Here is a 55,654-nt window from a genome sequence, read left to right as displayed (position 1 = left end):
GCAATCAGGTAGAAGTTGAATGGCAAGCCCGTAGAACCTGCTCCAATCTGGGCCTGACGCAAAATGTCAACAACGCCGACAACGGAAATCAGCGCGGATTCTTTCAATGCAACCTGCCAGACATTACCGAGGCCCGGCAGCGCATGCCGAAGTGCCAACGGCGCAATGATGCGGCGAAACTTGAGCGCCTGTCCCATACCGCAAGCAGAGGCCGCTTCAAGCTCGCCCTTGGAAACGGCACGAAATGCACCACGGAAAACTTCCGTATGATGCGCACCGCAGGAAATGCCGATTGCAAGCACACCAGCGAGGAATGCCGGAAAGCCGACAAAACCCTGAGCGCCGAAGAAACGGCCAATTGCTGTTACAGCGGCACTACCGCCGAAATAAAACAGATAGATCACCAAAAGATCGGGAATGCCGCGAATGATTGTGGTGTACGCATCTGCAACGCCACGAAGCGTGCGTCCGCCGGAGATTTTGGCCCATGCTGCAAATACGCCAATGATCGCGCCAAGCAGATAGCCGACGACAGACAGTGCGACGGTGACGAGGACCGCCATCATCAGCACATGGCCCCAGCCATCGGGCCCGAAGCTCAGAATATCGAGAAAAGCCTTCATGATGCCTCAGGCCGTGTGGGGGATAGGGAAATAAACGTCATCTTGTTTGCCGGGTGTCTCATTAGGCTGGTGCTGGCGCGTCAATCAAAGGCCGCTCCTGTAACAAACTGGGCGGCCTCTGATGGGTAGCTGAGCTTTTTAGAGCTCCGCTTCATCCATGTCGAGAGAACAAAAATTCAGACATTGAACTGGAAACCATCAACTGTGAATGATTGTCCTGTGATGAAACAAGGCTCGGAAGTCGCCAGAAAAGTCACCAGACGGGCAACGTCGTCAGCACAGCCAAGCCGTCCCAACGCAATACCGCGGATAACCTCGTCGGCTCGTTCAGTGACATTGGTATCAATCTCGGTACGAATGACGCCAGGACAGATGGCGTTGACCGCAATGTTTGGCCCCAGTTCCTTGGCAAGGGAACGAGTCATGCCAAGGATACCGGCCTTTGCCGCCGCATAAGCGAACTTGCTGACCGCAGCCGTCACACCACCCGAATAGGCATTCAGTGACGACATCGAAACAATCCGGCCACCGCCCTGTTTCAGCATATGTGGTGCGGTATGCTGAATGTAGTTGAAGCAGCTTTTCAGATTGATTGCGATGGCGCGGTCGAACTCATCTTCCGAAATATCAAGAATGCCGACAGGTGCGGAACGCCCGGCATTGTTGAGAAGGAAATCGACGCGACCAAACGCATCCATCATTTCGGCTACCACTTCGCCAGCCCGTTTATGGCTTGAGACGTCCGCAACACATTGCAACGCACGCACGCCAAGGCTTTCAATTTCGGCAGCGGTGTCCGCCAGTTCCGCTTCCAGCAAATCGACCAGTGTAACGTGATACCCGGCACGCGCCAGATCGAGAGCACAAGCCTTTCCGATGCCCCGCGCGCCTCCGGTGACGATGGCAACCTTGTTTTCAGTGTTCATTTCAATACGTGCTCCTTTTGTGTTGCCATGTGATGGTATGTCTGTCACATTATTCCACAACAGGAATTTGGTTCACATATATGAACATAGAAAATAACGGCGAAGTGAAATCCGCAGTTCGGGTTCTCGAAATCCTCGAGTTCCTTGCGCGCGCGCATAAACCGGTGACGCTTAAGGCAATCGTTGCGGAACTGGGTTATCCCAAGAGCAGCACCTTCAATCTGCTCGCAACTCTAGTGGCACGCGCTTATGTCGTTCGCGACGACACTGAATCTTATAAAATTCACGATACATTCCGAAACGGCCCCGGCTGGTGCAGCGGCAGCGACGCCTATCTGATTGCCACCGCACAGCCGATAATGGACGCGATGCGCGACAGCGAAGGGGAGACTGTGTTTCTCGGCACGCGCCGCAAGGATGGCCGCGTTAAGCTTCTGGCCAAGAGTGCAAGCTATCAGGTGGTGCGCTTTGATTCTGACCTGACAGGCTCCGACCCTGCTTACTGCACGGCAATGGGACGTGTTCTTCTCGCACACTGGCAGCCGGAAAAGACGTCGAGCTATCTCGCAAAAGAGCGCATCATCCCTTTGACCGACAAGACCGTGATCGACCGTGTGCAAATCCGCCGTATCATCGACGCAACGCGTGAGGCTGGCTACGCGATTTGCGATGAAGAAGCCGTTATGGGCGGCTCAGGTGTCGCAGCACCTGTCTTTGATTCAAGCGGCGAAGTTATCGCAACACTCAATATGGCAACGATTTCATCGCGCTTCACAGCGTGTCGACAGCGCATGATCGACGCAGTGGTAAAGCATGCCGCCGAATTAAGCGCCCGCCTCGGACACAAACCATCCACAACAGACAAGCAGTAAAATGGATATTCACTTCAAAGAAAAAAGAGTTCTGATCACCGGGGCCGCAAGGGGAATTGGCCGCGCAATTTGCGAGGCATTCGCCGCCGATGGGGCACATGTAACGGCAACCGATGTTCTTGATGCCGAACTGGCAAGTCTTGTGGGCGAAGCGTGTCCTGCACGTGGTGGCTCAATCCGCGCAGTTCATCTTGATGTTACCGATGAGGCCGCAATCGCCAAACTGGCAACTGACGCCGAGGTCGAAGGCGGTTTCGATGTGTTTGTGCATGTTGCAGGCGGTGTGCTTGGCCAGAAAAAACGCCCCTTGGAAGATGTACCGGCTGCAGACTGGGATCGTATATATGACATCAATGTGCGCGGTGCATTTCTCGTTGCGCGCGCCATCGTTCCAGCGATGAAAAGCCGTGGCGAAGGCAAGATGGTCTTCATTTCAAGCGGTGCTGGTCTGGGAGTCAGCCTGACAGGAATTCAGGCCTATGCCAGCGCCAAGGCAGCGCTCATCAGCCTCGCACGACAACTTGGCCATGAACTTGGCCCGTTCGGCATCAATGTGAATGCTGTCGCACCCGGCTTCTTGCGCACAAGCCCCGATTATGAGCGCCAATGGGCGTCTTATGGAGACGATGGTCAAGCCGCCATGCTCAATGAAATTCCGCTGCGCCGGATTGGGTTGCCGGAAGATATCTCAAATGCCGTGCTGTTCCTGACTTCCCCCTATGCAAGCTGGATCACCGGCCAGACTTTGTCGGTCAGTGGAGGACCAACAACATGACAACCGAAACACCGGTTCCTACATGGACATGGCCGGAAGAAAGACTGCAATCCATCATGAACCGCGCCCGCGCCGGTCGCAGTTTAAAACCATCGGCGTGGCCAGAAGGTGCAAAATGCGCGGTGGGCCTGTCGTTTGATTCTGACCACGATACGTTTGAATTGCGCGATGGCGGCAAATCCATTTCAGCGCTTTCGCAGGGTCAATTTGGACCAAGACAAGGTATTCCACGCATTCGCGAACTTCTGCGTCTCAACACTATTCCGGCGACTTTCTTTGTGCCAGCTGTTTCTGCGATACATTACCCCGAAGAACAGCGCGCCCTGATCGATGAAGGACATGAGATTGCCCTTCATGGCTGGATTCATGAGCGCAATGCTTTGCTTGATGGCGATACCGAACGCGATCTTCAGCACCGTTCTGCCGATGCGCTGGAAAAGATTACCGGCGTTCGTCCTGTTGGCATCCGGACACCATCCTGGGACTTTAGCGATAACACGCTGCAAATCACGGCCGAGATGGGCCTGATTTATGACTCATCCCTGATGGCCGATGTCGATTGTTACGAGCTATTGCTGCACGGCGAGCCATGTGGCGTGACCGAATTGCCTGTCGAATGGATTCGCGATGACGCCGCCTATCTTGTGATGGATCGTTGGGGCGGCTTGCGTCCGCAAATCGCACCACATGATATTCTGCAAATCTTCATTCGGGAGTTCGATGCGGCCTATGATGAGGGCGGAATTTTCCAGCTGACCATGCATCCCGACATCATCGGCCACCGGTCCCGCATCTGGATACTCAAAGAGTTGATTAGCCACATACGACAGCGCAAGGATATCTGGTTTGCAACCCATGCTGACATTGCGCGCTATGCGGCGCTAAATAGCTGATAGGAATAGAGTTTTCTCATTTCGATTTTGCACCCGGTTCGAAATTCGAACCGGGTGTCTCTGCATTGCCTTTCGACATTGCTTCAGTCATGAAAACGGAATTATATTCATATATGTGAACAAATTTCTGCTTTTCATCGCTAGATTGCAGGTCCAAACTCATGGATGAGACGGGTGTGAAGAATGGTTCTCATCAGAAGACCGCATCCCGATATCGATAAGAACGAGGGAACTATGTTTAAAAAAATCGCAGTTATCAGCCTTTGCACTTTGTCCGCCCTGTACAGCGGCAGCGTGCTTGCCAAGGAATGGAAATCAGTGACCGTTGGCGTTGAAGGTGCTTTTCCGCCCTTCAATTTGACGACACCCAGTGGCGAACTTCAGGGACTTGACCTTGATGTTATCAAGGAGGTCTGCAAGCGTGCCGAGCTCGATTGCACGATCGTGGCACAGGACTGGGACGGTCAGATTCCGTCGCTTCTTGCTGGCAAGTTCGATGTGGTTCTGACAATGGGTCCTAATCCAGAGCGGCGGAAGGTTATCGACTTCTCCGACCCTTATGTGATCACGCCAAATACATTCCTCGTGCCCGCTGAAGGTCCGCTTGCCAATCTCCCGCATAGCGGAGAGAGCCTTAACACCGAGACTGAAGAAGGCAAAAAAGCCCTCGCGGACCTCAAGGAAGCAGTAAAAGGCACGACACTCGGCGCATCGCTTTCAACCAGCCAACTGCAATTTGTCGAGCAGAATTTCGGCGATGTCGCTCAGGTCCGCTCTTACAAAGGCTCCGAACAGGTCAAGCTTGATCTGCAATCCGGCCGCCTCGATGGTCAATATGACAACGTCGTCTTTGCGCGGGATCGTGCGGAGAAAAGCAACGGCGCTCTCAAAATTAGCGGACCACTTCTGGCCGGCGGCATTCAGGCCACGAACGTGTGTATCGGTCTGCGCAAGGATGAACCGGAGCTGAAAGCAAAGCTCAACAAGGCACTTGGCGAAATGCAGTCCGATGGCACTCTGTCGAAAATGTCTGAAAAATGGTTCTCTATGGATCTTAGCCCAAAAGGCTAATTTACAGTGATATGACAAATACAAAGCGCGCTGTTTTAGCATCGTGACTTTTCTGGGTAACGACTTTTGAGCTTGGAATTCGATGGATTATTGAACGTTAGCTTGAAATGATATGCCCAGAGTCAACGCAATTCATGCTTCAGCAATCCGATTAAAAGGATTGTTGAAGCATTGTTACGTCATATGAAATTTAGCCGAGTGGAGTACTATTCCAGATTGTTTTAGTCCGGACCGGCCGACACAAGCGACCAGCTGCGGCAATTTCGAGGAGGTTCGCCTCCCCTCTAGTTTTCGGTCCATCATCAACCTCGCCAACGTCAGCCGATTATGCTCCCTCATGCCAATTTAGGCGGTCGCGATCAGACTATGAGCAATGGCGAGCAACCGCGTTTCGCGATCAGGATGCCGGTGCTGGTCAACCGGAATAGTTTTAAGGCCAAGGTTGATGGCGGCGAGATGTACGCCAGTTGTGATGCCGGTCTGGCGCAGGATGGAGGCGGCAAGCAAAGACCAAGCCACGCCAAATGCTGCAGAACCGGAAGCTCGTTCCAGGCATCGAGAGCAACGATCGCCTGCAGCACAGCCGGCAAGTTTTCGGCTTGTCTTAACACTCCGCGTTCGTTGTACACTGCGCAAACCTTTCGGGCTCAAGGCCCATCCAGGTTCATGCGAGCCAATGCACCGTCGCGTCTGCAGCACGTCGCGGGCGATGGTCAGTTGGTGACTGGGGGAACGAATATCACGCGCGGCATCATCCAAGAAAAGTTCTTCCACCTCGACCAACTCGCGGTCGAGCCATAGCGCCGCGCAGGCATCGGCAAAATGAAAACGTGCGATCAGTCCTGTGCCGTCCGGCAAATGGGCAGACCACCCATCAAGCCGCTGCAAAGCCTAACTTTAACGTGCCAGTGGCCGGCACCATTTAAATCAAATAAAGATATACTTTTCAATAACTTAGTTAAAATAAATATTCTTCAGTCCCTACCCTGGCCCCTACTTTTTCACTCGGTTGGCGGCTTGATAAACATTGATATTAAATCAAATCGCCTCGTGCGCCTGCGCATACTGGTCGCGAAACTCTTCCCCGCGCATAGACCGCCTGACGAAACTCAGCCGTGAAAAATCATCAAATATGGAAGAAGCGAACCCTCAAAACCTTCAAAACTGTTGGCAAAGCAGAAAAAACATCGAAAACGCTCCTAAGCGGAACCTTCAAAACCCTCAAAACCTAAATCGTATCCGCGTGGGGTATCTGTTCGCATACTCTTTTGGACTGATGGCTGACGGCCTAATGTTCACTAAAACGCAGTAATTTAGTGATGTAGTTAAGCTTGGATTGATTTCGGCAAAGGGCGCTATCTATGGAATGGGCTTTCCTCCACACGCTGACATTCACCTTCATGTCGGTATTCTCGATGGTAAACCCGATTGGCATGGCTCCCGTGTTTCTGGCTCAAACCAGTCGCCAGCCGAAAGAGGAACGCCACAAACTTGCGTTCAGGGTCGCATGTTATGGCGCTATTCTGCTTATCATAACGTTATTTATCGGGCCGAGCATCCTTCAGTTCTTTGGTGTCGCTCTTGCCGATATGCAGGTTGCAGGAGGGATTTTCGTATTCTTCACTGCTTGGCAAATGCTAGTTGCAGACCCGACGCCGCCAGCGGGTGTAGCAGAAGCACCTACCGGTCGTGATAAATCAGCAGATATAGCATTCTTCCCTTTGACAATGCCCATCACAGCTGGGGCCGGCACGATTGCTATTATCCTCACATTATCGAGTAAAATGGAAGGCGGCCTACAGAACGAGGTGGCATCATACGCCGGCGCGGTTGTCGGAATCGTCTTGGTCTTTATCTGCGTTGCAATTTGCTACAGGTACTCAGACGCAATCTTTAAGAAAATCGGTCCAGCGGGAACGGCGGTATTGACGAGGCTAACCGCATTCTTGCTCTTGGCTATCGGCGTCTCCGTGACTTGGGGCGGCTTGAGCAGTTTGATATTATCCTTGAAATGAGTGCACGCCCCCCTGCAAGGAACCTCTCTAGAACTCGATAAACCGCTTTGTCTGCGCATCGATATCAGGGCAATCAGCGCGGCTGAACGGCTCGAACGATATTAGGGTAATCTTAGGGTTCGGCTCGCGTTACGATGTAACTTAAATCGGTGTTTCTCTCGCGTAGTGATGTCAGATTAATCGGTGAAGCCTCGCGCGCGTGCGCGTATTGGTCTCAAAAATCCGTTTTTCGGATATTTCCGAGAAAGGGTATCAGTTGAATATATACCCTTGTAGATAACGCCCATCGCGGGGGTGTGATATTCGGTCAGCCGGTTTGTTCAGTTGATTTGTCAAACGACTCACATCACCATCTTGAAATAAATGTGAATGGGTGGGCAACAAATGACGCGGGCGTTCGACGGCTTCCTAGATATGCTAAATGCTTCGGCAAATCAGCTTTCACTAATCAATACGGCAACGTTCACTAAGAATGTGCACTCTTATTTGCAAAATGCCCTTAATCAAATACAGCCTTCTGATGAGGTTTTTTTTGGGTATGAACGAGGTAAAGGCGTATGCGCAGCGCCTTGTAAGCAAAATAAGTGCATCTTTCAGCACGAATATCGATGTTGAAAGAAATGAGTTTTCAGTTGCCGTCGAAAAATTGCGTACGTTCATGGAAAAATGTCAGCCATCGGAAACTGCCATAATTCTGGGATTGAGCTGACGGCGTATGAAATCAGTATCGTAGACTGATAAGCATTGGAAATATATGGCACCTGTACGTAAGACAAACGTTACTAAAGAAGAGTCAGATGTAGCCTAGGAGCTTATTGAGAGTTCACCAAACGACCCTATTTTGGCCATCCTAAGCGGCGCCTATCTCGAGCACTATTTGGCTCGATGCGTGCGAATGCATTTGCATTACGTCAAAGGGATTACCGATAAGGATTTCGACTTCGGGCCTTTTGCGTCGTTTGAAGCAAAGGCTAAGCTGGGACGTTTGACAGGTATCTACGGTGATAAGCTGTACCAAGACTTAAAAACGATAATCGATATTCGAAACATTTTTGCGCATCGCCGAGATGTTCATAGCTTTTCGAACCCCGATATTGAAAAGCTCATTCGCAAGCTAAAAATGGGTGCCACAGAAGTTGCGGCACTAAAAATCGTCAAAAAAAGCGATCCAACACTTCGAGAAATTTTTATCGCAACGACCACAACGATTACACAATTCATCGGAGACCGGCGCGCTACCCAGATGCCGGAGCCGCCTGAGCATTCATAAAGTTTTCCGCTTGTGTGCGGGTATGAATAATCTATTTTCAGCGCCTCTTGATCGAAAAGTGTTCAGTTTTGGGCATTACCCAATGCGTCCGCTTTTGGACACATCAGCACTAAGTCGCATATCAATGGGTTTCCCGCCCCTTCAACAGGGCATGTCAGTCGGACGAAATTCGTTCGCTTGATTATTGGGTTTCTTCCACTGCGGAAAGAACTCGATCTTGCGAAAAGGGGTATGCGCAAAATTGAGCAGACCCCCTCATTAAAATTCAGGAGACCTTTGCTAGCATCTTGCCTGCGGTCCAAATCTAGTTACTACTAACTAGATTGGCGATGAGGGGTTCATATGCAGCCGTTGGATATACTGTGGGTCGGCCTCGGAGGCGGGCTTGGCTCGGTGTTTCGATGGTGGGTTGGTAAACTGGCTGGCGAAAGCTATCAGGGGAAATTCCCGCTCGGAACATTCTTGATCAACGTGACAGGCGCTTTTGCCATAGGCTTTCTGTCGGTGCTGTTTTCTGTCGAGTGGTATGAACGCTTTGGCGATATCTTAAAAGCTGGCATTTTAACCGGCTTTCTCGGCGGATACACAACATTCAGTTCGATGCAGTTCGATGCAGTGAAGCTTGCGCGGGAGCGATACCAGAGCTTGGCAATCGTGTATCTTTTTGTATCTGTTATTGCAGGTTTAGCCGCAGCAGCATTCGGTGCATTGCTAGCAAGCTGGATAGGGTGAGGTGCTCGCGATGATTAATACAATCATATTCGTTTTCGTCGGCGGCGCTGTCGGGGCCATGGCCCGTGAATTTCTAATGTTGGTCGTGCCAAACCTTTCAGACGGCATTCCGATGTCGATATTAGTCGCTAACGTCGTCGCATCATTCCTGCTCGGACTTACGACCAGGCTTTATCATAAAGGCACGCTCAGCCAAGGTGTCAACACATTGGTAGCGACTGGAATAATGGGCGGGCTTTCGACCTTCTCCAGCTTTGTTTACGGGGCATATGTACTTATGTCAGGATCGACAGCCGGAATGATGTCAGCGTTGCTCTATTTGGCGCTGAGTATTGTGCTCGGTTATATCGCCGTCGTTCTAGGATTGCGCTTGGGTAATCGTGGTTAGGCAATATTCTGCCCAGTGAGGAGTTTCCTGAGCGAAGCGGAGTGGAAAATGATTCTGATGTCAACATAAGACAACAGGCATCACCTCGAAACGGCCTTGGCGGCGTATGCCTTCCGGCAGATCTCCTCGCAGAAAGGGCTTCGAGTTTATCGCAATTGATTAATCGCTAATGACCACCTTAGAAAAACAAGCCGCGATTTTCTCGTTGGCTCCGAGGTCCTTCGCAAATTTCACCAGTTGAGGTCCGTCGCCGTCATCAGCCATACCGCCCCAGACATCTTTAAACGTTTGCTTGCCCGAGGAGTTTTCAAAGAAAAAATAGCCGGGGTCAGCCACAGGCGTTGAGGCATAAATTACAGTCCAGTCATCTGACTGCATAAAACTGTCAACTTCGACCTTTGATGGTTTCACCTTTTCTTTGAGGCTTTCCGAGATGAGTTTCGCGTACTCAGTCTTTCGCTCTTTCGTTAGTGCTTGATCTACCCCTGGGCAATTCACTGCTGCGGTTGCCGGGTGTATGAACAGTGAGCCAGCCAAGGCAATTAAAGCGGACCTGGTTATTAATGACATATTCGGCCTCCTATAATGCTGTTAGAGCGAAATAACTTGAGCCTAACGCTTGTCAGGTCTGGAGATCAATCGAAAAACCAAGCCAAAACAAAAACCCCGGCGTTGAGGCCGGGGTTCGGTTTATTAAGGGTGTTATAATTTTCGGCGGTGGTTCATGTAATAGCGGATCTCTTTCCAGCCGATAAAAGCTAACACATACGATAGTGCAGCAAGAATAGCCGCTTCAATTATTAGAAACCAAATCACGATGCGTCTTCAAGCCTGAACTAGGCCGCCTCCTGATTTTTTGCCCTTCATCCATGGAAGCGCGACTTCTGGTACTTCGAGAATTCCGGTCTTCTTGGCGAAACCTCGAATGGCGCTCTCTGCTGCTTCCACTGGTTTGATGCCATCGTGGCTATCGCAGCACGCTTTCCAAGCGGTTTCATAAATGAGGCCACGGTCGTATTCGGGCCATTCATAAAGAAAATCTAAAGCATCCCCGATGCTGGCAATTTCTCGAACAAGGTAAGGGCCGTCCTTCACAAAAACAGGACTGTCAAACAAACGGTCGCTCATCGAAACCTCCATTTGATCGAACGTTAAATGTTGGAATGACGGTTTCGATTTAGTTACCAATCTATCGGTTTCAAGGCCTTCACAATCACAAAAATCGTAAAACAGAATGGCTCGATGCATTAACATGGCCGGGCACCAGCTTGTCGAGCATGGGAAGCACCTCAGAAAGCTGGCTGCGACTTTTCCAGTGCATCGATACGCGCACGAACAAATGCCGGTGTGAGCAAACCATTCATCAGGCGTTTACGGCACCCGTCCAGCACGCGCTCATGCAATCTGCTCAAATCTGAGCCGAACACGGTCGCTAAAAATTTATCGGCCTCTTGCTGCGATGAGATTGAAGGAAATGGCGCGTTTTCATCTTCACCGTTTGCTGCGAGTGCATACCCGTTTTTTTTCTTTGCCGGGAAGTCGGGGGAGCTTGCTACAGCGCTTTTGATTTGCGCGCTTCGCTCCCCTCAACGTCACCCATAACTGGAGAACCGTCGCTCACTTCATAGCCGTTTATTACAGGTAATCCTGTAAGGTATTCCTTAAAGGTAATTGGTGGCATTTTCTGCCCACCTTGGTCGGCACTTTCTGCCATCCTTGGTGGGCATTTATTGCCGTCCTTGTCATTTTCAGGGTGGGCAACTTCTGCCACCCTTGCAGCCTCAAAGTGGGCATTATTTGCCATGCTGGATTGCGGCTTATTGCGTACATTCTGATCGGCTTTAATCTCGCGCTGGCGTTCTTCCAATTCCTGAACATACATCTGAACTCGCTCATGATGCGGGTTGTCGATGCGATAAACCGTGATGCCATTTCTCCGGCCAACCGGAATGAGATAGTTATGCTGTTCAAGCAGTCGGCGGGCCTTAACAGCGGTGTGGTGCGAACGCAGACCAGCACGAATAAAGACACGGCTGTTTGATGCGTAAGCGGTCGTTGCCTGGAGTGTCTTCTTGTCGATGGTGACGACGGACGCATAGACGATAATCAGGTTAAGGCACTGACCAGCGCGCAAAAGCGGATCGGCTGCTACTGTCTCGAACAGCGAGAACTTGAAAGCGGCGAGTTCCTGCTTGGCCTGATCGAACGCATTCGGGCTTTGACGGCGTGGGAAGGCGTGAACCTCGGCGGATGCCCCGCTTTTGCAATTAGAGCCTGATGTATCTTTTGGCCGAGAATTTGAAATGACAGGCCCAAACTGCGAACCTTGACCATGAGCGCCTGACTATCGCCTGCAAGCTTGTCCTCATTCACACCGGCCTTTTTCACCAGCTTCTGATACTCTTCGTAATAGCGCCCGCCATCACGGATCATGGCCTGTAGTGTGTTGTCGTCAATGCCGATGAAATTCGCTTGCACCTTGGCGTTGGCATAAGGCATGCTGGCAAACTTTTTAGCCAAGACGCCCATAACGGCAGGAATGTTCGATGCATCCGCCTCGCTTCCGATCAGCTTTTGAATATAGCTCTTTCCACCCGGCAAACGGCGTATGAAGTCCGCAATGCCTTCCATGGCTTGTTGCGCGCCTTCTGCGCTTCCGCCAACCTGAGACATCGCATAGCCGACAGCCTTGATATCGCTATACCCAGCTTGACTGCATTCTCAGCCGTTTTCTTCAAGCTGTCATTGAATGTCTGTTCGCTCGACTTGTTGACCTGATAGCCAAGCGAGACGAGAAAATCACGGATTGTCGTAGAGGTCATTTCGCCCTCGCTACGTTCTCAGCCCCTTGAGCCGGTAAAACCGCCGCCCGTATCAGCCCGGAAAGGGAAGCCCCTTTCTTCCGCGCCAATTCTTTGAGCATCCGCTTTTCATCCTGAAAAACTCGGATGCGGATATAACCTGACATTGCAACATCTGACCGCATGGTAGTCTCCTTTCGTTGCAACGAGTTTACCACGAAAGACGATAGAGCATCGTTTCAAAGCTGTTTATTATCAATGACTTGATCTATATCAATGCGCATCATCGTCTATCATGTTCCATCAAATACCGATGACGCCTACACCTGCGACAATCTGTCATTACGGGAAGAGCTAGGCTTTGCTGATCCAGCCCAACGCCTTTGACCCTAATCAATGCGTGATTGTTGCAGGCAATACATCATGCATACATCAATATATATTCTTCTGGAGGGCATTGTGGGGACAAAGCTTCAATTGGCATCGATCATAAGTTCGATTGCGTTCATCGTTCTGATTGGCATTGGATTTATCGTAATCCTGACAGTTCCAGAGCTTTCACAAAACCCAGCCTATCCGATGATTTGGGCCGTGGTTATCAGCGCAATCATTACGCCAATCGTTGGCTGGCTTATCGCATCGAGAATAATCAAGGCGCGATAAAGCCTGTCTGCGCATCTTATGATGCATATCAAGCCACAATGCGCCTGCGCCAATTGCCTACGGTTTGAGGGCTTACGCCGAGACGCCGGGAAATCTCGCGGTCAGACAATTCCGGCTGAGTGTCCAACATGGTCATGACTGCTGCACGCTTGTCGGCATTGGTTCTGTGTCCAGTTTGGACAGTTGCCGCATGTGGTTTGCCGTTTTCATAGAGCCCGCGCAGAATGACGAAATCGGCCTCGATGCGGTCCATAAACGGGTCTTCCCGTTCTGTGGGATCAATCCACTGGCTTTCGAATTCGTATTTCTTCCAAGCGAAACGCGCTTCCATGTCACGCCATGAACGAACCGGCTCGTTATTGATGAAATCCTCAACCAGTCTTTGGCGAACATAAACCTCTGGCTCCTGTTCGTGATATTCAAAGAACAAGGCGCGGTCCCATCGCTGCTTATTCCAAGCCTTAATTTCATCCATCGCCGCTTGGATGGTCGTTGGCATGGGAAATGCCGATGAAATCGTACTTTTGGCCCTCTCGGTTCCTCTCAGCATTATACCGGCCTCTTCACCGTCCATAAATGCTGTGTACTGACGCTGAACTCCTGACGTGCAAGCATACGGCATGATGACTGAGAACGGCTCTATTGCGGCTCGCAAAGCTATTTCCCATGGTGTCGGGTCGAAGACAGCTTTGATCGACCCGTACTCCTCCAGAACCAATTCACGCTTCACAGCACCCTTGCGCTGCCGATCCGAACGCTGAGCTTTCATTTCCGGGCTATTGAAGAAATCCTCGAATACGTTCCTTGGTTTTGGCTGCTGAATAGGTTCGTCCAATTTGGAAACAGCCTCGTTGAAAGACAGGCCAGCCTTTGCAGCTATCTTGCTGGCTCTCGCCTTGGCCGCTGCGCGTTCGCCCTCGGTGGCGCCGCCAGCGACCAGCGCATAAACCTTGCGAAACCGTTCGATGTCCAAATTGGACGCAGTATGAATATTCATGTGCCCTCGCCTCAATCCGCACGAAGCGGCACAAGTTCAATGCGTGTGATGGTTTGAACAGGCTGTTCTGCATCGCCTGAAATCTGCAACCGCAGCACCTTGCCAAGCAGCCCCATAAAAGCGACTGGATTTTCTTCTGCCTGCTTTGTCAGGTATGAAACCAGCCCATCTTCACCCGACTTATTACCAGCATCCGCCGCTGCGGTCAGGATTGCATCTTTCAGCAAAGCCGTGGTTTTATTCATTGCGCCTTGCGGCCTGCCCTTGCCTGCCGCTGGTGGGCGACGTTTCTCAATAGCGTTCATTATTGCGCCCTCGCTCTGATGAGATTGCTTTCTGTAATTGCTTGGACAGCCTCGACCGCTGTTAGCCCAAACTGTTCCCGAAGGTACGGAATGACAGGGCGCGGCTTTGCTGCGTTTGGTGTGGTTGCCAGCCAGATAGCGGCGCGTTTAACTGGATCAGACATTTGAATCCTCCGAGCAATCGACGGGGTAACCGCATTCGCGAAGACCGTGCTCGCGCGCAGCAACTCACCCTGCAACGGGTGCGCCTATATATTGCCAAAGCGCATTTTTGTGATCGGTTTCGGTCTCTCCTCAATTTGAAGCAGCATAAGGTTGTCGCACGGTTGTTTGAAGCGGGACCCGATGGTTTCATTGGTGGTTTGAGTGCCGAGAATTATCTGGCCATTACCTAAACTTCCCGCGTCACGGTGACCCGTGATCTGCAGTATCTGGTCGATAAGCGGCTTTGACGCGGCAAGGGCAGTTGCGCTTGTAACCGGGGCAGATTTGTTGGGTGGGTCTTTTGTTTTCGAGTCAAAGTCAAGAATATATTTGTCCGGTTCCCGGCAGATGTAACACGATGCGATTGTAGATAACCGGTCAGAAACATCGGTTCCTTTAAAGCGGGCATGAACTGGCGGATTTGAAACTGGGGCCGAATTGGTGGCACAAACTGATCGATCATATGCGATTTCCGGAAGGTTCTTACGTAGAGCCAAGAGCAGTCGTACTTCAACCCGACAGCTTTAGGCGGTCGCGGTTCCAGATTGCCAGTCAAGAACATCGGCCGTTAAAGCTGGGTTTAATGCCAGTCTACCCATCATATTTGATTTAGATTATCCAAAAATTACATTTTCACAAATTCTTACCTTAGCACTGTGCTTAGGTCATTTGCGTACTCATTCACTTCGCGAAGGTCGAGTTTGGATTCTACATGGTCGAGATGATGGGCCAGAAGACACAGCGCTTGCTCGGCGTTTTGTTTTGTGATCGCCTCAACGATTTTTGCATGCTCCTCAGAACCACAGTTGACGATATCGGTATCGCGGTAGATCGCTGTAATCAATGATGTTCGCGAAATGAGGTCTCTCATCATTGTAAAAAGAAAGTCAGACGATGTAAGTTCGGCCAAAAGAACATGAAATCCGCCTGAAAGCTTGATGATGTCCGTCGTCATTCTCCGGCTGATTGCTCTTTTTTCCTCACTAAGATGGTGGCTCAGACGTCTTAGATCGGCCCGTGTAGCGTGTTTACAAAGATGTTGGACGACACATCGCTCAACTGCACGCCTTACAAAAAATACGTCGCGCGCCTCTCTGACCGTCGGCTTGCAAATAAAGGCGCCATGATTGGGGACTATATCGACCAATCCCTCGCGACTAAGTGCTGCGAGTGCCTGTCGAGCGCGAGTACGACTGACATTAAAAAACGCTGCCAATTCCTCTTCTTTAAGCTGGAAACCAGGACGTAAACGTCGTTCAGCTATCGAAAGCCAGATTTTCTCAACAATCTGATGTGTCAATGCATCCCTTTGCCCTGCCATGAGTTATACTCCCCTTCTCAACCAGCAGGCGTGATACAAGTAGAAAGTCAACTATATAAGTAGAACAAACAACATAAAATTGTCAACAATCAACTGTTATGCATTCTTTATGTTGTCAACGTACAAGAAAGCTTATTTTTTGGCAGAGGATAATTATAACTGTTCACTTTGGATGTGGCGTAGCCCGCACCGACGAGGGCTTCGGCTAATTTGACTGCAGCTGTTACGCCATCAATGACCGGCACACCGGTCGCTATCTTAAGACGTTCACACAATGCAGACATGCCAGCACAGCCCAGTACAATCGCTTCGGCCCCATCGTCAGTCTTTGCTCGCTCGATTTCCGCAATTAATAGCTGTTCGGCGAGAGACTGATCATCTTCTAAAGCCAGAACCGGCAGGTCAATTGCTCGAACTTTGCGGCAATATCGCTCTGCCCCATAATTACTGACAAGCTCCTCGATGATCGCGACCGACCGCGGAAGCGTGGTAATCACCGAAAAACGACGGCTGATTGTCATCGCTACCTGGACTGCTGCTTGACAAATACCGATGACTGGACCTTTTGCCACTTCCCGTGCAGCGTGAAGGCCAGGATCATCGAAGCACGCTATTACATAGGCGTCCACGTCTTGCGCTTCACTTTTCATGATCTCAGCAAGCATACCCGGTATCGACATCGCTTCGTCCATAGACCCCTCTATGCTTTTAGGCGTCTCTAGAGGATTGGTAGCAGTAATACGGGTTTGCGTATGTTTGACCATCAGGGCGCTCTCCATTGCCTGATTTGTCATAGAAGCGGTGGAGTTAGGATTGATTAAGTGAATATGCATAATTTAATTTTCCGCTGTCCTGCGTCTAAACTACTACTTCTGAAAATGCCCAATTGATGGGGCCTTCAACTCAAACTGACGATCTGAAGTCACGTAATTATCAGCGTGCAGGCGAGCTATCGGTTGGTAGCATTCAGGGTCAACATAGTGACCCTCAGCATCAAGACAATTACGTCGGACATGCATATGAACGACCTCCCCTAAAACGAGCGTACGGCGTGGGTAATCAATGAGCCGCTCAACACGACATTCAAAAACACAAGGAGCCTCTTGCGGGAATGCTGCTTTGATCTTGATACAATCTTGAGCGGTTAGTCCCGCAACCGCGAGCTCATCAACTTCCGCGTCAAAACCCAAACCACAAATCAACATTTGCTCGGATAACCCCATATCGACCATGCTAATAGCAAACTCGCCGGATCGACGTATGTTAACCATAGTATCCTTTTCTTCTCCTGATTGGCGTGGCTGAATTCCCAGCACAACAATTGCCGGATCATGCGAGAAGACGTTGAAGAAACTCATGGGCGCTGCATTGTTGTTTCCAGAAGTTGATCGGGTTGTTACCAGCGCAATAGGACGCGGCCCGATGAAATTGGTGAGAAGACGATAGCGGCTTTGTGAATCAATGGTCTCAAAGTCAAATTCCATGGCGACCCAAACTGTAAGAAATATTCAACAACTTTTAGATTTATTGTAAACAATAAATCAGTTATTTCAATCCATCAGTTGACTTTTTCTCGTACATGACGATTGTCGAATGGAACACGGAGAAGTCTTTATGAAAGCAGCAACTGCCCTATCAATCGAACAGATCGTAGAAAAAATCTGGCTTTCGATTGCAGAGCGGCGATTACGTCCTGGCATCCAGCTTAAGGAAGAACAACTCGCCACTATTTTCAACGTAAGTCGCGCCCGTGTACGCCAGGCTCTGACCGTGCTGGAACGAGACGGGCTTGTAACCATGATTCCAAATCGTGGTGCTTTCGTTAGTAAGCCAACGGTGCAGGAGGCACGCGATGTCTTCTCTGTCCGGCAGGCTGTGGAGCGCTGCATTGTAGAGCGGCTCTGTAGCTCTTCACTCAAAGAAAACGTGAAACGTCTCCGTGACCATGTCAATTTGGAGCGAATCGCTAATAGGGATGATATTACTACAGACATCATCAAGCTGTCTGGCGGGTTCCATCTTCTATTGGCTGAACTGACAGGTTCTGATTTTCTATTTACCACCATGCGCGACCTTATTTCCCGCAGTTCTCTGATTACAGCAATTTATCGCAAGACAGATCATTTCAACTGTGGTCCGGATGAACATGCCGAAATCGTAAAAGCGATTTCTGCAAAGGAGGCAGAAAAGGCAATCGAATTGATGGCACATCATCTTGAGCATGTAGAATCCGAACTTGATCTAAGCGAGATACGTGAGCTTTCCTATGATCTGCGTGCAGCTTTAACGTAAGCTGATAAGGATCACAGCTTCTCAGCATCTGTGCTGCGCGATTAGACGTGCATCTCGATTTGAAGACCGATCAGCACCCTGACTTGTTGCGTTAAGCGCACCTTCACTTAAAACATGCATTCTAGTTAACCTCCATCTCGACCAAATGGCAGGCCACACGCGTACGGTTGGGTAGAAGCATCATCACCGGCGCTTCTTTGGAACAACGCTCGATAGCAAGCGGACACCGCGGATGAAAAGTGCAACCAGAAGGCGGTTTTAAAGGACTAGGCACCTCACCGCTTGCTGGCTCACGATTGCGGTTTGGCGCGTCGATATTGGGGATCGTCTGCAATAAGAGTTGGGTATATGGATGCCGCGGATCAGCAAATAGTTCTTCTGTATCGCCTTCTTCAACAATGCGCCCCAGATACATCACTGCAATCCGATCAGACATATGGCGAACCACACTCATATCATGGCTGATAAAGAGATATGTGAGACCCAATTCATCCTGCAGGCGGCGCATCAGGTTGAGAACCTGTGCCTGTACAGAAACGTCAAGTGCTGATGTTGGCTCATCACAGACGAGAAACTCAGGTTCGCTCGCCAATGCTCGAGCTATCGAAATACGCTGGCGCTGTCCACCTGAGAATTCGTGCGGAAATTTCTCGCCGTCTGCAGCAGAGAGACCGACAATTCGCAGCAGCTCTTCAACACGGTGGTCAATCTCAACCGCACTATCACGCAACTTGAGTTCGCGTAGCGGCTCCGCAACGATGTTCTTTACCCGCCAGCGTGGATTAAGTGAAGCATAGGGGTCTTGAAATATCATCTGCGCCGATAAAGGTGCGCCACTTTTTCCTGCTGCAAATCGCATCCCACCACTGGTGGCAGGATATAGACCGGTAACAAGACGGGCAACAGTAGATTTTCCGCAGCCGCTTTCACCGACAATGCTTAAACAACCACCAGCCGGAACGGTGAAGCTGATGTCGTTGACTGCTTTGAGATACTGTTTGGATTTGCGCTCGACCAAGCGGTTAAGCCAAGGTGCCGAAACATCAAAGGTTTTAGTAAGCCGCTCAACGGTTAAAGCCGGGGTTTTACTTAAGGAATTTGTCATGCGGTGCCTCCTGCATTTAGCCAGCATGCACTGGCTGTCACACCCGAAAATACGAGCTCTGGCCTCTCCCGCCGACAACGAGCCCCGCTCTGGCTACAACGGGGATTAAAAGCGCAGCCATCGGGAATGGAATCGAGACGTGGCATAGAGCCATCTATCTGATTTAGTTTTTCCACCCGCGCACCCAATGAAGGAATCGACGACATCAATCCTTGGGTATAGGGATGAGATGGCTGATGAAGCACCTGCTCCACTGGCCCAACCTCAATCAGGCGCCCCGCATACATAACAGCAATACGATCTGCTGCTTCGGCAATGACGCCCATGTCGTGAGTAACCAGCATAACTGCCGTCTGCTTTTCTTTGCAAAGTTTGCGCAGCAGCGAAATAATCTGCGCCTGGATCGAAACATCAAGCGCTGTGGTTGGCTCATCAGCAATGACCAGTTTAGGAGACGCGGCAAGTGCGAGAGCGATCACCACACGCTGGCGCATACCACCAGAGAACTGGTGTGGATACTGGTCAACTCGCTCTTCGGGCGACGGAATACCAACGTCGCGCAATAATTGGACCGCACGGGCACGGGCCAATCCTCTGCTAAGACCCAGATGTTGCCGGATGGTTTCCGTTAGCTGCGATCCCACCGTAAAGAGTGGGTTGAGGGACGTAAGAGGATCCTGAAAGATTGCACCAATTTCGCGACCACGAATTTTTTCCATTGCGCGGTCATCGAGGTTATCGATGCGCTGCTTGCCCAGCCATACCTCGCCCCCGGCAATATGCCCCGGCCGTTCCAGTAACCCTTGGATCGCAAGACCGGTCATTGATTTACCGGCTCCCGACTCGCCTACCACACCGAGGATTTCTCCTGGGCGTATCGTTAAGGAGACATCTGACAACGCAGTGACTGTACCGTGACGACCGGGAAAATTGACACGAAGATTGCGAACATCAACGACTGGCTCTTGCATCTCAATCATGTTTGCTTTCCTCGTTTGATGCCTCAATTGGATAGCTTGGCGGGAATATTTCATTTACCGAAGGGTTGTTCCAGCTCCGCTCAGGATATTTCGCAATCAGACTGTCAAACTGAGCTTGTGCCTGAACTCGTGCCTTCTCCATGTCAAAACCAGCCAACTGCCGATTGAGCATCGAAACACGTCCATCCACAAACACGGCTTGGGTTATTTTTCCAGATCCACCGACGACAATGGTTGTGATCGGATCAATCGACGGAGCCATGATAGTGTCATCCAGACGGAAGACTGCGATGTCTGCGCGTGCCCCCGACGACAAATGCCCGATATCCGTACGGCCCAAGGCCTTTGCACCACCAATCGTTGCTGCATCGAAGAGATCGGCTGTACGAAGACGATCAGGTGCATTGTCGGCCACTCTTCCAGTGATGAGGCCAGCCAGCAGGTTCATCAGCATATCGGGCGGGGTTGTATCAGTGCCCATGGCGACATTAATCCCACGCCTGCGGCACTCGGAAAACGATTTAAGAATTGATCCACCGCGACCCGAAACCAACGGGCAATGAACGATCGAAACAGCATTCTGTGCGTAAAGATCAAGGTCTTCATCGGTTGCATTGGTAGCATGTGGAGCAATGAGCCGCTCGCTCAGAAGCCCATGGCTGGCAAGCCAAACAGGCGCTGTAGAACCATGCAACATGCGCACGGTGTCCACTTCCATTGCCCCTTGAGCCATGTGAAGCCGGAACTTGCAGCCGAGATCACGTGCGGCCGCATCTGTGCGCTTGATAAGAGCAAGCGTGGAAGTCTCCACCCGGTCGGGCACAAGCATTCCCCGTACCAGATCACCATATCGACCGGTTTGACGCTCAATATAAGTAATCGCGTTGTTCAGTCCCTGAAAACCACGCTCTTCATCGAAAACCGGAACTATTTTGCCCGGCTGTTCCAGAACCATACCACCTGAGCGATATGCGGGGCTTAGATAAACGCGTAGGCCCAAATCGCCCGCGGCGTCTGCGGCAGCATCAAACTCTGCAACCGTTTCCGCCCACTCGCGATAGAACAACGAAGCAATCGGAGTGGCTGTTGTGATACCGTTCAATAAAAGCTGACCAAAAGCAAACCGCTTTTGAAAGGCCAATTGTCCCTCATCATACATCTCATAGGGCCCGGCATCGACATAACAGCGCGGCCAAACACGACCTTTCGCCCAGCCGGGATGATGGTCAATTCCAAGAATAGTCGTATCGAGATCTGAAAGAGCGTCGAGATCAATCAGTCCAGGACTGATAAGTGCGTTACCAAAATCTATTCGGCGTGCGACTTCTCCGGGAAATTTGTGTCCGACGAAGAGGATCTGACCATCCTCAAAAACCACTTCACCATCTTTGAGCAGGCGATGGCCGCCGTCTTTATGCCCGACCACCCAACTGGCCGTGATAAGAGTGCGGCCAGAGGGCCGCTCACCTAAGACAAGAGAATTCAGAGCAACATTCTTCATGGCATTTCAACCACACATTTACCTTGTCGAGCTGTAACGCGGCCGCCTTTTACAACCAGCGGGCGCGGCGCTACATCGACCACCGCATGCGCCAGCGTTTCGCCGGTCAAAAGGGTGAAATCGGCATGACACCCGATATCAAGCCCGTAATTCTCAAGCGCCATCACATCGGCTCCACCTTGAGACACAATATAAAGAACGTGCTCCAGTTCCTGATCAGAACGAACGCCATTCTTCATGCCAATGATCTTGGCACGGTCAAGCATATCAGGCTGTCCCCATGGGCCCCAGGTATCACGAATACCGTCGCAACCGCCACCAATACGAACACCTGCTTCTTTCAGCCGCCTGATTGATGGGACAGTCGCTGATGGTGCTCCGGTGGTCAAAATTGCAACATCCAGAATTGCTAACTGTTCAATAAGTTGGCCAACCCGCAGATAATCATTCATACCGAGTGCAAAGGCATGACTGATTGCCACCTTGCCTTCCATGCCATGTGCACGAATACGCTCAAAGATAAGCTCCATCGTAAAAGCGCCAAGCTCACCTGTCTCGTGCAGATGAATGTCGATCGGCACACCATGTCTTGTTGCAAGTGAGAATAGAGCATCCAGCTGGCCTTTTGGGTCACGATCAATGCCACACGGGTCGATCCCACCAAGAACTTCGCAACCCTGCCGGAGTGCCTCATCAAGAAGCTCTTCGGTGCCCGGTGTGACCATTAAGCCAGACTGGGGAAATGCGACAACTTCGATATCGATGATACCTTTGAGCTTCTCGCGCGTTTCCCATATACCTTCAACAAGTGACAAACCGTGGGTCGGGTCTATATCGACATGACTGCGGATGTGCGTGCTGCCATGGGCCGAAAGACCAATCGCATGACGCATCGATTGGCGATGTGGATCAATCCCGATTTCCAGCCTGTTTTCGCGTTCAAAATCGATACGCTCACGCAATATGGCGGCGCGGTTGTTGACGTGCCACGGCATGGCCCAGGTTGTCTTATCAAGATGCGTGTGAGCATCAATTAACCCCGGAACCAGTATCGCGTTACTTCCTTCTTCAATCGCCATTCCGGGTTCAGCCGCAAAATGTCCGAAACCGGCAATTCTCCCATCTTTGATCATGAGGTCGCAGTTTTCGCCTGCCATTGGGCGGATGTTGCGAAGCAAAAGATTGTTCATTTAACTTACCTCAGTTTCGGATTAAGCGCATCGCGCAGCCAGTCGCCGAGCATATTGACGGCCACAACAAGCAGGCAGAGCTGGATGACGGGGAAAACCACAATCCACCATGAACCGGAAAACAGGAACTGATTGCCGATACGGATCAGGGTTCCCAGCGACGGTTGGCTCGGCGGCATGCCTATTCCAAGGAACGAAAGGGTCGCTTCGGTCAGGATCGCCATACCGAAATTAAGCGTTGCCGCGACCATAATGGGTGTCAGTGTGTTGGGCAGGATGTGCTTTGTCATGATCCGCCGTGACGGCACACCAATCAGCCGTGCCGCTGAAACATAGTCCTTACCCGCCTCGACAATCGCCTGCGCTCGAACAGTACGAGCATATTGCACCCATGCTGAAAGCGAAATTGCCAATATGAGAACGGCCGACGCGCCAATCTCACGAAGGCTCACTGGCAACATCTGTCGCACAACAGTCGAAACGAGAATAGCGACCAGAATAGTGGGTATTGATAGCGTCACGTCACCAAAACGCATCAAAAGATTGTCGATAAAGCCACCGAAATAGCCGGAGACTAATCCAGCAGTCAGACCGATCAGCAGGGAAAGCAACACCGAAGCGATACCGATGACGATTGAAATTCTGGTGCCGTAAAGAATAGCCGAAAGCATGTCACGGCCTTGCGTGTCGGTGCCCAACAGGAACGGCCACTCACCTCCCTCTTCCCAAAATGGAGGCAGCTCTGCTTTCCACATGTCGAGCGCTGCACCATCATAAGGATTTTGCGGTGCGATCAACGGTGCGAACACTGCACTCAGTATCAAAACTGCCAGCAGCGTAGCGCTTAACATTGCTGTCTTGCTGTGTGTGAAGGACCACCAAAGGTCACTCTTGCGAATTCGCTGGACAAGCGAAGATCGCGTGACGGGGGCAGCTTGCGAGGATGGGGTGCTCATTAAGACAGACTCCCGTTGGTCAGCGAGCCGTGCGCAAACGGGGATCGATGACCGCATAGGCAACATCCACCAGAGTGTTAAGCACGACAAAAATGAAGGAAATAATGCAAAGATAGGCCGCCATCACGGGAATATCGAGGAACGTGACCGCCTGAATGAACAGCATACCCATCCCCGGCCACTGGAAAACAGTTTCTGTGATCAGTGCGAACGCAATCAGCGAACCGATATTCATGGCCGTCAAGGTCACGACTGGCATCAGACAATTGCGCAATGCATGCCTGAAATAAATGCGCCATCTCGGAATACCCCGTGCGCGCGCAAACTTGATATATTCGGATCGCAGCACTTCCAGCATTTCAGCACGTACCAGACGCATCACAAGCGTAACCTGATAAAGCGAAAGTGCTATGGCTGGCAGGATGATCGCAGCTCTTCCCGACGGCGTGAGAAGGCCAGTGGACCAACCGCCAATATAAACAACTTCGCCGCGTCCGAAAGCGGGAAACCAGCCAATTGATACAGAGAAAACAAGGATAAGCAGAATACCCACCACGAAACTGGGTAGCGATACGCCAACAATGGAAAGAAACTGGAGGCTCTCCGTGTACCATTTTCCGCGTTTGATGGCAGTAAGCACACCCAAAGGCAATCCAACTAAGAGTGAAATGATCGTCGCAACGAAAACCAGCTCAAGGGTTGCGGGAAATCGCTCGCTTATCAGACCCAATACATCCTGACCATTTCGGTAGGAAATACCAAAATTCCCTTGCGCTGCATTCACAACAAAGCGCGAATACTGAACAAGCAGGCCATCATTGAGACCCAGCCGTTCGCGCAAATTATCGCGGTCGGCCTGCGTCATTTGTTCATTGGCCATCATCTCGACTGGATCACCCGCAAGGCGGAAAATCAGAAAAGCAAGCAAAGCGACGGCCAACATCACCATGACAGCGTTTGCCAGGCGCTTAATGATAAAAACCAGCATGAAATTTCCTCGGTAACAACATGGTACGCCCGGGGACGCATCCCCGGGACAGCATCAACAGATTATTGGGTAAAACGCGTAAGCCAATGACGCGGCTTATTGTCAGGCAACTGCACGATCTTGTCGATATTCTTCGACATAACCCAGGCCATAGGCTGCTGGTGCAGAGGTAACATCACTATTTCGTCTTTCGCCATTTCCAATGCTTTGGTCTGGAGTGCGAGACGCTTAGGACGATCCATTTCAGTAGAAGCTTGTACAATAAGCTCGTCGATCTCTGGATAGCTCCATCCGCCCCAGTTAAAAACGCCCGCATTTGCAGTCTTTGTAGCAATCATCTGAAGCAGAATCGAATAGCTGTCCAACATTGGCTCGGTGGCCCAACCAATGAGGTAGACGTCAGCCTTACCTCCGGTACGTTTTGGTGCCTGTGCGGCAGTCGGCGCAATATCGAGTTGCGGCTTGAACCCGCCACGGCTCAACATATTTACCATGCCCTGACAAAGCTCTTCCTCATTCACATAAGCGTCAGTTGTACACACCAGCGTGAATGGAAAGTCGACAGCGTCTGCTTCAGCCAAAAGCTTCTTGGACAGTTCCGGATCATACGGCAAAGTTGTGTCCAGTTCCGCCGTGTAGCCCGGAATTTCTGGTGCAACTATCGCTCCCGCCGTGCGTGATTTGCCACGCATGATCCGCTTCTGGATCAGCTCGCGGTCAAGAGCGTGAGCAAATGCTTGCCTTACCCGCAGATCGTTAAATTTATTAGGAGCACCGTTAGCAAGTTCCGGCTTACGATTGAAACCCATCATTACCGTACGAAGATCTGTACGCTCAAGAACGTTTAAATCAGGCTGAGCCTGTAAACGAGGCAGATCCTGCGACGGCGCACTTTCGGTAAAGTTGATTTCGCCCGAAAGTAGCGCTGCCACACGCGTTGGGGCAGATGTGATAGGTGTGAATTCTATACGGTCGATATTGGATTGGGAATCATCCCACCAGTCTGCATTTTTCACAAGAATAGTTTTTGAGTCCGGGACGCGACTCTCAAGCTTGAAGGGACCAGTACCATTGGTGTTATAGGTAGCATATCCTTCAATCTTGGCACCAACATCGGTCGGCTTTTCCGAATTGTTTTTCTTCAGCCAACCCTCATCGAAAATATGGATATTGGTGAGATCGTTGAGCAGAAGCGGATAAGGGCCGCTGAGTTCAATGTCGACGGTGTAATCATCAACCTTGCTAGAGGACTTATAGGCAGGCAAATTTCCTCGCAACGGCGAAACCGGATCGCTTACCCGTTTGAGCGAGGCCAGAACATCATCAGCCGTAAATTCGGCACCGTCATGGAATTTCACGCCTTTTCGCAAATGAAACCGCCACGTCGTATCCGATATATTTTCCCATGATTGAGCTAGTGCAGGCTCAATCTTTAAATCCGCATCGTAGCGAACCAGCCCCTCATAAACATGATTGAGGAAAGACAGCGTGTAACTATCACCATACGAATAAGGGTCGAGTGAATAGATGTCTCGCGCAGCCCCCCATTTGAGTGTTTCCGCATGGCCCGACAAAGTCAGACTCACCAGCATAGTGGCCGCAAGGCCCAATTTTTTTAACATTGATTGCTCCGCTTCTGGAAATTGTTGCCCCCTTTTTGGGGATCTCTTCTTCAAGCACCATCATACCCAAGACGAGCACGAAAATGTCATTTCTTCGTGCTCAACACGAAGTTTGCTGAATGTGATTTCCTCCTTGAATCAGGGGCCTGAGCCTTGGCGGCTTCTTCATTGGCCATTGATAACAGTATCTATATAAGCAAAAAGTTGTCAACGAGATTGTAAACAATATTTGAATATTTTTCGCATTTAAAGTCGACGATAACTGTTAACATCACGATCGAGCCAACCTGAATTGTCAAAGGATTATCACGGGATTGTGCCGGGCTGATTGGTTTCTTACCGTTTGAACAAGGCGCACAATAGATAGTCTCCTGCACCTGAGAAATGCCTGTTTCTTGTCGTCATCAGCTCTGCATTCAAAAAAATGACTGTAATAAAATTGTCCTGAAGTTGACGAACCGCCAAACTCAATATTCCTCAGGCCTTGTTTTGAAGATGAATGCAATAGAGCGTCCTTCACAGTTGGACGCTCTAACATTTACGGCCAATAATATTATTCGGCCATCATGGTGTGCCAATGACGCGGTTTGTTGTCGGCACGGAAGTCAACGCTTTTGACTTTTTCTAACATACCCCATGCAATCGGCTGTTGATGCAAAGGAATCAAAATCGCCTTATCCTTGGCGATCTTTAGTGCTTCCTCTTCCAGAGCCAGCCGTTTGGCAGTGTCCGGTTCATTTGCTGCCTTTTTGACCAGATCGTCGAGTTCCGGATAAGACCAGCCACCGTAGTTAGAAACGCCGGTGGAGCCACTGCGCGTCGAAAGAACTTGTGACAGAAGCGAATAGGCATCCAGTGTCGGCTCATTTGCCCAACTCAAATTGAACATGTCGGCCTTGCCGTTGGTGCGTTTAGGCTGCTGAACAGCCCTCGGCCCCATGTCGATCGTTGGCTCAAAACCCGAACGCTTAAGCATGTTAGCTATGCCCGAGCATATATCTTCTTCGTTGATGCTTTCATCATTCATGCACAGATAGGTAAAGGCCAAACCTTTTTGGCCCGCATCTTCCAACAGCTTCTGTGCCTGCTTCGGATCGGCGGGCTGATAAACATCAAGAGATTCAGAATAGCCGGCAATTTCTGGCGCTATGAGTGATCCTGTAGGGCGTGCAAGCCCGCGCATGATTTTCTGATTGATAAGATTACGATCAAGGCTCGCCTCCACAGCCTGCCGCACATGTTCATCAAGGAATGGATTGGGGCGGCCATCCTCAAGCTTTTCCTTGCCATTAAAAGCAATGAAAACCGTACGCAATTCTGTGCGCTTGTTCACGCTGATGCCCGGCGACGATTCTAATCGTGGCAAATCCTGAATCGGAGCAGAATCCACCAGATCAATTTCACCAGACAGAAGTGCAGCAACGCGCGTAGCCGCAGAAGAGATCGGTACATATTCGATACGATCAAGATTATGTTTCTTTTCGTCCCACCACTGATCGTTGGCCAGTAGAACGGTTTTGGAATCCGGGACACGGCTATCCAGCTTGAATGGCCCAGTGCCATTGGTGTTGTGCGTCGCAAAATTTTCAGTGTTTGAAGCTATGTCCGTTGGCTTTTCTGCATTGTTGTCTTTGAGCCAGCCTGCATCGAACATGAAAATATTGGTCATATCGTTCAGGAAAAGTGCGCTTGGCGAGGAAACCTCTAAATCGACCGTATAATCATCGACCTTATCGACCCCGACATAAAGCGGAATATTACCGCGCAGCGGCGAAGTCGGATCGGACACGCGGTTCATAGACGCAACCACGTCATCTGCCGTAAATTCGGCACCGTTATGAAATTTGACACCCTTGCGCAGTGTAAAACGCCATTTATTATTATCTATCAGCTGCCATTCGGTGGCAAGAGCAGGTTCAATCTCAAAATTGGGGCCGTATCGGATCAACCCTTCATAAATGTGGTTGAGAAACGCCAGATTAGAGGTGGATGGCACGGAATTCGGATCAAGCGAATAAATGTCAGCCCGACTTCCCCATCGCAATGTAGCGGCGTCTGCAGATGAGACCATTAACGGCGCAGAAATTGCCACAGCGCTCAGCGTGGACAAAAGAAACCTGTGAAAACGCGTCATGCTCTTCCCTTCATGAATTAAGACCGATCCATTAAGCCGGATTTTTTTGAACTATCTTAATTGACTGGCATATTGTCAACGATATTGTTGGCAATTATTATGGAAAATATCGACACCGTGAATTTCGGAATCGGCAACTCAATTGATTCCAGTCAAGAAACAAGGACGTGTAAATGGTTGGGCTACTGCTACTTCACGGAACGATCATCACCGTTGACCCTAAGCGGCGCATTATCGAAAATGGCGGCATAGCAATCGAAAAAGACCGGATTGTTGATATTGGCACTGCCGAAGAAATCCAGCCCATGCATACCGGGAAGAAAATCATCGACTGCACTGGAAAACTAATCATTCCTGGCCTCATTGATGCCCATGGACATGCCGGCCATGCGTTGATCCGCAGTATCGGCGCGGATACCAATGCTTTGTGGATGCGAATTGTTACTCCGACCTACTATCATTATGTTACCCGCGACTACTGGTATGCGGATGGGCTTGTCTCTGGACTTGAGAAACTATGTGCTGGTGTCACGACTTCTGCCAGCATCATCACCTCAATGCCCCGCAGTGATGATCCGGTGTTTGCGATCAATCATGCCCGTGCCTATTCAGAACTTGGTTTGCGAGAGATTATCTGCGTGGGACCCGCAGGCCTGCCCTGGCCGCAATCGGTGACGCGCTGGGAAAGCGGAAAGCCGGAGCGACGCGAAGTATCTTTTGAAGAAATGATTGAGGGTGCGGAAAGCACCATCGAAGCTCTGAACGGTACCGCGAATGGTAGAATCAAGGTATTTTTGACACCATTTACGATCGTACCTTCGGTAGAACCTTCCAATGCTTCAACACCAGACTTTGCGGTAAACCTCACAAAGGAAGACCGAGCGCAGGCGCGACGTATCCGCGAAACAGCGCTCAAGTGGGGCGTACGCATTCACTCGGATGCTTTTGCGGGACAAATTCGTATGGCTTTTCAGGACACGGAGAATGCATTGCTGGGTCCTGATGTGCATTTGCAGCACTGTTGGGGAATATCTCACGAAGAAATAGACATTCTTGCTCAAACGGGCACGCATGTCACCCATGCTCCTCCGGGGCGCTCAACCCCAATTATGGAAATGATGGCCCGTGGCGTTCCAGTGGCCATCACATCAGACGGCGCGGCTCCAAGCCGCCATTTTGATATGCTGCAAATCGCTCGGTTAGCTCAATCGACACAGCACATTTTACACAATCACAACCGATACATTCTGCCGCCGGGTAAAATCTTCGAAATGATAACAATTGATGCAGCGAGAGCAATTGGCATGGATCAAGAAATCGGTTCGCTGGAATGCGGCAAGAAAGCCGACATAGTCATCATCGATATGCGTAAGCCACACCTGACACCCAATTGGATGCCGGTCCATCGTCTTATTCACCAGGTACAGGGAAGTGATATAGACACTGTAATTGTTGACGGCAAAGTCCTAATGGAAAATGGCAACGTGCTCACTGCAAATGTTAAGGAAGCATTGGCGTTTGGAGAATCCGAGGCACAGGCTCTCGTTTTAAGGGCAGGACTTCAACCTCACATGCATGATCCCGGCTGGGGGCAGCTGCAACGAACGTTTCAACATCCTATTAAGCCACCCGAGTCCCCCAAAATTAACTAATTCTCTTCTGTACTGGCCTTTACGTGAATGTGAATTTAGAGTGAGAGACGCTAGGAAAATATGGCGACTGGTACAGTTAAGTTTTTCAACAATGATAAGGGTTTCGGCTTTATTACGCCTGAAAATGGTGGTGCGGACGTGTTCGTTCACATCTCAGCCGTTGCTTTTGGGGGCGCTCTTCAGGACGGACAAAAAGTCAGCTATGATATCGGACAAGACCGCAAAACTGGCAAGTCCAAGGCTGAAAACGTTAGCGTTCTTTAAGCTAAATAAGGTCCCAGGATTAGGCTGAAAAAAATATTCGTCCCATGTGACTTCTCACCACTCACAATTCATATGGGGCGGAACAATCCAATTAGTTTTTGTTCAGTCAATGCGAAATGTTTTCTGATCCTTTCAGAGACTGAATTCTCACTTCCGCCTTATTATTTCACCTGCATGGAGGAAGCCATCCATCGCAGCTATATAAGATCAGCTGATGCTGACGTTCAAACTGCAGCTCTTTTGACACAAGCTTATTCGCCAGTTTCTCTCCAAAAACATTGACCTGATGCAGGTAAGCAAGGCGCGGTTGTCTGCTTATGTCGATGCCCGGAGTGGGAGCGGTTGTTGCTCGGAGCTACCGGTCCGCCATTGATGATCCTTCTCGTTTCACATCATCAAAGAAAGTCGGGCCATGGGTCGGAGTGACGCCATCTCGCAATCAATCCGGCGAACTCGACGTTTCGGGTAGCATTACCTAAGCTGGCGACGTCAACTTACGCCATGCGTTGTGTCAGGCCGCGACGGTCATGATACATAGTGGTCGTTCAACATGGTTGAGAACATGGCCTGCACAAGTTGCCCGCCGCCGTGGCACGAAGCGCGCGGTGGTTGCTTTGGCGGGTCGTATCAGCGTTATCCTTCATCGAATGTGGGTCGATAATACCGACTTTCGGTCAGATGATGCTTTGTCGCATAAGATTTAAAGAAACGTTGCAACCTTTGCGTGCCTGATTGCAGGCTGTCGAAGTCCCCCAAGGGATGTGGTTCCGATGATGCCGGGGTCAGGACTGTGGCCGAGGAAAGTCGAGCACGCCTATGAGATGGGCACATCGAGATTACATTTGAACCAGCATCATATTGGCAGCCAATTGCGCTGACCACGGACCGAAGCATGTAACCGGGTTGACTTCACACTAGGACAGCAGCGCAAACAGGAATGTCAAAACTACAAATATAATCGAGGCCGCAGCTATGCGGGTGCGATCGGTTGTCAAAAAATGCTTGACATGAATTGCCCCGTTACCGAAGTCCTGAGCCTTCTGTATTTAGCATCTGCTAAACTGCGCCCATCACTGCCCCTGGTCAGGGGCAGTGATGGGGTGGTGCGCGACGTCTGAGCCTTGTGGCTTGACCACGTTTCCTAGCATGTCGGCACCGCCTCTCTTCATCGTCTCGGACAGTTGATTGCGGACATTGAGTACCGCGCACCAGAAGGAAGAGAGCATGGATAATCTATCACACGGCCGCATCATCGGCATAGACGTTAGCCGGGACTGGCTAGATCTTCATTGCCTGCCTGATGGGCTTCAATGCCGAATACCAAATATTCCAGAAGGGCACACTGCTGTCGCGGATCTTGCTCATGATCGAGATGCGGTCGTTTGCTTTGAATCTACCGGTGGACAGGAATGGCAGCTCTGGGCAAAGCTTGAAGCAGAAAGTGTCGTCGCCCGCCAAGTGCCTCCCGCTCAGGTGAAGGCATTTGCGCAAAGCCGCGGCACACGCGCCAAGACTGACAGGATCGATGCAGAACTCATCGCGCGGTTCTTTGCTTTCCGACCCGATGCGGGTCGCAGTCTTCCTGCAGAAAAGCTCAGATTTCTCAGAGCATTGACCTCGAAGCGTACCCAGATGGTGGAGATGCGAAAACGCCTTCTTGCCCAGATCCGTGCGCATCAGAAACTTGGCACAGCTGAGATGTTTGACTGCATCGAAACCGAACTAAAGGTTAGGCTCGGCAGCCTGATCAAAGAGCTTGAGGACAGGATCGTAGCCGCCATATCCAGTGACGATTTGCTGTCCGAGACCGTTAGCGTTCTGCGCTCCATACCCGGAATCGGTCCAGTGGCAAGTACAATGCTGGTCGCTGAAATGCCAGAGCTTGGCACCATCACCGGCGAACAAGCTGCAGCTCTTGTAGGTTTGGCTCCAGTTGCGCATGACAGTGGAACCCTGCGCGGAAAACGGTCTATTGCAGGCGGTCGTCGTGCCTTGAGGCATGTGATGTTCAAAGCCGCTCTGGTCGCTGCGCATCACAACCCGACCATGAAGGTCTTCGCGGATCGTTTGCGAAAAGCCGGGAAACCGCACAAGGTTATCCTCACAGCCGTTGCCCGAAAATTGGTTACCCTGGCTAACGCATTGTGTAAAAAACGTCAAAAATGGGTGCTTCCGAAACCATGAGAGATACAGTTGCGAGGACCGGAGTAAGCGAGACAACTTTGGGAAGGCCTCTTACCCATTCCAGAGGGATTACCACCTGTATCAATACCAATGGGTAATTTGTTGACCTTCAGAAGGCTCCTTTGCTGACGCGGAATTTTTTGAGTTCAGCCATTAATCCTGGAAAATCAACGGGCTGTCCTTCTCCAAAGCCGAAATAGGCCTTTTTGTAGAACTCATATAACTTTTCATAGCCAGCGACATGAGTAGCTCGTGGATAGAAAACACGCGCTTCGGGTGCCATAGCTTTTTGCGCTGTCTGAATGTCCGAGTAAAATCCGGCCGCGACCGCCGCGAAGATGCAGGAGCCGGTGCCGACCGGTGAAACAGAAGGAACATAGACATCCTTGTTTAGAACATCGGCATAAATTTGATTGAGAACATCGTTCTTCTGCGGAATACCACCCGCATTCACGATACGATTTGGTTGCAACCCCCCCTCACACATGCGATCAATAATGATACGCACATGCAAGGCCATTCCTTCAATGGCAGCATGTAGCTCGTCCCGGGCGTCGTGATTAAGGTCCCAACCCAGCGTCACGCCAGACAAATCGGAGCGGACCAGTACGGTGCGGTCGCCATTGTCCCAGTTCAGGCGCAACAGTCCCGTCTGGCACGGTGCGAAATCTTCAATACCTTTAGCAAGCGTTGCAACATCACTCGCTGCACGCTTTGCAATGGCACTAAATACATCGCCAGTGGCTGACTGGCCTGCTTCGATGCCCGCGTAGCCAGGCACCACACTGTCCGCTGCAACACCACATAATCCCTCAACGGGATTAAAATCGGCCGGTCCCATCGAGATGATACAGGTTGAAGTACCGATAACGTTTACAACATCACCTGGTTGCCCGCCGGAGCCAATCGCATCCCAATGCGCATCGAGAGCACCGATGGGGATAGGGATGCCTGCGGAAAGCCCTAGCTTGTCAGCCCATTCTTCGCTCAGATAACCAGCAATAGCATCGGATGCGAGATAACGACCTGCCATATTGTCGAGGATGCCATCAAACAGTGGGTCGACGCGGCTGAAAAACGCCTGTGGCGGAAACCCGCCCCAGCGGCTGCCATACATCCATTTATGCCCGGCGCCGCAGAGGCTTCGGGGGAGTTCATTGCGCTCTGTGATGCCGCACAGTGTTGCTGCTATCATGTCGCAATGCTCAAGTGCTGTATAGAACTCAGCGCGCTTTTCGGGATTGTGTCGGAGGAAATGAAGAACCTTGGCAAAGCCCCATTCATGGGAGTATGTTCCGCCGCACCAGCGCAAGGCTTCAAGCTCCTCAGCCTGCCCCAGTCGTGTGATTTCGCGTGCCTCTTCATGGGCCTGATGATCGCACCACAGATAGTAATCTGCCAGCGGACGTAGCTTATCGTCAACCATGACAACGCTCGACCCGGTGGTATCAATGGCCAGTGCCCGGACGTCACTGCCAGGGATGCCTGCCTTCTGCAAAGCGTCATGCATGGCAGAGACAAGCCCCCTCATATGATCATCATGCGATTGAGCACCCATGAGTGGTGCCGCTGCACTGCGCTTTAGCTCATAACCAGCGCTGGCCCCCGCAAGTACAGAACCATTATCGCTGTCCATCAAAGTTACACGCACACTCAATGTGCCAAAATCGACTCCAGCGACAATTGCCATCACATGTTCTCCCGAATGTTAAGAGTGGTCAGTTTGTATGACCGTTGTTTAAAAGAATAAAGTTTGCCTTAATCCGGCTCACTGACCGTAAGTCCTGGCTGGACCGTGTTTGCGCTTGTAATGGCGATCAAGCAAAGCTTGCGAAACAGGTTCTGCGTCAGGATTAAGTGACAGAATATGCCATGCCATGCGGGCCACTTCTTCTAGAATAATGGCATTCCAAAGAGCTTCATACGGTGTTGCTCCCCACACGAAAGGTCCATGCCCTGCAACAAGCACTGCGGGAATGGCTAGAGGATCAGTGTCTGCAAATGTCTCAATGATGACCTTGCCTGTTTCAAGAACGTAGTCACGCTCAATTTCCGCATCCGTCAGCGGACGTGTTACTGGAATGGTGCCGTAAAAATAATCGGCATGCGTCGTACCAAGCGGCGGAATTCCCTTATGCGCCTGTGCCATGATGGTCGCATAGGTCGAATGGGTATGAATAACAGCGCCAATGCCTTTAAACGCGCGATAAAGGGCAGCGTGCGTGGCGAGGTCGGATGATGGCTTCATCTTGTTATCAAGCACCGCGCCATTGATGTCGCAAAGTACTAGATCTTCGGCCTTGAGATGATCGTAATTGACACCGCTCGGCTTGATGACAATCTGGCCGCTTTCGCGGTCGATACCGCTTGCATTGCCGAAAGTTGACAGGACGAGTCCATGTTCAACTGTGCCCAGATTAGCGTCCAGAACAGCCTGCCGAAGCGCGCTATGTGTCATTTTCTATTTCCTGAATAAACATGCCCAAAGCGCAAAGGGTTTCGCGCTTTGGATATTATCGTGAGCTTTTAGAAGATTAACGAGCAGTCCAGCCAGTGTAATCTTTTACATTTTCACGTGTGATAAGAACTGGATCGATCAATACAGTGTCTTTTTCAGGCTTATTGCCTTTGAAAAATTCGTAGCCCATGCGGAAGGCCTGGCCAGCCATGCTGTATGGATCCTGCGAAGACGTTGCACGGATCAGGCTCGATTCATTGTTGAGGGCAACTTCAGTATCCGGAGCACCATCAACACCGGTGATGATGAATTCCGAACGCCCCTGCTGACGCGCAGCAAGATCAGCACCCTGAGCCATAGGATCGTTCAGCGCAAAAATACCATCGATTTTGTCGAAGCGTGTCAGCAGTGACTGAGCTGTGTTCAGACCACCATCACGCGATGCGCCACCGTTTTGATCTTCGGACAGAATTTTGATGCCTTCATTGGCTTCAAAAACGGTCTTACAACCCTTGTAGCGGTCCTGGAGTGACGAAGAGCCTGGGCCGTTGATGATGATAACATCGCCCTTACCATTCAACTGGTCAACGATGTACTGGCAAGCCTTCTGACCAGCTGCAACATTGTCAGTCATGACAGTGACGTCCGAACCGGGTGCCGAAACGTCAAAAGATGCCACAACAACACCCGCATCTTTAGCGCGCTTGACTGCTGGTGCAATCGCGTTCTGATCAACAGCGTTCAGCATGATCATGTCAACGCCTGCTGCGATGAAGCTGTCGATTTGCGAGCTCTGCTTGTTCAGCTCATAGTCTGCTGAAACGGAAGTGATTTTCACATCCGGATTCACCTTACGTGCTTCTGCTTCAATGCCCTTGATTGCAGCTACGAAGAAAGGATTGCCAAGAAGGCCAACGGAAATGCCAATGCTTTCCAGATCCTTTGCACTGACAGTCGAAGCTGTCATGCACAATACACTTGCGCAGGCGATGAGTTTTGCAAATTTCATATTTCCTCCTCCTCGGAGTTTTCTAGGTAATGGGTGTTCGTTCGATAGTTACTGTTTGCACTTACGTGCGCGCACCGCCTTGCAGGCGAAGCCGATCAAGCGCCACAGCGGCGATGATGACGAGACCCTTGATGATGTACTGCCAGATGTCAGACACACCGACGAGGATAAGACCGTTTGAAAGAACTGCGATGATAAGCGCACCAATCAGCGTTCCCCAGATGGAGCCAACACCGCCAACAAATGAGGTGCCGCCGAGAATAACCGCTGCAATCGCGTCGAGTTCATATGACGTACCCAACTGCAGACCATTCGCCGCATAAAGACGCGCAGCTGACATAACGCCGCCAAGCCCGGCATAAAGGCCCGAAATTCCATATACGAACAGAAGAACGAGAGAAACCCTGATGCCTGTTAGGCGCGCAGCATCCGGGTTACCGCCTGTCGCATAAATCCAGGTTCCAAGCACAGTGCGACGCAAAATGAACCAGGAGATTACGACGACTGCCAGCGCGATAATTGCAAGCATTGGCATTCCTAAAATTTTGCCATTGCCTAAAAATTCGAAAGCGAGTTCAGCGTTGAATACGGTTGTATCCTGTCCAAGCAAACGCGCTACACCGCGCGCAGCTGTGAGTGTACCCAAAGTTACAATGAATGGCGGCAACCGGAGAAATGCAATCAACGCACCGTTTATCAGTCCCCAGCCAAGTCCCATCGCAAGTGCGCCCGGCACACCGAGCCAGCCAAGGTCGGGAAAAAGCGACAAAATCATCGCCGTCATTGCTGAAACAGCCAAAATTGAGCCAACCGAGAGATCAATGCCACCCGTCAGGATAACAAATGTCATGCCCGCAGCCAAAACGGTGTTGATTGAGGCCTGCTGCAACACAATCGAAAGATTGTTAACGCTCATGAAGCGGCCGCTCATGAACTCAAAACCGATGGCAAGCAAGATCAGAACCGGCAGCATACCAAGAATGCTCACCATGGCTCGGACATTTGCTTTCTGGGCGGCGGCGTTAGGGGTTGAACTGCTCATTTGAAGGTCTTTCCTATTGCATTCGAGCGGATAAAACTCAGGCTGAATTTACAGCGATCGCTCATCTGACTGTTTTTTGCAGAGTTACTTCCGACAACTACTGGCGTTTCAAGCCTTTGTTTTGGACCCTGATCCCGTGGATAGAGCCATTATCTTTTCCTGAGTAATCGGCTCCTCCGCCGTCGCGGTAATCTCGCCGGTTATTACACCTTCATGCATGACCATGACTCGATCAGATGTACCGATAATTTCTGCAAGTTCGGATGAAATCAGAATGACGCTCACGCCAGACGCCGCGAGGCTGTCTATAAGTTTATAAATTTCAGATTTCGCACCAACATCGACACCGCGGGTCGGTTCATCGAGAATGACAACATCCGGACCTGTTTCAAGCAGACGCGCAATCAATACCTTCTGCTGATTACCGCCAGAAAGTCCGCCGACGTTTTTGCTTGCAGAAGGGGTTTTTACACCCAGCTTTTTGATCGCTTCGGCAGCGCGCTGTGCCGCACGTGCAAAATTCAGAAGACCTCCGGGACAAGCATCTTTTGCCACAACGCCGATATTCACATTTTCAGAAATCGACATATCCAGGAAAAGACCCAGTTTTTTACGATCTTCCGTAAGATAGGCAATGCCAGCGTCCAGCGCCTGACGCGGGCTTGCCATATCGACAACACGTCCATTTAGCGTGATACGACCGGATTTCTTGGGATCAGCACCGAAAATCAACCGAGCCATTTCGGTACGGCCCGATCCGACCAGGCCTGCTACGCCCAGAACTTCGCCACGATATAGATCAAAGCTGATGCCCTTAACCATGCGATTGTCGGAAAGGTTCTCGACCCTCAGTACCGGCTCGCCGGAGCGGTCAACCTCGCTATGGGCTTTTTTATAGAAACTGGCGATGTCGCGACCGACCATCATCGAAATGAGCTTCGGCGCATCGATGTCATTGCGTTCAAGGGTGCCGACATAAACGCCATCACGCAGCACCGAACACCGATCAGACAACGCATAAATTTCTTCCATGCGGTGACTGATATAGATGATTGCAATGCCTTCGGACTTCAACTGTGCGATGACATCAAACAGTCGCTCGGTTTCACGCGATGACAACGATGTGGTTGGCTCATCCATCACGATAAGACGCGCGTTGGTGGTTAACGCCCGGGCAATTTCCACCATTTGTCGCTCGCCGAGCGAAAGCTCGCTTACCTTTGTGCGTGAATTGAACCGCACATTCAGTCGATCAAGAATGATCTGCGCACGCTCAAGGCTTGCGCGGCGATTGACAATGCCAGCACTAGAGATTTCGCGGCCAAGAAACATGTTCTCGCCAACCGTCAGATTGGGCGCAAGCGACAGTTCCTGATAGATAACCGCTACCTCGCCTTTCGCCTCCTGACGCGGAACCCCTTTGACCAGAATTGTTCCGCCTGGATCAGCCTTATAAGCACCGGACAGTACCTTCATCAGGGTAGATTTTCCGGCGCCGTTTTCACCCATAAGCGCATGAACTTCGCCTGCTCGCACATCGAGATTAACATCCCGAAGAGCCTTCACTGCACCAAAAGTTTTGGAAATATTATGCATTTCCAGAACAGTCGAACCGCTTTGCGGCGCAGATGCATCATGAACGGCTGTAAGCTGAGCGACTTGTTGCATTGGCTTCTCACTCATTGTCATTGTCTGAAGAGGCAATTGTGTAACTGATCCCATACTCATCCAGCGTTTTTGCATTGCGGTCTGTGAGACCATCATCCGTGATGATGCGGGTTATATTGGCTGCAGGAATGGCTACGGGTAGCGTATCGATTTCAAACTTGCGGCTGTCTGCGAGCAGGATCACTTCAGTCGCATTACGGCTCAGATAAGCTGACTGATGGATAAGCAAGGGATTCTGTTCCAGTGCCCCCAACGGAGAAACACCGAGCGCGCCAACAAAGAATTGCGCTGCGAAGAACGTGGCCTGTCCGGCATCCGGCGAATAAAGAATACCGGGATCTTTATGGAATTCGCCACCGCCGACCTGCAACTGGCAGGTCCCATTTTCATAAAGATAAGATGCAAGCGGCATAGATTGCGTGAAGACAAATACGTTACGGCGCGCAATCTCACAACCAAATGCAAAACATGTTGATCCGCCGTGAACAATAATGCGGCTGCCATCGACGACGAGCCGCGCCGCTTCACGGGCAATTGCTTTTTTAGCTCTGACAGCAATATCACGGTTTTCAGAGAAGCCTAGGGAGAAGGCTTCGAAGCCGGTTCCACTTGCTTCATTGGCTGTCGCACCGCCATAGACTTTACGTAATTTGCCCAGCCGATGCAGCTTATCAATATCGCGTCTAATCGTTGCTGACGAAACATGCAAAGCATCCTGAAGTTCGCGCACACTCACAAAGGGGCGATCTTTCAGATATCCAGATATCAAATTGTGACGATCAGAATCGTTCACTGGTTGCTCCTCCTGCTTCAAGAAAATCACAATCATTGCAAATCAATGATTTACCTGACGCAAAACTCTACCCTTATGAGCGAAGTCGCTCATTCCTCGAGCGGTTTTTATCATGTTATGGCAAATCCGCAAGCTGGTTTATTAGACTGCCGTTCTATTAAAAAATTTGTGGTTCGCTGGAATGAAAAGACAATAACTACGTTGGTTATGCTTAAATAGGTGAGGATTCCGCAAAACTCATTACTGATGACCACGCGCTCGGTACAATCATTGGTTTTAATAGGCTTCTTGAACAGCTGGCTGATGTCGCTAAGGCCAAAGCTAGTGAGCAAAAAAGTCTGGAAGCAGCCGAAAAGTCAGAGCGAGATGCCGTCGCCCGTCAAGCTTCCCGAGATCGAAGGGCTGAAGAAGCTCATGTTCGTAAAATCGCGACGATTAGAAATGGAATGGCCGCGATTCCAGCACCGAAGCCAGAGCCGCTCAGGGTCCTTTATCTCACGACAAATCCAGAGATGCTTTCCGGCGGGGCCCTCAGAACGGATGCCGAGGTACGTAACGTTCAAAACGAATTGCGAGGTACCCGATATCGTGACAGCGTGGTCGTGAGCCACCTGCCCGCCGCGACGTTTGAAGATATGCTCAATGGGATGAACGATATCAGGCCTCATGTTGTGCATTTTTCCGGCCATGGTGGCGGATCCGGGGTGCTGTTCGACAATGGAAAGTTAATTGTCCAGCCGGAGTCGGTGTCGGATATCGTCAGTTAACCAATTTCCTCGCGGCAACGGATGCCCCCCAAGGCTTCTCGTTCTCAATGCATGCGACACATTGAATGGCGCGGATGAACTTTTGAGCGCTGTACCAGTGGTCGTGGCAATGTCGGACAAGATCACCGACACCGCAGCAGTCGTATTCGCGACGAAATTCTACTCTGCAATCGCAAACGCACAATCGATTGGCAGCGCAATAAAGCAGGCGCGTGCAATGCTGTCTATGCTTGCATCGGCGGAAGATCACCTACCGGAGTACGTTTCTCGCGACGGTATCGAACGTGGACGATCTCGTTCTGGTAACACCCGTGTGATGCCCCCTCCTATCATCTACCAAGGCCAGGCATTCTCCCGTTACGCTGTGGGTTGACCTGGCAGCTCTCCTACTGAATGGGTGATGTATTGCCTCAATAGGCAAATGGTGCTGTCCGCGCCTGAGCAGGGGCATCGAAATGCGGTCCTCCGCCCTTCGTGGCTATCCACACAATTTCTCAATACAGATAATGGCATTAAGAGAAAGTTTTCTTTATGTTCGCATAATGCGGGTGATTTGCTGACTTCATGTCAGATATATTCCCAGGGAATTTGCTAAGCGGAGCATGAACATGCAAACTGAATTCGACAGTCTTCTTCAGCAATCCGGGCTGTCAGTTGCAGACGCTGCAGAGATTCTCGGCTATTCTGAGGGGCATATCTATCGCTGGAGACGCGGCGAGGAAACCCCACGAAAAGCGGTTGTGAATGTTTTACGCAGCGAGGCGGAAAAACGTCGTCAGCCACCGGGCGATAGTTCGTTCACCTTCATCGATCTTTTTGCAGGTATTGGCGGATTACGGCGCGCGATGGAAAGTGTGGGCGGGCGCTGTGTGTTCACATCAGAATGGGACAAGTATGCCCAGAAGACATATCATGCCAATTACCGTGATAACCGACCGATTGCTGGCGACATTCGGGAAGTGACAGCTGATGAGGTGCCTGACCATGATGTGCTGGTAGCAGGCTTTCCATGCCAGCCCTTCTCGATTGCGGGCGTTTCCAAGAAAAATGCTCTGGGCCGCGCGCACGGGTTTGATGATGAAACGCAGGGCACGCTGTTTTTTGATGTATTGCGTATTCTCAAGCATCATCGTCCGTCAGCATTTCTTCTGGAGAATGTGAAGAACCTGAAAAGCCACGATAAAGGCCGGACATTCAGCGTGATCCGGCGTAAACTCGAAGCAGAGCTTGGCTATTCAATCCATACCTGCGTGATCGATGCAGGGCATTTTGTGCCACAGCACAGGGAGCGCATTGTCATTGTCGGCTTCCGGACACCGGTCGATTTCAGCTTTGATGCACTTGAACTGCCTGCTTATGGCGCAAAGCGGCTTAATTCAATTTTGCATCCGGAAGATGGCAGCGAAAAGCCGGAAGCTGAGTTCACAGTGGGAACCTCTGCTGAGGTCAATAAAAAATACATCCTCACAGACAAACTCTGGCAATATCTCCAGGACTATGCTGCCAAGCACAAAGCAAAGGGCAATGGCTTTGGTTTTGGTCTTGTTGGCCCTGAAAACATCGCGCGCACGCTTTCAGCCCGCTATTATAAGGATGGATCAGAAATTCTCATCAGCCGTGGCAAAGGCAAAAGCCCGCGCCGGCTGACACCGCGTGAATGTGCGCGTCTTATGGGATATAATGATGACTTCCGCATACCTGTGTCTGACACACAGGCCTATAAGCAGTTCGGCAACTCGGTCGCTGTTCCGGTCTTTGCCGAGGTTGCACGGATTATGCAGCCCTATATTCTGGATCTTATTGCGGAAAGCAGAACACCGGCACGTAAGGTTGGCTGACGTTCATGACAAAGCGACGCGCAGCCGCAATATGGCTGCGATACGCGCGGCCAACACAAAGCCGGAACTGATTATCCGTAAAGGATTGCATGCCAGCGGGTTCCGCTATCGCCTGCATGCGAAGGAATTACCCGGTAAACCAGATCTTGTACTGGCAAAATATCGCGCAGTCGTATTCATCAATGGATGTTTCTGGCACGGACATGATTGCCATTTGTTTCATTGGCCTGCCACACGCGAAGAGTTCTGGCATACCAAGATCGGTGGCAATGTCGCCCGTGATGAGCGCAATCTTACAGAACTGAGAAATGCTGATTGGCGGATTGCGGTCATCTGGGAATGCGCGCTGAAGGGAAAGACCCGCAGATCAACCGCTGAAGTGATTGACACTCTCAGCCGGTGGCTTTTGACTGAAGGCAGGGAATTGCAGATTCACGGTATACAGATTTAGGCGGATAATTGGGGCGGATTGAGAGTGGCTGGACGGGGTTATTTATCAGGGTATTTTATCGGTGCTGGTGCAAAGGTGCTTCGCGGTACCGAGGTTGATCCGACTATCTCAAACGGGCATGAGTTTCAGGGGGTTGATATATTTCGGGCCTTTGTTGGCACACCGGATGAGAAAGAAAAAATCCCCCTCACCTATATCTGGATGGATGACGAACAGGACGAACCGCTGCGACTGGAACTGACCGGCACATGGTACAACAGCCGTAAGAGACAAACCCATCGCGCACCGGAATATCGTCTGTTTTACCCCGCAGCCGCGGAAAGTGTTGTCTACCGCGCAAAAGCTGGCGATACACTCTTCCTTTGCATGACAGCCGAGCGCAAAGTCCTTGCAATCCTTTGTCCTTCAGAAAGCTCTATCGAGCAGAAGCTTTTGTGGTTGTTCGGACTGCAACTCACCACCGATTTCAAACTCTCGCAGCAGGATATCAGCAATGATGGCGGGCGTGACATCGATCTTGCTGCAAAGTTTATTCTGGATGAGCTGGGCATTGAAACGGAAGAACCCGAACCCGATGCGCTCAGTCTGCTGATTACCCGATTTGGCAACATATTTCCCGGAACAGCGAAGTTTTCTGAATTCGCCCGTAAAACACTCAAAGAGGTAGATCCGCTTGCGGATCCTGACACTGCGCTGACCGCATGGATGGAGCATGAGGAAGCGCTGTTCCGTCACATGGAGCGCGTTGTCGTGGCAGAGCGACTGAAAGCAGGCTTCCTGCAAAACGGTGATGCAGACGTTGATGGCTTTCTGTCGTTTTCATTGAGTGTTCAGAACCGGCGTAAGTCACGCGCCGGCTATGCATTTGCTCATCACGTGGAAGCAATACTGAAAGCACACAAGGTTGCCTACAAACGCGAAGCAACCACCGAAAAACGCAATGCAGCAGATTTTCTGTTTCCGGATGAAGCGTCCTATGCCAATCCCACCTTCCCCGCAGAGAACCTTCGCATGCTGGCGGTCAAGACAACCTGTAAAGACCGCTGGCGACAGGTGCTGGCTGAAGCGAACAGGATTCCAGAAAAACATCTCCTGACCCTTGAGCCATCAATCTCCAGAACTCAGACCAGTGAGATGCAGGCGCAGTCCCTGCAACTCGTCCTGCCAAAAAGCATTCACACCACCTATCATACCGATCAGCAGGAATGGCTGATGAATATCGGGGAGTTTCTTGGCCTGGTGAAAGACTCATAAGGCCTCGCATATGGTCTCTCTAACAAATCAGTTTATTTTTCGAAGCCCGGAGGTCAAACTATGGACGAGCTAAAAGCCATCGCAACACGTTTCAGGCGCGCCATCGAAGAAACTGATCGCGGCAATTTTCCCATTCAGTTCAAAAAATTTCCTGCAGGTGCCTGTGGCGATACATCGTTGTTGCTTGGTTTCTATTTGAAGAAACAGGGAGCGGGCGCTTGGGATTATGTAAGCGGAATGCGGGGCGAAGGAGATGGCAGACACTCCCATGCATGGATAAAACAGGGCGACATCATCATTGATATCACGGCCGACCAGTTTGACGAGATCGAAACCCCAGTGATCGTAACAAACGCTTCAGCATGGCATAACAGCTTCGATAGTAAAATACTGCATGAAGCGGATTTTCATGTCTATGATCAAGCCACTATTATTATGCTCAGTTCAGCCTATGCAAATATCCTGGATACGCTGGACCATTAGCGCCGATTAAGACAGCTGGCTCATTCGTCTTATATGATTTGGCCAGTCTCTATCCAGAATACCAGTCAAGAATCTGGGCGCTAAAACTTGAAGAGAACCGAGCCGTCAACCCAGTCATACAAGCCGCTGTGTGTTGCGGTGTTCTCCCAATCCGGCCAACAACTTGCACTATCGGATAGCAGATACGCAGAGCGTACCATGATATCGTCAGAGCTCTTGCCTGACGAGTTCATAATATCGAAAAGGCAGACGGTCAACCAGATCCGCGGCTCGGTTTTAGAACGGAATGTTGTCGGTTAGCACCTACGTTAGCTCCCGAGTTGCACTTGGCAGCAAAGGGATATTTGTCACCACGAACAAGTTCAAAATGTCTTCGCGGTCATTGAAAAATATCTGCGCACGCTTGCTCTGATCAAGTTTGCCACCAAGCCAGTTCCTAGCCTGCTTGGTAATCTCCCCGCCGGCAATGATGAACGCATGATCCACGAGCACGCGGCGATTGAGTTCGTGGTCGAATATCTCATGACCGAGCATCATCAGTGTTTGATTGTGTATCTCGGCAACGTTCGCATTTCCCGTGTTTGTGACGCCCGATGAGTCAATCTTCCCCTTCTTGGCTTGGATCCCGAAGTATATGACGTGCATCGTAGGCAAGGTGAAACGCATCCATACGTCCTTGCCGTATTCTAAAGCTTTGTCAGCATGGCCTGTAGCGGTGATGCGATGGTAGCCTAGCTGTCTGAACATCGGCAGCAACACCTCCGCGATAAGTTGATCGTCGGAACATTTGTCGAGATACTCCGCCAATTGAGTGCGGGGTCTTAGGTCCGTTCTATCATCTCACCACTTTACTGGTCGGCGTCTTTCAGCGGTGGTGGAGAGATTTCTCAGCAGGCTGATTGTGGCTATTACGTGCCGCGTTTAGGCATCACGCGTCTCTAAAAAGCTAAGCTGACATCAATGTCCATGTGAAATGGCTTTTTCGAACGCTTCCTCGACGATTTTCAGTGTAAGAGCGAAGTGATTGTAGGCGATGCGGTAAGCTCTCTCGCTGTCTTGCGCTACGATGCTTTCCACCAGCGCAGTATGTTCGTCACGGGCGAGCTGGAGATAGTGCGCTGGATATGGCTCCGCGCCGAAACCCATCGTTGCCCGCGCGCTCAGTTGTCCGGAGAGTGCAGCAAGTTGCTCGTTGCCGGCCATATCCGTGATCTGTTGATGAAGGTCAACGTCGATCCTTCGGGCCTTTGCAGGATCGTCCGCAGCGAGAAATTTTTCCAGAATTTCGGTGAGCTTTTGCGCTTGGGCTGGTGAGCGCCGTTCCGCTGCGGTTCGTGCCTCCAACGCCGCGACCAAACAACGAAAATCCACGAAGGCTGCAAGGCGCGGGATTTCTTCTCGAAGCAGGCGCTGCATTGTATCCGTAGCTTGCGGATCGACTTGCCCATCGGTGACGAAGGTTCCGCCGGTGCGTCCACGCTTGGAGACGAGCAGGCCTCTTTCACGCACGATCTCGAGCGCGCCCCTGACAGTGACGCGGCTGACACCCTGCCAGTCGGCGAGTTCCCGCTCGGATGGCAATTGTTCGCCCGACGAGTATGACCCGATAGCAATGGCCGTTATTATCCGGTCGGCGAGTTCCTGCTTTGCTGTCGTGGTTTTGATTGCGCCGCCCGGTTGCTTCAACACATCTAATTCGCTATGGCCAGTCTCTTCATCGGGCATCTGCCAGTTTGCCTTTCGTATGTGTGCACTATCACCCTGACGGATTCGGCGCGGGAGAGTTCGCGGATTACTTACCTTATATAAGAAGCGTCGACTCGAACAAAAGGCAACCTACTGGATAGCTCGATGCCGGAACACTTAATCCGGCATCTTTTTGCAAATTGATGTGAGCCTCAGGCGGCTGCCTGCCCTTTGCTCGCCAGTCGACCAGATGCGCGCAAGACGAAGGCGACAACAACGCCCACAAGCATCCAGATACTGCCTAGGACCTGTGCGTTAACATCGGCGTGCCACAGCGCGTAGGCGAGGATAATGGTTCCCAGAACAGGTGATACCCAGTGCAGCAAAAGTCTCGAACTGCGATCGATGAGCGCAAACCGGTAAAATACCGCAATGTTGAGCAGGATATAGGCCGTTAGGGCACCGAAGGTCACCAGCGTGGTTAGGAGCCCTTGATGCTCTGCGCCGAAAATACCTATGGCAAGCGAAAGAACCGCGATCAACAAGGTGGCGTTGCGCGGCACATTGTTCGTTTGGCTTACAGTCGAGAGCATACCCGGAAGCTGGCGGTCGCGTGCCATACTGAAAACAAGACGAGACGATGTCGCCATCGATGCGATTGAATTAGCGAAGATTGCGATCAGCGCCGATGTCAGCGTGACGAGGATGCGAAGCCAGTCGCCGCCTACCTGTCCTGCTATATTGTAGAAGGCGTTGTTGGTCGCGTCGCCCTCCGCAAAGACAGTGCCCGGCTGCACGTAAAGCGATGCAAGATAGACCTGCAGCATGAAGAGGACTGTTACGGCGACGAGCACAATCATCGTTGCCTTTGAAACGGCTTCGCCGCCACCCTTCGCTTCTTCGTTGAGGGTCGAGATCGCGTCGAAGCCTACGAAGCTAAGAGCGGCGATTGGGATCGCCCCGAATACAATGGCCCATGAGAAGACACCGCTATTGAAGAACGGCGTAAACGACAGGGAGACCGCCCCTCTGGCGAGGTCAATGCTTACGGCGAAGACGAAAATCATGAGCACGACAAGCTGGATACCGAGAAATATCTTGTTCATCGTGGCCGTGACACTTATGCCGCCGAGATTGATAGCGGCCGCAAGGCTGACGAAAACGGCAATCCATACCCATGCAGGCACCACCGGCCACAGCCCGGTCATCGCGCTCGCTGCGAAGACAGAGAGCAGAGCTGGAAGAAGTAGGTAGTCGAGCAGGATCGCCCAGCCCGCGAGATACCCGAAATAGCTGTTTATGCCGAAGCGGACATAAGAATAAACCGAACCTGCAATGGGATAGCGCTTCGCCATTTCCTTGTAACAGAGTGCGCTGAATAACATGGCGACCGCCGCGACGAGATAGACCAGCGCGGTCATCCCCAATGAAAAATTCGAGATGAACCCGAAGACCGCAACCGGCGCCATCGGAACCATGTAAATTAATCCGTAAGTCACTACGTCGGCGAGCGACATGGTGCGCTTGAGTTCCTGCTGATAGCCCAGCGTTTCGAGCGTGTTGACCGGAACCGAACGTTCCGCATTTCCTTCCAGTGTTTGCATTGTTGTGAGTTCCCCTAGTGTGTTTTAAGCATTCTTCTCGTCGTTCTTCCGCAGGAAGGCGCTGACGACCTGGAAGAATTCGGCGGGAGTTTCAAGATGCGGCGTATGGCTCGCGTCGCGGAAGACATGGTGCTCCACTGATGGAAGAAGCTTGACGAAAGGCTCCCAAGAAACGGGTGTGGCTTCGTCGAATTCACCTGCCAGCACGAGGGACGGCACCTTGATCTCAGACAGCCGGTTTACGACGGACCAATCCTTTAGCGTTCCGGTTGCAGAAAACTCACTTGGGCCGACCATTGTATGGTAGACGGTGGGGTCTTCCGCTAACAGTGCGAAGCTGCTCTCCAGCGGATCTGGATATGGCTCCATTCGGCACAGGTGGCGCTTATAAAAGACATCGACAGCTTTCTTATATGCCTCGGAGTCGGTCGTTCCCGCAGCCTCATGCTCGCGGATGACAGACTGGACCTCGGCGGGGAGTTGCGAAAGCAACTCTTCCGTTCCCTGCGTCCACAGTGGCATAGCGGCGGGTGAATCCGCGAGGATCATGCTCCGAACGCCCTCGGGATGACATAGCACATATTCCGGGCCAAGCATTCCGCCCCAAGACTGTCCCAAGAGATGGTAGCCACCTGACAGACCGAGGTGATCGATGAGATTTTTTAGCTCTGCGACGAAAAGCTTAACATTCCAGAAGTCTACAGGCGCATCGGGCAAGCGACTGCTGCGACCACAGCCGATCTGATCGTAATGAATGACGGCGCGCCCGTCGTTGCACAGGGCGGCCATTGGCAGACAATAATCATGGGGGATGCCGGGTCCGCCATGAAGGATTACAAGCGGAGGCAGGTCTGAGCGGCCTGCGCGCGGCTTCGTGACACGTGCCCAAGTCCCATGTGTCCCGAAGGGAATAATGTGCTGCGTTACGTCGTAACGCATTGTTGCTGTGTCCAAGTTAGTTCCCCTCATTTTGGCTAGATGTCGTTGCTACTAAAGGTAATAGAGTAATACCTTATATGAAAAAGGAATTATGTTAATACCTTTTTTTGATTTCCATGCCATAAGCTTCTCGAAACTCGTTGGAGGGTGATTTCGTGTTAATGCGGTCGAAAAGCGATTAGGTTTCGAGAGCTTGTTTCTCGTCGCAACTGACAATGTTAGTCACATGAGCTTTATGCAGAAATCGCTTCAGCTGCTGATCGTCGCGACTCCGATGATTAAGTGGGACGTCGACCAGATGGAATGCAAAGACCGCTGGTTGACATTTGTGGCCATCGGAAACCAGCTTGCCAATTTAGCGTCGGATTTCGATCCGCGAAACTGTGGCTTCGGCAAAATCGCCGCGTTCGAGCTCGAACAGCTTAAAGGTAAGCCGCTTCGTATCCAGGCCAAACAGACTATGTGAAAGAAGAAGCATCTATTACAGGACGGAATGCTTTCGGTTGAATTATAGCCGCTCAACACTTCGCCCCAATCGGTCTGACGTTGCATTGCAGCGCCCGGCATGCCAAACGCGCCAGCGAGTTTTATTGAGCTGTTATTGGAGACCAAGGGCCAAATATAACAATGCCAAAGAAGACAGTTCGCGACGCTGCGTATTACGAAGATCGTTTAAAGCGTGATTTTCCAATTATCTATGCCGATCTACAGGCTGGAAAATATCGAACTGTCACTGATGCTGCGTTTGCCGCAGGTCTGAAGACCAAGCGCACTCGCTTGCACGAGATGAAAAATGCTTGGGAGAAGGCTAGTTCTCACGAACGACGCGAGTTTGTAAGCTGGTTGCACAGTGAGCATGGTATTATCGCCCAACATGCGCCTACACTGAATGGGATGCCTCCACCGATTGCTGTAGGTCGACGTCTCCTGCCTTGGGCAAAGTCACGAATAGAGGCTATTATGCTAATTCGGGGTATGAAAATGAGGCATGTGATGAGTGAGATCGGCGCTAAACCTCTCAATAACTCGGTTTCAGGCGCATTATTTAACAATACTACACTTAAGCCACAAATTTTGACTGCATTAGAGTTGTGGCTTGATAAGAACAAGAATGTTTAATGTGTAGATTGGCCTACTGTGATTTTCTCAAATAGTCATCAACCTCTTCTTGAAAGTAATTCAAGTCACGATTAATGCCCCTTTCGACTGTATACTTATACCGATCTTTAAGCGCTTCGGAGCATTCTAGGCCACCGAGTTGCGCATCGGTTTCATATGCTTTCTGTAGGGCGCGTCTAGCCGAACTAATATCAATCTCCTCGACCTGACTGATGATGGCCAGCAACCTTTTCCGGTATGCACGGTGATCGTCTTCGGGCAAGCCACAAGAGTTCACGCCATTTGAGGTGATCGTGAGAGGACGTGCCTTGAACGTGGCCCTTGATTGCACGCAAACGCTAAGCTGAGAGAGGATAGCCCAACAAGTAAGCCGTATATGGCGCAAGTATTTGATCTAACATAAGAAAATGGCGGGCCATGCCCGACGAAGATGAGCACTATGTCTACGCTATAGCCCTCTAACGCCGCACGGCGGGCGACCAGCGCTAACCGGCGCAGTTTGTCAGCGCGTTTCGGGCGTTTTGTAAATGGCCGGGTCCGGAGTCAGAGGCCAGTTGCTTCCGGTCCAGATACAGCAAGAGCGGACCCGGAACATTCTCCAGCACTTGTTAGGATAAATCTCGAACAATCAGCGCTGGTACCACATGCGCCACAGCAACTCGTCGTGGCGAATGAAGTGGTGATAGAGCGCAGCCCCCACATGGGCGAGGAGCAGAGCGATCAGGAGGTTGGCTCCAATGCCATGCGGAATACGCGGCGGATACTGAAGGAAGTTCGGTAGCTCGACGGCCGTACCGCTAAAGATGGAACGACCTGCGCCGCTCAACACGATCATGCCGATTCCGCTGGCGACCATTCCAAGGATCACGACATAGAAGAGCAGATGCACGGCGCGGGCGAGCCATTCCTGCCACGCTGGCGATCCCTGTACCGGCAGCGGCTTCTTGTCGAGGAAGAACCACCAGGCGATGCGACCCAGGGTCAGCAGGAAAATAACGATCGCTGCGGGAATATGGACGCGAAGCAATGCGGCCTTGGTGGCGGGGTCCATGCTGCCGCCGGCACGGAAGCCGGTGATAATCGCCATCAGGATCAGTATTGCGGTCAGCCAGTGGATCGTGACGGGCACCGCACCATAGCGGCTAGGGTTGTTTTTCAGCATCCAACTCTCCTTCGAGTTTGTTTCGCAGCGTCGCCACGACGCGATGCGCTGTTTTGATGTCTTCAACCGAAAGGCCCTCGGCCAGCGCATCGACCCTAGGGTTGTAGGCGTTGATCGCGGCGTCGTAAGCGCGGCGCCCCTTGTCGGTCAGCACGACGAGATGCGCCCTTTTGTGGTGAGGGTTGGGCTCGTACACCACGATCCCCTCCTGATGCAGATCGTTGACGATGCGCTGCACATTTTGCCGATTGGCCCCTAGATCGCGAGCAATCCAGGCTACGGGCTGTGGTCGTTCCGAGAGAACGATCGCGCCCAGAACCTGCCAGCGGGCACTGGTTAACCCAAAGGGTGCGACGAGCCTGTCGCCCCAGAGCAGTGTCAGGTTGTTCGCCCTGAACATGGTCAGGATCAGGTCGGTCAAGGCTTCGCCTTTTTTGTTTCGGGTCATTTCGCTCATTCGTTACCATCTAGCTAGATTGACATCATAATGTCAAATATATGTGTTCTTATCGTATCGAAGTGACATTATGCATACAACGCATAGGAGCGAGACATGTCCCTCATGAAGTCCTTGGACGAGAAGTTCCCCATCGAGCGCCAACTGGCCGTCGAAGCCGCGCCAGTCGTGCTCATCAACCTCTTCACGCTTGATGTAGCCGATGAAAGGCGGTTCCTCGATGCGTGGAAGGACGACGCCGAGTTCATGAAGCGCCAGCCTGGCTTCATCTCGACGCAGCTCCATCACGCCATCGGCGAAAGCCCGACCTACCTGAACTATGCGGTGTGGGACTCGACCGAGGCGTTCCGCGGGGCGTTCACCCATCCCGAGTTCATCGCCAAGCTCGCAGCCTACCCGTCCACTGCCGTCGCCAGCCCGCACCTGTTCCAGAAGGTTGGCGTCGCTGGCATCTGCACGGCGTGATCGACGGGCGCCGCCTCACACCAGACGTCCGGATCATCTTCCGGTGAAAGAAAATACCATGCCAAGGATCATCCATCCCGTTGCCGGCCTGATCGCCCTCCTGACGATCGCGACCTTCTGGTTCTCGACCGTGATCTCCGAACTCTTCCTGTCGGAAGCAGCCGTGGTCGCAGTGAAGACTACGCTCCCCTGGGGCTTCCTGCTGCTCGTACCGGCGCTCGCCGCGGCGGGTGGCTCGGGGTTCTTCCTATCCTACGGGCAGCGTACGGGACTGGTTGGCGCGAAGCTGAAACGCATGCCCTTCATTGCCGCGAACGGTCTGCTGATCCTGATCCCGGCGGCGCTGTTTCTCGCGTCAAAGGCACGTGCGGGAGAGTTCGATACGGTCTTCTATGTGGTGCAGGCCGTCGAACTAATCGCCGGCGCGACCAACCTCACGCTTCTCGGCCTCGGCATGCGCGATGGCATGAAGCTCACGCAATGGCGGCGCGGAAGCTTTCTTCGGCCCGCCTCAACCGACAAGACGACCCTTGCCGGCAAGGAAGAGATCGCGCGCGGCACCGTCGCCTTCCGCCTGAAAAAGCCCGAGGGTTTTTCCTTCACCGCCGGCCAAGCCGTTTATGTGACGCTGCCCGGCCAGAAGGAGACTGACAGCAAGGGCCGGGTCCGTACCTTCTCGCTCGCCAGCGCGCCGCAGGAACCGGAACTGCTGATCTCAACGCGCATGACCGATACTGCCTTCAAGCATTCCCTTGCTGCCCTGCCTGCCGGATCACCTGTCGGGATCGAAGGACCGTATGGCGATCTGACGCTTGATGGCAACACCAAGCCCGTGGTCTTCCTTGCAGGCGGCATCGGCATCACGCCCTTCCGCAGTATGATCGTCTATGCGGTTGGACGTGGGCTGAACCGCGATGTCACGCTCATTTACAGCAACCGCAGCGCGACGGATGCAGCTTTCCTGTCCGAGCTGGAGCAGCTTGCGAGCGACAATCCCCGGTTCAAGCTGGTGGTGACGATGACCGATGCAGCCGACTGGCAGGGCGAGCGTGGTTACATCACCCGCGAGATGATCGAGCGGCACGCCGGAGACATCACCAAGCCGGTGTTTTACCTTGCCGGCCCACCGTCGATGGCCGCAGCCATGGAAGCCTTGCTGCTGGAGGCTGGTGTCAGGCCCGGGAACATTCGTGCGGAGATGTTTACCGGATATTGAGGCCCCAATGTGCCGGTTCTCGTCCGCTCGAAGCGTGGAGCCGGCATGGTTGGGTAGCCATCGTTGCGCCCACGAGATCGAGCGCGCGGTGGAGCGCGACGCAAGAGTTCCTCGCGCGCGATATAACCCGCAAGGTCATGTTCAGCGATCTCAAGCTTGCCATTCGCGCCGAATACATCCGCGCCGTTGACTGCCGGATGTGTCTATCGGCGCCGTTTGCGTAGGTATCGCGCAGAATATCGCGCCATAGCGGAGAATCGGCGGGGCTGGCGGGCCGCGCCCGACGATGATGAGCACTACATCTACGCTATAGCCCTCTAATGCCGCACGGCGCCCATTTCAATTGCCACGACGACCGTGTCACTGGCCTTGAAGATTCCTCTCATCTGATAGGCCTTCCAAGTTTTCCATGGTTGCGAGAGGCTGCGTCTTTGCTTTTCAGAGCGTCCTTGAAAAAATTGTGCCGTGCGGCTATATTACTGGAAATATCCAGGAGGTAGCCATGGGCAGCTCGCAAAAACGTGCCATTCAAAACTATCGATCTCGCTTGAGCGAGCGCGGACTGGCGCGCTTCGAAGTGCTGGCCCGAGATGCGGATCGCGATCTTATACGGTCCCTGGCTCGTCGCTTGGCAGAAGACGGTCCAGAGGCGTCGCGCCTCCGTGCGGCAGTCACCCAGACCATTGATGGCGAGCCGCCGAAGAAGGGTGGGATTCTGGCTGCGCTGCGACGGTCCCCTCTCGTGGGCGCGGACCTCGATCTCGTCCGTGTCCGTGAACAAGGGCGAGACGTCGAAATCTGATGCGCTACCTGCTCGACACCAACATCATCAGCGACATTGCGAAACCGGCACCGTCGGAATCCTTGCTCGCTTGGATGAACGAGCAGAACGATGACGACCTTTTCATCGCCTCGCTGACCGTGGCCGAAATCCGCCGAGGGGTTCTGGAAAAGCCGGCTGGCAAACGCCGCGATCAGCTTGAGGCATGGTTCGCTGGGCCGGAGGGGCCGCAGGCGCTGTTCGCTGGCCGCATACTTCCCTTCGACGAAAACGCCGGCCTGATCTGGGCGCGCCTGATGGCGCAAGGGAAATCGCAGGGTCGGCCCCGCAGCGCGCTCGACACGATCATCGCCGCCGTCGCCGAAGCCCAAGGATGCACCGTCGTCACCGATAATGAAAAGGACTTCGCGGGCGTCGAAATCATCAATCCGATGCGAGGTCCAGTATGACTGCGTCGACCGAGGACGATCTTCAGAAGCTCGACGTAAAATACGCCAACGAAGGCGTTCATCTGCATCAACGCCCCTTTCGGGCAGTGATGGAATTGCTGGGCAGCGCCTTTGCCCTGGGGGTGGGAGGCAATCCCGAAGTCCAGAAGATCACGGCCGCATACGAAGCGATATTTCCCGAAACCAACGCGAGTTGGCCGGGAGCCGGTATCGGCCTCGCCGCGTCGGTCGATCGCGTTCGCAAGGTCACCTTACCCGTAGTCTTCGGCACATGCGCCATCGAGACTTGGCAAGCTACGGGATTCAAAAGCGCCGAAGAATGGTGGGATTGGTGCCGAAAGGACCATGACATTGGATCGCAATCATCCTTCGCTCTCGCTGATCTGCACGATTTTGCTTACGGCCTGAACGAGGTGCAACAAGGCTGTGCCGAGGCTTTGACGCTATGGCGGATGGCGCGGTCAAACCTGGAGGATGCAGCAAACACGTTACCGACAACTTTCAGCGTCGACTCGGTGATCCAGCCGATCTGCATGGTCGCTGAGCTGTCGTTGAAGGGAGCGTTGGTGTGGGATGGCACCGACCCGAAGAGTTTCAAGCGAAGAGACGGCCATAACCTCAAGATGCTTTCTGGCCGCGTGGCGACCGCGCGACCACACCGTGACGACCCGTTTATAGCTGAGGTGGCAGCGAACCTGCCGCCCTATGTCGATAGTCGATACAAACCTGCGGGACTGACACGTTTGGCGGTCGTTCGATTGGCGATGGGCGTTCAGTTCATCGCTGCCTCAACACTTCGACGGGTCACCAGCACCGATTTCGCTGCCGAGATGGAAACCGGCGGTTGGCCCGCGCCCCGTCGGCCATTTTTTCCAGATGTCGGCAAAACATAAGCCTTTCAATTACAACTACAATTAAAGTGAAAAACATTTGGGAGGAAAAGAGACGCCGCCTGTTCAGTGTCTGCAACGATCAGCCTCCAGCTCCGGGAGGTTGCTAAGATATGTTTATTGAACGGGTAAGTTTGACTAATTTCCGGTGCTTCGGCTCCGAGACGACGACGATCGAACTGACCTCTGGCCTTACCACGTTCGTTGGCGTCAACGGCGCGGGCAAGACTGCAGTGATGCAAGCGTTGCTACGCCTCTTCGGCATCACGGGCGATCACCGGCGGCTGCGTCGACAAGTGTGTTTCGGCGTGGAATATTGGGTCTGACTCATATTTGATGATTTCGCGGTCGAAACTGACGCGGTTATCAGAAAGGAATCAGCATCATGGCGACCCAGTT

Annotated in this window: 60 protein-coding genes and 3 pseudogenes (1 of these 63 cut by a window edge); 29 read left to right on the top strand and 34 right to left on the bottom strand. The window is 51.8% G+C overall.

The window, feature by feature from the left end; genetic code table 11:
• Window positions 1-623 carry the 5' portion of an ABC transporter permease gene (locus WH356_RS20820; protein WP_339513366.1) on the bottom strand. It extends 94 nt beyond the left edge of the window, so the window shows 623 of its 717 coding nt (coding positions 1-623); it begins with the start codon at window positions 621-623; its stop codon lies beyond the left edge, outside the window.
• 176 nt (window positions 624-799) lie between these two features.
• The gene (locus WH356_RS20815; RefSeq protein WP_339514254.1) at window positions 800-1,549 is read right to left on the bottom strand and encodes an SDR family NAD(P)-dependent oxidoreductase; all 750 of its coding nucleotides are present in this window, start codon (window positions 1,547-1,549) and stop codon (window positions 800-802) included.
• 80 nt (window positions 1,550-1,629) lie between these two features.
• Here WH356_RS20815 and WH356_RS20810 point away from each other — a divergent pair, with 80 nt between their 5' ends.
• The 4 genes from WH356_RS20810 (at window position 1,630) to WH356_RS20795 (ending at window position 5,160) form a co-directional block, all read left to right on the top strand.
• Window positions 1,630-2,421: an IclR family transcriptional regulator gene (locus WH356_RS20810; RefSeq protein ID WP_339514252.1), complete on the top strand. Its 792-nt coding sequence runs from the start codon at window positions 1,630-1,632 to the stop codon at window positions 2,419-2,421.
• A 1-nt stretch (window position 2,422) separates the two neighbouring features.
• Complete coding sequence (locus tag WH356_RS20805; RefSeq protein WP_339514250.1) at window positions 2,423-3,196, top strand: SDR family NAD(P)-dependent oxidoreductase; 774 nt, start codon at window positions 2,423-2,425, stop codon at window positions 3,194-3,196.
• Window positions 3,193-4,089: a polysaccharide deacetylase family protein gene (locus WH356_RS20800; RefSeq protein WP_339514248.1), complete on the top strand. Its 897-nt coding sequence runs from the start codon at window positions 3,193-3,195 to the stop codon at window positions 4,087-4,089. Before WH356_RS20805 ends, WH356_RS20800 begins: the two co-directional genes overlap by 4 nt.
• A 234-nt stretch (window positions 4,090-4,323) precedes the next feature.
• Complete coding sequence (locus WH356_RS20795; protein WP_339514246.1) at window positions 4,324-5,160, top strand: transporter substrate-binding domain-containing protein; 837 nt, start codon at window positions 4,324-4,326, stop codon at window positions 5,158-5,160.
• A 204-nt stretch (window positions 5,161-5,364) separates the two neighbouring features.
• Here WH356_RS20795 and WH356_RS20790 read toward each other — a convergent pair.
• A pseudogene (locus WH356_RS20790) lies at window positions 5,365-6,051 on the bottom strand (DUF1612 domain-containing protein); the annotation flags it as partial.
• Between the two features lie 470 nt (window positions 6,052-6,521).
• Between WH356_RS20790 and WH356_RS20785 the strand changes: the two are divergent.
• From WH356_RS20785 to WH356_RS20770, 4 genes are all read left to right on the top strand, one after another.
• Complete coding sequence (locus WH356_RS20785; RefSeq protein WP_339514244.1) at window positions 6,522-7,175, top strand: MarC family protein; 654 nt, start codon at window positions 6,522-6,524, stop codon at window positions 7,173-7,175.
• Between the two features lie 895 nt (window positions 7,176-8,070).
• Window positions 8,071-8,445: a hypothetical protein gene (locus tag WH356_RS20780; protein ID WP_339514242.1), complete on the top strand. Its 375-nt coding sequence runs from the start codon at window positions 8,071-8,073 to the stop codon at window positions 8,443-8,445.
• A 342-nt stretch (window positions 8,446-8,787) separates the two neighbouring features.
• Window positions 8,788-9,177 (top strand): fluoride efflux transporter CrcB, encoded by a 390-nt coding sequence (gene crcB, locus WH356_RS20775; protein ID WP_339514240.1) that lies wholly within the window; start codon window positions 8,788-8,790, stop codon window positions 9,175-9,177.
• 10 nt (window positions 9,178-9,187) lie between these two features.
• A complete protein-coding gene (locus WH356_RS20770; protein ID WP_339514238.1) occupies window positions 9,188-9,565 on the top strand; it encodes a CrcB family protein in 378 nt (125 codons plus the stop codon).
• A gap of 159 nt (window positions 9,566-9,724) precedes the next feature.
• On the opposite strand, the gene WH356_RS20765 is transcribed toward WH356_RS20770, so the two are convergent.
• The 5 genes and pseudogenes from WH356_RS20765 to WH356_RS20745 form a co-directional block, all read right to left on the bottom strand.
• A complete protein-coding gene (locus WH356_RS20765) occupies window positions 9,725-10,135 on the bottom strand; it encodes a hypothetical protein (protein WP_339514236.1) in 411 nt (136 codons plus the stop codon).
• Window positions 10,136-10,390: 255 nt separating this feature from the next.
• Window positions 10,391-10,693, bottom strand: coding sequence for a DUF982 domain-containing protein (locus tag WH356_RS20760; protein WP_339514234.1), 303 nt, complete (start codon window positions 10,691-10,693; stop codon window positions 10,391-10,393).
• A gap of 161 nt (window positions 10,694-10,854) precedes the next feature.
• Window positions 10,855-11,246: pseudogene (locus WH356_RS20755) on the bottom strand (hypothetical protein).
• A pseudogene (locus WH356_RS20750) lies at window positions 11,201-11,870 on the bottom strand (hypothetical protein). Before WH356_RS20750 ends, WH356_RS20755 begins: the two co-directional pseudogenes overlap by 46 nt.
• 513 nt (window positions 11,871-12,383) lie before the next feature.
• On the bottom strand, window positions 12,384-12,551 hold the full coding sequence (locus WH356_RS20745; protein WP_339514232.1) for a hypothetical protein: 168 nt from the start codon (window positions 12,549-12,551) through the stop codon (window positions 12,384-12,386).
• A 238-nt stretch (window positions 12,552-12,789) separates the two neighbouring features.
• On the opposite strand from WH356_RS20745, the gene WH356_RS20740 reads away from it, so the two are divergent.
• The gene (locus WH356_RS20740; protein WP_339514230.1) at window positions 12,790-13,029 is read left to right on the top strand and encodes a hypothetical protein; all 240 of its coding nucleotides are present in this window, start codon (window positions 12,790-12,792) and stop codon (window positions 13,027-13,029) included.
• Window positions 13,030-13,057: 28 nt separating this feature from the next.
• Here the strand turns inward: WH356_RS20740 and WH356_RS20735 are convergent, their stop codons facing one another.
• Genes WH356_RS20735 through WH356_RS20725 form a run of 3 tightly spaced genes read right to left on the bottom strand, consistent with a single transcriptional unit; the run spans window position 13,058 to window position 14,495 of the window.
• Window positions 13,058-14,026: a helix-turn-helix domain-containing protein gene (locus WH356_RS20735; protein ID WP_339514228.1), complete on the bottom strand. Its 969-nt coding sequence runs from the start codon at window positions 14,024-14,026 to the stop codon at window positions 13,058-13,060.
• A gap of 11 nt (window positions 14,027-14,037) precedes the next feature.
• Window positions 14,038-14,331 carry a hypothetical protein gene (locus tag WH356_RS20730; protein WP_339514226.1) on the bottom strand — a complete coding sequence of 98 codons (294 nt, stop codon included), beginning with the start codon at window positions 14,329-14,331 and terminating at the stop codon, window positions 14,038-14,040.
• Window positions 14,331-14,495 carry a hypothetical protein gene (locus WH356_RS20725; protein ID WP_339514224.1) on the bottom strand — a complete coding sequence of 55 codons (165 nt, stop codon included), beginning with the start codon at window positions 14,493-14,495 and terminating at the stop codon, window positions 14,331-14,333. The genes WH356_RS20730 and WH356_RS20725 overlap by 1 nt, the downstream gene beginning before the upstream one ends.
• On the opposite strand from WH356_RS20725, the gene WH356_RS20720 reads away from it, so the two are divergent.
• Entirely contained in the window at window positions 14,496-14,726 is a 231-nt protein-coding gene (locus tag WH356_RS20720; protein ID WP_339514222.1) for a hypothetical protein, read from the top strand.
• 452 nt (window positions 14,727-15,178) lie between these two features.
• Here the strand turns inward: WH356_RS20720 and WH356_RS20715 are convergent, their stop codons facing one another.
• From WH356_RS20715 to WH356_RS20705, 3 genes are all read right to left on the bottom strand, one after another.
• A complete protein-coding gene (locus WH356_RS20715; RefSeq protein WP_339514220.1) occupies window positions 15,179-15,856 on the bottom strand; it encodes a GntR family transcriptional regulator in 678 nt (225 codons plus the stop codon).
• A gap of 107 nt (window positions 15,857-15,963) precedes the next feature.
• Entirely contained in the window at window positions 15,964-16,689 is a 726-nt protein-coding gene (locus WH356_RS20710; RefSeq protein WP_339514218.1) for an aspartate/glutamate racemase family protein, read from the bottom strand.
• A gap of 33 nt (window positions 16,690-16,722) precedes the next feature.
• On the bottom strand, window positions 16,723-17,340 hold the full coding sequence (locus WH356_RS20705; protein WP_339514216.1) for a flavin reductase family protein: 618 nt from the start codon (window positions 17,338-17,340) through the stop codon (window positions 16,723-16,725).
• A gap of 130 nt (window positions 17,341-17,470) precedes the next feature.
• Between WH356_RS20705 and WH356_RS20700 the strand changes: the two genes are divergently transcribed.
• Entirely contained in the window at window positions 17,471-18,148 is a 678-nt protein-coding gene (locus WH356_RS20700) for a GntR family transcriptional regulator (protein ID WP_339514214.1), read from the top strand.
• A gap of 121 nt (window positions 18,149-18,269) precedes the next feature.
• On the opposite strand, the gene WH356_RS20695 is transcribed toward WH356_RS20700, so the two are convergent.
• From WH356_RS20695 to WH356_RS20660, 8 genes are all read right to left on the bottom strand, one after another.
• Window positions 18,270-19,253: an ABC transporter ATP-binding protein gene (locus tag WH356_RS20695; protein WP_339514212.1), complete on the bottom strand. Its 984-nt coding sequence runs from the start codon at window positions 19,251-19,253 to the stop codon at window positions 18,270-18,272.
• Entirely contained in the window at window positions 19,250-20,233 is a 984-nt protein-coding gene (locus WH356_RS20690) for an ABC transporter ATP-binding protein (protein WP_339514210.1), read from the bottom strand. The genes WH356_RS20695 and WH356_RS20690 overlap by 4 nt, the downstream gene beginning before the upstream one ends.
• Entirely contained in the window at window positions 20,226-21,734 is a 1,509-nt protein-coding gene (locus WH356_RS20685) for an amidohydrolase family protein (RefSeq protein WP_339514208.1), read from the bottom strand. The genes WH356_RS20690 and WH356_RS20685 overlap by 8 nt, the downstream gene beginning before the upstream one ends.
• Complete coding sequence (locus WH356_RS20680) at window positions 21,731-22,924, bottom strand: amidohydrolase family protein (protein WP_339514206.1); 1,194 nt, start codon at window positions 22,922-22,924, stop codon at window positions 21,731-21,733. The genes WH356_RS20685 and WH356_RS20680 overlap by 4 nt, the downstream gene beginning before the upstream one ends.
• Window positions 22,925-22,929: 5 nt before the next feature.
• Window positions 22,930-23,880 (bottom strand): ABC transporter permease, encoded by a 951-nt coding sequence (locus WH356_RS20675; protein WP_339514204.1) that lies wholly within the window; start codon window positions 23,878-23,880, stop codon window positions 22,930-22,932.
• A gap of 19 nt (window positions 23,881-23,899) precedes the next feature.
• The gene (locus WH356_RS20670; protein WP_339514202.1) at window positions 23,900-24,868 is read right to left on the bottom strand and encodes an ABC transporter permease; all 969 of its coding nucleotides are present in this window, start codon (window positions 24,866-24,868) and stop codon (window positions 23,900-23,902) included.
• 62 nt (window positions 24,869-24,930) lie between these two features.
• Entirely contained in the window at window positions 24,931-26,490 is a 1,560-nt protein-coding gene (locus tag WH356_RS20665) for an ABC transporter substrate-binding protein (protein ID WP_339514200.1), read from the bottom strand.
• Between the two features lie 553 nt (window positions 26,491-27,043).
• Window positions 27,044-28,624 (bottom strand): ABC transporter substrate-binding protein, encoded by a 1,581-nt coding sequence (locus WH356_RS20660; protein WP_339514198.1) that lies wholly within the window; start codon window positions 28,622-28,624, stop codon window positions 27,044-27,046.
• Between the two features lie 173 nt (window positions 28,625-28,797).
• Here WH356_RS20660 and WH356_RS20655 point away from each other — a divergent pair, with 173 nt between their 5' ends.
• The 4 genes from WH356_RS20655 to WH356_RS20640 all read left to right on the top strand — a co-directional run bounded on the left by WH356_RS20655 (window position 28,798) and on the right by WH356_RS20640 (window position 32,724).
• Window positions 28,798-30,276: an amidohydrolase family protein gene (locus WH356_RS20655; RefSeq protein ID WP_339514196.1), complete on the top strand. Its 1,479-nt coding sequence runs from the start codon at window positions 28,798-28,800 to the stop codon at window positions 30,274-30,276.
• A 60-nt stretch (window positions 30,277-30,336) separates the two neighbouring features.
• Window positions 30,337-30,540, top strand: a complete 204-nt coding sequence (locus WH356_RS20650; RefSeq protein WP_339514195.1) for a cold-shock protein — start codon at window positions 30,337-30,339, stop codon at window positions 30,538-30,540.
• A gap of 317 nt (window positions 30,541-30,857) precedes the next feature.
• Entirely contained in the window at window positions 30,858-31,019 is a 162-nt protein-coding gene (locus WH356_RS20645; protein ID WP_339514193.1) for a transposase, read from the top strand.
• 745 nt (window positions 31,020-31,764) lie between these two features.
• Entirely contained in the window at window positions 31,765-32,724 is a 960-nt protein-coding gene (locus WH356_RS20640) for an IS110 family transposase (RefSeq protein WP_339514191.1), read from the top strand.
• Between the two features lie 109 nt (window positions 32,725-32,833).
• Here the strand turns inward: WH356_RS20640 and WH356_RS20635 are convergent, their stop codons facing one another.
• The 6 genes from WH356_RS20635 to WH356_RS20610 form a co-directional block, all read right to left on the bottom strand.
• A complete protein-coding gene (locus WH356_RS20635) occupies window positions 32,834-34,414 on the bottom strand; it encodes a ribulokinase (RefSeq protein WP_339514189.1) in 1,581 nt (526 codons plus the stop codon).
• Window positions 34,415-34,492: 78 nt separating this feature from the next.
• On the bottom strand, window positions 34,493-35,182 hold the full coding sequence (gene araD / locus WH356_RS20630) for an L-ribulose-5-phosphate 4-epimerase AraD (protein WP_339514187.1): 690 nt from the start codon (window positions 35,180-35,182) through the stop codon (window positions 34,493-34,495).
• A gap of 76 nt (window positions 35,183-35,258) precedes the next feature.
• On the bottom strand, window positions 35,259-36,191 hold the full coding sequence (locus tag WH356_RS20625; protein WP_339514185.1) for an ABC transporter substrate-binding protein: 933 nt from the start codon (window positions 36,189-36,191) through the stop codon (window positions 35,259-35,261).
• A gap of 61 nt (window positions 36,192-36,252) precedes the next feature.
• Window positions 36,253-37,233, bottom strand: coding sequence for an ABC transporter permease subunit (locus WH356_RS20620; RefSeq protein ID WP_339514184.1), 981 nt, complete (start codon window positions 37,231-37,233; stop codon window positions 36,253-36,255).
• A 108-nt stretch (window positions 37,234-37,341) separates the two neighbouring features.
• Window positions 37,342-38,916: a sugar ABC transporter ATP-binding protein gene (locus tag WH356_RS20615; RefSeq protein ID WP_445253710.1), complete on the bottom strand. Its 1,575-nt coding sequence runs from the start codon at window positions 38,914-38,916 to the stop codon at window positions 37,342-37,344.
• Window positions 38,909-39,694 (bottom strand): DeoR/GlpR family DNA-binding transcription regulator, encoded by a 786-nt coding sequence (locus tag WH356_RS20610; RefSeq protein WP_339514182.1) that lies wholly within the window; start codon window positions 39,692-39,694, stop codon window positions 38,909-38,911. The genes WH356_RS20615 and WH356_RS20610 overlap by 8 nt, the downstream gene beginning before the upstream one ends.
• A gap of 446 nt (window positions 39,695-40,140) precedes the next feature.
• On the opposite strand from WH356_RS20610, the gene WH356_RS20605 reads away from it, so the two are divergent.
• The 6 genes from WH356_RS20605 to WH356_RS20580 all read left to right on the top strand — a co-directional run bounded on the left by WH356_RS20605 (window position 40,141) and on the right by WH356_RS20580 (window position 44,487).
• On the top strand, window positions 40,141-40,461 hold the full coding sequence (locus WH356_RS20605) for a hypothetical protein (protein WP_339514181.1): 321 nt from the start codon (window positions 40,141-40,143) through the stop codon (window positions 40,459-40,461).
• Window positions 40,424-40,834, top strand: a complete 411-nt coding sequence (locus WH356_RS20600; protein WP_339514179.1) for a CHAT domain-containing protein — start codon at window positions 40,424-40,426, stop codon at window positions 40,832-40,834. The genes WH356_RS20605 and WH356_RS20600 overlap by 38 nt, the downstream gene beginning before the upstream one ends.
• A gap of 235 nt (window positions 40,835-41,069) precedes the next feature.
• The gene (gene dcm, locus WH356_RS20595) at window positions 41,070-42,299 is read left to right on the top strand and encodes a DNA (cytosine-5-)-methyltransferase (RefSeq protein WP_339514177.1); all 1,230 of its coding nucleotides are present in this window, start codon (window positions 41,070-41,072) and stop codon (window positions 42,297-42,299) included.
• A 31-nt stretch (window positions 42,300-42,330) separates the two neighbouring features.
• Window positions 42,331-42,750, top strand: a complete 420-nt coding sequence (locus WH356_RS20590) for a very short patch repair endonuclease (protein ID WP_339514175.1) — start codon at window positions 42,331-42,333, stop codon at window positions 42,748-42,750.
• A 24-nt stretch (window positions 42,751-42,774) separates the two neighbouring features.
• Entirely contained in the window at window positions 42,775-44,004 is a 1,230-nt protein-coding gene (locus WH356_RS20585; protein ID WP_339514173.1) for a type II restriction endonuclease, read from the top strand.
• Between the two features lie 60 nt (window positions 44,005-44,064).
• Window positions 44,065-44,487 (top strand): hypothetical protein, encoded by a 423-nt coding sequence (locus tag WH356_RS20580; RefSeq protein WP_339514171.1) that lies wholly within the window; start codon window positions 44,065-44,067, stop codon window positions 44,485-44,487.
• 303 nt (window positions 44,488-44,790) lie between these two features.
• On the opposite strand, the gene WH356_RS20575 is transcribed toward WH356_RS20580, so the two are convergent.
• The 4 genes from WH356_RS20575 to WH356_RS20560 all read right to left on the bottom strand — a co-directional run bounded on the left by WH356_RS20575 (window position 44,791) and on the right by WH356_RS20560 (window position 48,746).
• Window positions 44,791-45,294: a hypothetical protein gene (locus WH356_RS20575; RefSeq protein WP_339514169.1), complete on the bottom strand. Its 504-nt coding sequence runs from the start codon at window positions 45,292-45,294 to the stop codon at window positions 44,791-44,793.
• Between the two features lie 150 nt (window positions 45,295-45,444).
• Window positions 45,445-46,212 carry a FadR/GntR family transcriptional regulator gene (locus tag WH356_RS20570; RefSeq protein WP_339514167.1) on the bottom strand — a complete coding sequence of 256 codons (768 nt, stop codon included), beginning with the start codon at window positions 46,210-46,212 and terminating at the stop codon, window positions 45,445-45,447.
• A 173-nt stretch (window positions 46,213-46,385) separates the two neighbouring features.
• Window positions 46,386-47,777, bottom strand: a complete 1,392-nt coding sequence (locus tag WH356_RS20565) for an APC family permease (RefSeq protein WP_339514165.1) — start codon at window positions 47,775-47,777, stop codon at window positions 46,386-46,388.
• 24 nt (window positions 47,778-47,801) lie between these two features.
• Entirely contained in the window at window positions 47,802-48,746 is a 945-nt protein-coding gene (locus WH356_RS20560) for a proline iminopeptidase-family hydrolase (RefSeq protein WP_339514163.1), read from the bottom strand.
• 205 nt (window positions 48,747-48,951) lie between these two features.
• Here WH356_RS20560 and WH356_RS20555 point away from each other — a divergent pair, with 205 nt between their 5' ends.
• Both WH356_RS20555 and WH356_RS20550 read left to right on the top strand, forming a co-directional pair.
• Entirely contained in the window at window positions 48,952-49,182 is a 231-nt protein-coding gene (locus WH356_RS20555) for an OST-HTH/LOTUS domain-containing protein (protein ID WP_339514161.1), read from the top strand.
• A 161-nt stretch (window positions 49,183-49,343) separates the two neighbouring features.
• The gene (locus WH356_RS20550; protein WP_339514159.1) at window positions 49,344-49,835 is read left to right on the top strand and encodes a hypothetical protein; all 492 of its coding nucleotides are present in this window, start codon (window positions 49,344-49,346) and stop codon (window positions 49,833-49,835) included.
• A 628-nt stretch (window positions 49,836-50,463) separates the two neighbouring features.
• Here the strand turns inward: WH356_RS20550 and WH356_RS20545 are convergent.
• Together WH356_RS20545 and WH356_RS20540 are read right to left on the bottom strand one after the other, a co-directional pair.
• Window positions 50,464-50,997: a cytochrome b gene (locus tag WH356_RS20545; protein ID WP_339514157.1), complete on the bottom strand. Its 534-nt coding sequence runs from the start codon at window positions 50,995-50,997 to the stop codon at window positions 50,464-50,466.
• A complete protein-coding gene (locus WH356_RS20540; protein ID WP_339514155.1) occupies window positions 50,978-51,454 on the bottom strand; it encodes a MarR family winged helix-turn-helix transcriptional regulator in 477 nt (158 codons plus the stop codon). The genes WH356_RS20545 and WH356_RS20540 overlap by 20 nt, the downstream gene beginning before the upstream one ends.
• Before the next feature lie 96 nt (window positions 51,455-51,550).
• On the opposite strand from WH356_RS20540, the gene WH356_RS20535 reads away from it, so the two are divergent.
• The 6 genes from WH356_RS20535 to WH356_RS20505 all read left to right on the top strand — a co-directional run bounded on the left by WH356_RS20535 (window position 51,551) and on the right by WH356_RS20505 (window position 55,581).
• A complete protein-coding gene (locus tag WH356_RS20535) occupies window positions 51,551-51,919 on the top strand; it encodes an antibiotic biosynthesis monooxygenase family protein (RefSeq protein ID WP_339514153.1) in 369 nt (122 codons plus the stop codon).
• 58 nt (window positions 51,920-51,977) lie between these two features.
• Window positions 51,978-53,135 carry a ferredoxin--NADP reductase gene (locus tag WH356_RS20525; RefSeq protein WP_445253708.1) on the top strand — a complete coding sequence of 386 codons (1,158 nt, stop codon included), beginning with the start codon at window positions 51,978-51,980 and terminating at the stop codon, window positions 53,133-53,135.
• A 502-nt stretch (window positions 53,136-53,637) separates the two neighbouring features.
• Window positions 53,638-53,937, top strand: a complete 300-nt coding sequence (locus WH356_RS20520) for a hypothetical protein (protein ID WP_339514151.1) — start codon at window positions 53,638-53,640, stop codon at window positions 53,935-53,937.
• Window positions 53,937-54,365, top strand: a complete 429-nt coding sequence (locus WH356_RS20515) for a type II toxin-antitoxin system VapC family toxin (protein ID WP_339514149.1) — start codon at window positions 53,937-53,939, stop codon at window positions 54,363-54,365. Before WH356_RS20520 ends, WH356_RS20515 begins: the two co-directional genes overlap by 1 nt.
• Complete coding sequence (locus tag WH356_RS20510) at window positions 54,362-55,258, top strand: hypothetical protein (RefSeq protein WP_339514147.1); 897 nt, start codon at window positions 54,362-54,364, stop codon at window positions 55,256-55,258. The genes WH356_RS20515 and WH356_RS20510 overlap by 4 nt, the downstream gene beginning before the upstream one ends.
• Window positions 55,259-55,368: 110 nt before the next feature.
• The gene (locus WH356_RS20505) at window positions 55,369-55,581 is read left to right on the top strand and encodes an AAA family ATPase (protein WP_339514145.1); all 213 of its coding nucleotides are present in this window, start codon (window positions 55,369-55,371) and stop codon (window positions 55,579-55,581) included.
• Window positions 55,582-55,654: the final 73 nt, after the last annotated feature.

It is taken from the genome of Ochrobactrum sp. MYb379, assembly GCF_037479515.1.
In the GTDB taxonomy this organism is placed as follows: Bacteria; Pseudomonadota; Alphaproteobacteria; order Rhizobiales; family Rhizobiaceae; genus Brucella.
Note: the sequence above shows the minus strand (reverse complement) of the source record. Positions and strands in the feature narration are given on the sequence as shown.

What these genes read in the sequence shown, in the direction of transcription:
- WH356_RS20815 (WP_339514254.1), bottom strand. Translation starts at nt 1,549, where the DNA reads ATGAACACTGAAAACAAGGTTGCCATCGTCACCGGAGGCGCGCGGGGC.
- WH356_RS20810 (WP_339514252.1), top strand. Translation starts at nt 1,630, where the DNA reads ATGAACATAGAAAATAACGGCGAAGTGAAATCCGCAGTTCGGGTTCTC.
- WH356_RS20805 (WP_339514250.1), top strand. Translation starts at nt 2,423, where the DNA reads ATGGATATTCACTTCAAAGAAAAAAGAGTTCTGATCACCGGGGCCGCA.
- WH356_RS20800 (WP_339514248.1), top strand. Translation starts at nt 3,193, where the DNA reads ATGACAACCGAAACACCGGTTCCTACATGGACATGGCCGGAAGAAAGA.
- WH356_RS20795 (WP_339514246.1), top strand. Translation starts at nt 4,324, where the DNA reads ATGTTTAAAAAAATCGCAGTTATCAGCCTTTGCACTTTGTCCGCCCTG.
- WH356_RS20785 (WP_339514244.1), top strand. Translation starts at nt 6,522, where the DNA reads ATGGAATGGGCTTTCCTCCACACGCTGACATTCACCTTCATGTCGGTA.
- WH356_RS20780 (WP_339514242.1), top strand. Translation starts at nt 8,071, where the DNA reads ATGCATTTGCATTACGTCAAAGGGATTACCGATAAGGATTTCGACTTC.
- crcB (WP_339514240.1), top strand. Translation starts at nt 8,788, where the DNA reads ATGCAGCCGTTGGATATACTGTGGGTCGGCCTCGGAGGCGGGCTTGGC.
- WH356_RS20770 (WP_339514238.1), top strand. Translation starts at nt 9,188, where the DNA reads ATGATTAATACAATCATATTCGTTTTCGTCGGCGGCGCTGTCGGGGCC.
- WH356_RS20765 (WP_339514236.1), bottom strand. Translation starts at nt 10,135, where the DNA reads ATGTCATTAATAACCAGGTCCGCTTTAATTGCCTTGGCTGGCTCACTG.
- WH356_RS20760 (WP_339514234.1), bottom strand. Translation starts at nt 10,693, where the DNA reads ATGAGCGACCGTTTGTTTGACAGTCCTGTTTTTGTGAAGGACGGCCCT.
- WH356_RS20745 (WP_339514232.1), bottom strand. Translation starts at nt 12,551, where the DNA reads ATGCGGTCAGATGTTGCAATGTCAGGTTATATCCGCATCCGAGTTTTT.
- WH356_RS20740 (WP_339514230.1), top strand. Translation starts at nt 12,790, where the DNA reads ATGCATACATCAATATATATTCTTCTGGAGGGCATTGTGGGGACAAAG.
- WH356_RS20735 (WP_339514228.1), bottom strand. Translation starts at nt 14,026, where the DNA reads ATGAATATTCATACTGCGTCCAATTTGGACATCGAACGGTTTCGCAAG.
- WH356_RS20730 (WP_339514226.1), bottom strand. Translation starts at nt 14,331, where the DNA reads ATGAACGCTATTGAGAAACGTCGCCCACCAGCGGCAGGCAAGGGCAGG.
- WH356_RS20725 (WP_339514224.1), bottom strand. Translation starts at nt 14,495, where the DNA reads ATGTCTGATCCAGTTAAACGCGCCGCTATCTGGCTGGCAACCACACCA.
- WH356_RS20715 (WP_339514220.1), bottom strand. Translation starts at nt 15,856, where the DNA reads ATGGCAGGGCAAAGGGATGCATTGACACATCAGATTGTTGAGAAAATC.
- WH356_RS20710 (WP_339514218.1), bottom strand. Translation starts at nt 16,689, where the DNA reads ATGCATATTCACTTAATCAATCCTAACTCCACCGCTTCTATGACAAAT.
- WH356_RS20705 (WP_339514216.1), bottom strand. Translation starts at nt 17,340, where the DNA reads ATGGAATTTGACTTTGAGACCATTGATTCACAAAGCCGCTATCGTCTT.
- WH356_RS20700 (WP_339514214.1), top strand. Translation starts at nt 17,471, where the DNA reads ATGAAAGCAGCAACTGCCCTATCAATCGAACAGATCGTAGAAAAAATC.
- WH356_RS20695 (WP_339514212.1), bottom strand. Translation starts at nt 19,253, where the DNA reads ATGACAAATTCCTTAAGTAAAACCCCGGCTTTAACCGTTGAGCGGCTT.
- WH356_RS20690 (WP_339514210.1), bottom strand. Translation starts at nt 20,233, where the DNA reads ATGATTGAGATGCAAGAGCCAGTCGTTGATGTTCGCAATCTTCGTGTC.
- WH356_RS20685 (WP_339514208.1), bottom strand. Translation starts at nt 21,734, where the DNA reads ATGAAGAATGTTGCTCTGAATTCTCTTGTCTTAGGTGAGCGGCCCTCT.
- WH356_RS20680 (WP_339514206.1), bottom strand. Translation starts at nt 22,924, where the DNA reads ATGAACAATCTTTTGCTTCGCAACATCCGCCCAATGGCAGGCGAAAAC.
- WH356_RS20675 (WP_339514204.1), bottom strand. Translation starts at nt 23,880, where the DNA reads ATGAGCACCCCATCCTCGCAAGCTGCCCCCGTCACGCGATCTTCGCTT.
- WH356_RS20670 (WP_339514202.1), bottom strand. Translation starts at nt 24,868, where the DNA reads ATGCTGGTTTTTATCATTAAGCGCCTGGCAAACGCTGTCATGGTGATG.
- WH356_RS20665 (WP_339514200.1), bottom strand. Translation starts at nt 26,490, where the DNA reads ATGTTAAAAAAATTGGGCCTTGCGGCCACTATGCTGGTGAGTCTGACT.
- WH356_RS20660 (WP_339514198.1), bottom strand. Translation starts at nt 28,624, where the DNA reads ATGACGCGTTTTCACAGGTTTCTTTTGTCCACGCTGAGCGCTGTGGCA.
- WH356_RS20655 (WP_339514196.1), top strand. Translation starts at nt 28,798, where the DNA reads ATGGTTGGGCTACTGCTACTTCACGGAACGATCATCACCGTTGACCCT.
- WH356_RS20650 (WP_339514195.1), top strand. Translation starts at nt 30,337, where the DNA reads ATGGCGACTGGTACAGTTAAGTTTTTCAACAATGATAAGGGTTTCGGC.
- WH356_RS20645 (WP_339514193.1), top strand. Translation starts at nt 30,858, where the DNA reads ATGTCGATGCCCGGAGTGGGAGCGGTTGTTGCTCGGAGCTACCGGTCC.
- WH356_RS20640 (WP_339514191.1), top strand. Translation starts at nt 31,765, where the DNA reads ATGGATAATCTATCACACGGCCGCATCATCGGCATAGACGTTAGCCGG.
- WH356_RS20635 (WP_339514189.1), bottom strand. Translation starts at nt 34,414, where the DNA reads ATGGCAATTGTCGCTGGAGTCGATTTTGGCACATTGAGTGTGCGTGTA.
- araD (WP_339514187.1), bottom strand. Translation starts at nt 35,182, where the DNA reads ATGACACATAGCGCGCTTCGGCAGGCTGTTCTGGACGCTAATCTGGGC.
- WH356_RS20625 (WP_339514185.1), bottom strand. Translation starts at nt 36,191, where the DNA reads ATGAAATTTGCAAAACTCATCGCCTGCGCAAGTGTATTGTGCATGACA.
- WH356_RS20620 (WP_339514184.1), bottom strand. Translation starts at nt 37,233, where the DNA reads ATGAGCAGTTCAACCCCTAACGCCGCCGCCCAGAAAGCAAATGTCCGA.
- WH356_RS20615 (WP_445253710.1), bottom strand. Translation starts at nt 38,916, where the DNA reads ATGAGTGAGAAGCCAATGCAACAAGTCGCTCAGCTTACAGCCGTTCAT.
- WH356_RS20605 (WP_339514181.1), top strand. Translation starts at nt 40,141, where the DNA reads ATGGCCGCGATTCCAGCACCGAAGCCAGAGCCGCTCAGGGTCCTTTAT.
- dcm (WP_339514177.1), top strand. Translation starts at nt 41,070, where the DNA reads ATGCAAACTGAATTCGACAGTCTTCTTCAGCAATCCGGGCTGTCAGTT.
- WH356_RS20590 (WP_339514175.1), top strand. Translation starts at nt 42,331, where the DNA reads ATGGCTGCGATACGCGCGGCCAACACAAAGCCGGAACTGATTATCCGT.
- WH356_RS20580 (WP_339514171.1), top strand. Translation starts at nt 44,065, where the DNA reads ATGGACGAGCTAAAAGCCATCGCAACACGTTTCAGGCGCGCCATCGAA.
- WH356_RS20570 (WP_339514167.1), bottom strand. Translation starts at nt 46,212, where the DNA reads ATGCCCGATGAAGAGACTGGCCATAGCGAATTAGATGTGTTGAAGCAA.
- WH356_RS20565 (WP_339514165.1), bottom strand. Translation starts at nt 47,777, where the DNA reads ATGCAAACACTGGAAGGAAATGCGGAACGTTCGGTTCCGGTCAACACG.
- WH356_RS20560 (WP_339514163.1), bottom strand. Translation starts at nt 48,746, where the DNA reads ATGAGGGGAACTAACTTGGACACAGCAACAATGCGTTACGACGTAACG.
- WH356_RS20555 (WP_339514161.1), top strand. Translation starts at nt 48,952, where the DNA reads ATGCAGAAATCGCTTCAGCTGCTGATCGTCGCGACTCCGATGATTAAG.
- WH356_RS20550 (WP_339514159.1), top strand. Translation starts at nt 49,344, where the DNA reads ATGCCAAAGAAGACAGTTCGCGACGCTGCGTATTACGAAGATCGTTTA.
- WH356_RS20545 (WP_339514157.1), bottom strand. Translation starts at nt 50,997, where the DNA reads ATGCTGAAAAACAACCCTAGCCGCTATGGTGCGGTGCCCGTCACGATC.
- WH356_RS20540 (WP_339514155.1), bottom strand. Translation starts at nt 51,454, where the DNA reads ATGAGCGAAATGACCCGAAACAAAAAAGGCGAAGCCTTGACCGACCTG.
- WH356_RS20535 (WP_339514153.1), top strand. Translation starts at nt 51,551, where the DNA reads ATGTCCCTCATGAAGTCCTTGGACGAGAAGTTCCCCATCGAGCGCCAA.
- WH356_RS20525 (WP_445253708.1), top strand. Translation starts at nt 51,978, where the DNA reads ATGCCAAGGATCATCCATCCCGTTGCCGGCCTGATCGCCCTCCTGACG.
- WH356_RS20520 (WP_339514151.1), top strand. Translation starts at nt 53,638, where the DNA reads ATGGGCAGCTCGCAAAAACGTGCCATTCAAAACTATCGATCTCGCTTG.
- WH356_RS20515 (WP_339514149.1), top strand. Translation starts at nt 53,937, where the DNA reads ATGCGCTACCTGCTCGACACCAACATCATCAGCGACATTGCGAAACCG.
- WH356_RS20510 (WP_339514147.1), top strand. Translation starts at nt 54,362, where the DNA reads ATGACTGCGTCGACCGAGGACGATCTTCAGAAGCTCGACGTAAAATAC.
- WH356_RS20505 (WP_339514145.1), top strand. Translation starts at nt 55,369, where the DNA reads ATGTTTATTGAACGGGTAAGTTTGACTAATTTCCGGTGCTTCGGCTCC.